A 57671-nucleotide genomic window follows, 5' to 3' on the forward strand; every position below is an offset into this window, starting at 1 on the left:
CATGATCCACAGGGGCCGTGTTCGCCTACTTTCGGGGCCCACTACCGACATCAACCGATCAAGTCAGGATGAGCCGGGCAAACGCCGGGGCCCTGAGCCGAGGGCAGGGGCCTCCTTCACTCCCAAGGGCGAAAGGACCGCTCGTTTCCCGCCTTTGCATGGCTATGGGGGCAGAATGTCCGCCATTCCGCGGTCTTTGAGGCGCCCCGGGCGTACTGCCATGTCGCCTGGCGGGCCGCCAGCCTGTGTGGGAACCCGAGCGCGGCGAGCGGTGTACCAGAGATGACGGTGCATCGCGGGCCGGGCATACCGGTCGGATCGGGGGCTTCCCATGAGGTGGCGCGGGCGTAAGGGCAGGTGCAGTTGGGGCATCTTGGCCGCCATCCTTCTGATATTGCCGGCTTCGGTGTCGGCATGCGTCGAGATGGACACGGACAGGAGCAAGGACGGGGGCGCGCAGGCGGGTGAGCGCACCGCTTCCCCCGAGGCGGCGGTCGTCCCCCGGATTCCGTACGGGACGGACCTGCCCGGCAGCTCGGTCGCCGTCGACTTCGCCAGGGACGCCAGTGGGTTCGCGCTGCTCGCCGAGTGCGGGAAGACACGCTGTCGGCAGCGAGTTGCCGTGCTCGACAAGGGTGCCGACGCCTGGCGGCTCGGACGTTCCCCGCTGGCGGACGTGACCGTGGAGCACGGCATCACGGCGACGCTCAGGGTGCTGGGGCCCGGTCGCGCGCTGGTCACGGAGGGCGTGTGGCCTGCGCCGGACCGGACCTGGTTCACGAGTGACGGGGGACGCCACTGGCGGCCGGGCTCAGCCAGGCCCTCGGGCACGACCTTGGTGCTGCCCGAGGGCGTCACCCTGTTCGAGGACTGCACACGGACGGACCAGGAGGGCAACAACTGTGAGCACGCCCGCATCCTCACGGCCCTGCCCACCACCGGAGAGTTCCGGTCCCTGGCCACTCAGCCCCCACTCCAGCCCCCCGTGATCCCGGCCGGGCAGACCAAGGACCTGGTCTTCGCCTCCGGTCGTGACCCGCACTCCGGCCGTGTCGCACTCGCCGTCAGCGAGGACGGGGGACTCAGCTGGCGGTTGTCCCGGCCGACAGGAACCGGAGAGTCCGTCTGGGCCCTGCGCGTGACCGGAACCGGAAAGGTGCTCTACGCGGCAGAGCCGGGCCAGCTGCCCGACGAGGACAACGTGAAGAACGGCCTGCTGGCCCTCCACCGCAGCACGGACGGGGGCCACACCTGGGAACGCGTCTGGGAGCACCGCAAGAGCGTGGAACCGCGCTCCCTGCTCGGCACGCCGGTCGCCGCCGTCGACGGCAGCCTGACGATCTACAGTGAGGACGGCATCTGGCGCAGTACCGACGGCGGTCATTCCTTCACGCGCCTCCCAAACTCCCAAGGGATGTCGGGCTGGGTGACCACGACAGCGCTCGGCTATCTGTGGGGCGACAGCTTCGGCGCCGGGAGCTGGGGCATATCCACCGACGGTATCCACTGGACCAAGTTCAAACTGGGCAACCGGACCTGAGCAGCGTCGGGGACTGGCACGGTGGCTGCCGCTCGATTTCCAGTCCCCACCGCTTCAAACCGGTCGGACAGATTCAGCTTCGGACAAGCGGCGGCGTAGGCGGCATGGTGCTCGGCGAGATGGGCGACGCCCTCCCCTGTGAACTCGAACCCCACGACGTAGCCGCGGGAGCCGGCCAGCCCGCGCGGAATGAGCTGAACGAGCACCAGGCCCGCCCCTACTCCGCGCCGACGAAAACGCCCCCAACCCCGCCCCGGACGGGCTGGTCCCGCTGATCCACGCCTCAAGCACCCCAACCACCCACCGGCCAGTGGATAAGAACTCACGAAACTGAGACAGCGTCACCCCGCACGCGATAACACCCCCACGACAGCGATGCACCGCGAAACTCTCACGTCCAAGACAGTGGCCCTACACCCCTAAACCACCACCCACCAGCAACAACACACCCAGGCCCACTGTCTCTCACCCCACTGTCCCGAAACCGAGAGATCGCATCCGGGGGTCAGGACCGTGATTCCGGTGTCCCGTGACAGACGATCTTGACCGATTAACAAATGATCTTGACGGCCCCCGGCGATCCAGTTCCGGCCGATCCGGTTCCTCACATCGCCCTGGGAATGTCCTTGAGTAGGCGCAGGGCCTTCCGCCAGAAAGCGGCGGAGGTACGCCAGTTCTTCTCTGCCTCGACACTCGCGCGCGTGACGGCGAGTTCCTTGCCTGTGGTGCGGACCATGTCGATCCGGTGGGTGACGGACGTCAGGACGTTCAGGTGGTACGGCCCGATTCCCAGATAGGACGCTGCCTCCTCTTGGGTCATCCAGGGGCCGCCTGTCGGCAGACCGGCGGCCGCGGGCCAGCGCCAACGCTGACGCTAGAGCGGGGCGGTAAACGCGGCGCAGCATCCCGGCACCCGGCTGTGCTCGTTCTGCGGTGCTGCTGCCGAACTGGACCCCGAACAGGCGCAGACGCCCGGACTCGGTCAGCGGTGAGTTACGGTGCGGCATGAGGGCCTTCTGGTCGCCGGTGCAGATGCCGCAATCCACACCAGGCCAGAAGGCCCTCACCCATTTCAAGATCCGTCAGCCGAGACCTCCGTCACCAACCTCCGTGGACAGGAAACCAGGCGCCGCCAGCAGATCAGACCCGAGCCGCAGTTCCTGCGGCAGGTACTCCCACAGCCGGAGCCGTCAGAGCCGCGCCCGATCCGTCGGGGTGGGGGCGAAGGCCTCCCCGGACCGCAACGCCTGGTCGAGCTCAACCAGGCGTTGCAGATCAGGCACTTCACCCGATTCGGTCAAGAAGTCCACGACCACCCCGTTGCCCACCGGCCGGGTTCGACAGCCAGCGAGCGCGTCCCCCGCGAGCCGGGCCCGTCCTTCCGACAAGTAGGTGGCGAGCCCGGTACGCGGCGTCCTCCTCGGGATCCGCCCCGCAGCTTCCTGGGCATCCCACAGTTCGTAGGTTCCCGCATCAGCCCAGTCCGGATCCCAGGAGTTCACGAGGGCTTCAAGCAGATCACGAAGAAAATCCGGAATCTGCTCGAAGCCCTCGTTCCCTGCACGAGTGATCTTGAGCACCGCGCTGTTCTTCAGTGTAGGCAGGTCACTCGTCCCGCCCACCGTCGCGGTAATTCCCAGTTCCAAGCCTCCCGTGCCGTTTGAGTCAGCTACGAGATTAACGCCGAGTTCCAACTCACCATCCGCCACCCTCTCTTCGAAAGCAGAACGGATCCAGTTCGTCACAGAATCGCCGTCACCGGGGTCGAGGTGCTGCTCGCCAGCGTTTCGCCAGCCACCGCGAACTCCCGGCACCACGTCGTCGATCCCGGACAGGAACTCTACCCAGGATGCCGCCATTTGGTCGACCGACTCGGCTCGCGGCCCCCAGAAAGCCCGGACAAGGAATTCCTGCTGGACGACCTGGCGTCGAATACCCGGACGGGATATTCGGCAGGTGCAGTGCCCGGAGGCGGTGGAGTCCGCACCGGGCACCACCCTGCCCACCACACGGAGTGGTCCGCCAGAAGACACCGGCGAACCACTCCGTATCCTGTCCGACCGCGGACTCAGTCGGCTTCGATCAGCGGCGTCGCGCCGGGGAAGTCCGGTGGCAGCCCGTCCGGCGCCACCGTCCCGGACACCAGGCCGGCGAGGTACTCCGTGAGACTCCCCTGGAACTCGCACCAGTCGTCGTTGTGCCCGCTGACGAGAACGGTCCAGGCATCGGCGCTGGCACCACTCGTGCGCCAGAAGAACACGTCGCCCTCACAGGAGTCTCCCCAGGGCACGAGTCCCCCTGGCTCCGGATACGGAACATGACCGTGCGACATCCCGGAACCACGGAGATCCGCCAGGTCGCCGAGGAGCCTTTTCATTCCCGAGACGAAATAACGCTCTTCGCCGGGGGTGGGAATGTGGAGCCCCAAGAATTCATCGATCGTGAATCTCGGGTACACCTCGGCGAGGGCGACGAAGTCCGAGGGGAACACGACCCCCGTCTCCGCCGAAATGAGATCCCAGTCGATGCTCCGCCGCTCATCCTCTCGAATGTCGAGCAGAGCGGGCAGCGCTTCCTCAAGCTGCTGAAGACTCAACAGGTCACCTGACTTCCCGGTACGTTGCTCACGAGAACCCCCGCGAACAGAACCCGGTTGGGGGTCGTTGCGGTCATTCTGATACCAGTCGGGATGTTTTCCCGTCCATTGCCATACTCCAACTGCCCAGAGTACAACACCGGCTCACCTCCATCGAGGGCACTGGCCATCTTGTTCTCGCACTTCTTCATACCGGGGTCGTTCATTTGCTTGAAACCGGTGAAGATGTTCTCCCGGACCCAGTCGCCGTTGAACCTGTCGCCGATGATATGAGACCGGTTGAAGATCCACTGGTTGTCACGGTCCCTCTTGGCAACGTAACCAGGTGGGTTCCAACTTCCGACCCGCTTGCCGCGCGAGTTCGGCGGCTTCAGATCCTGGGGGCAGATCAGGGCCGTGGCACCGGTGGGCGCACCGTCCACGAGCGGCTGGTAGTTGTACCGTTGGCTGCGCGGCAGATTGCAGGACCCGTCGCGGGTGTCGGGCATGAGTGGGGGCCGCGGGGTGCTCCGGTCGATGGTGATGAGGCGCTTCTCCTCCTGCTCGCCCTCACCGAAGATCCCGTCCACGAGCCAGTCGACCGCCATGTCGGTCGGGCTCTCGACGCCGGCGATGTCGGAGATGACGCCGACGGCCAGGCTGACCAGGTTGCGCTTTCCGGCCGTCTTGAGGCCGAACTTGAAGAAACCTTTCCAGCCGCTTCCGGTGGCCTCCTGGACCGTGTTCTTCGCGGCGCTCTCGATGGTGTCGATGACGCCGCCGACGGAGAAGTGCCCGTCGATCTCCACGAAGGACGCGGGGTTGCCGCCGCCGAAGGCGTACCGGTTGCCGGTGAAGGGGTCGGTGCCGAGGTTCATGTCGGCGAGGGCGCCGTTGTACATGTCCCGGGTGGTGAAGCGGTTCAGGCCCGGGTTGTAGTCGCGGAAGCCCATGTCGTAGGTGCCGGACTGGGCGTCCCAGCGCTTGGCGTTGAAGCGGTAGGGGTTGTAGGCCTCCTTGGTCGGGTCGGCGGCGTCGGGCTTGTCGATGCCGCTGAACTCGGATCTGTCGTCGGAGCCGTAGGCCGTGTAGCCGTACGTCGCCTTGGTGTCGCCGTTCTTGTCGGTGAGGGTCTCGACGTCGGTGTGGCCGTTGTAGCCGTAGTAGCCGTCCTCGGTCGTGCCGTCGCTGTTGTGCTTGATCTGCGACAGGCGCTCGCCCCACAGGCTGTACTGGTACGACTTGGTCAGCGTGCCGGCGATTTTCTCGTCCAGGATCTCGGAGGACAGACCCAGGTACTCGAAGTCGGTCGTCTTGCCGTCCGCGGTCTTGGACGCGGTGCGGTCGAGCGGGTCGAAGGTGTACGTGGTGGACTTCATCGCGCCCGTGTCGTCCGCCTTCTGGGACTCGATGACGTGGTCGAAGCCGTCGTACACGCTCCGCTCGATGACCTTACTGCCGCTGGTGGTTGACTCTTGACGGCCGTACGGGTCGTAGTTGTAGGTCGCCGTCGTACCACCGATGGTGGCGGACAGCAGTCGGTTGCGGTCGTAGTTGTAGGTGGTGGTAGTGTCCTTGACCGTCTGGCTGATGACGTTGGCGTTGTCGTCGTGGACGTACGCCTCCGTCCCGGCGCCGTTGCCAGTCTTCGCCGACTGCTTTAGCCGGTTGGCCGGGTCGTAGGTGTAGTCCGTGGTCGATGACAGGTACGCCGCGTGGTTGTCGGCGTTCATCTTCTTCGCGACGTCCTGCGCCTTGTTGCCGTTGGGGTCGTAGGCGTAGGTGTGGGAGGAAACGAGGGTGCCGTTGGGCTTCTTCTCCGCCGTCGTCTTCAGTGCCGCGTCGAGGTAGTACGTGTAGTCGACGGTGTTGCCGTTGGCTTTGGTCTCCTTCAGCTTCTGGCCGCGGTCGGTGTACGTGTACGACGTCACCTTCGGCGAAGCGTCTGTCGCGGACTTGCCCACCGAGACCGTTTTGACCAGTTCGCGCAGGTCGTAGGTGTATTTGGAGAACTGGTCGGGGTGGGTGACGGTCTCCGACTGGCCGTTGGCGTCGTAGGTGTACGACGTGGCCTTCTTCTCCTGGCCCGTGAGGGCCTCGGTCACCTTCTGGACCTGGTTCAGGCCTGTGTAGGCGATCGTGTACGCATCGGCCTTTGTACCCGGCGTGCCGTCGGTGATCGAGGTCAGGTTGCCGTTGGCGTCGTAGACGTAGTTGAAGGACCGCTTCTGCTCGGCCACCGGGTCACCGGACGTGTCACGGACCAGCTTCACCGCATCCGCGACCACGACGCCGCCGCTGTTCTGGAACAGCTGCACCTTCGCGTCGTTGCCCTGCTTGAAGGTGTACCCGCCCAGTGGCACCCAGGTGCCGGTGCCGGTGTTCTGGTCGAGTGTCTTGTCGGTCGTGCCTGACGCGTGCGTGACCGTGTACTTCGCCGCCGTGGCCGCGCTGGTCATCTTGGGGAACTTCACGTACGCGGTGTACGTGCCGTCCTTGGGGATGGTGAGCGTCCAGGTGAAGGTGTCCGTGCCGGTGCCGGCCGCGTGAGTGAGGTGGTCGTAGCCCTGCTGGCCGGGGAGGTCTCCCTTCGTCCAGGTACCGGTGGAGGAGGTGTTCTGAGTGTCGGAGTTGTCAACCAGGACCACCGACTTGCCGACCGGGATGCCGTCGTCCGTACGGGACTTCAGCTTGCCGTCGGGGTAGTAGGACCAGGCCATGGTGCGCGAGGTGTCGCCACCCGCCGCGGTCAGCGTGCGTGACGCCTGCTGCCCCAGCTCGGTGTAGTCGTAGGTGGCGACGATGTCCCACGGGTCCGTGGACGACTTGGCCCAGCCGTTGTCGAAATACTCGTAGGTGGTGTCGTTGCGGACCGTCTGCCCCTGCGACGGCGGCAGCGACGACTTCGCTACCCGCCCCACCTTGTCGTAGACGGTCTGGGTGTAGACGTTCGGGTTGTTGTAGCGGGCGTCCGCCGGGTCGTAGGGCTGGAACTGCTTGACCGGGCGGTTGAGCGCGTCGTACTCGGTGCGCGCGGTGAACGCCGTGGTGGAACCGGCTGCCACCGTCCTGGGGGTGAGCACCTTGGTGGTGTTGCCGACCTGGTCGTACTCGTACTTCGTCGTGCGGTACGTGACCGTCGAGGTGCCGTCGTGCGGGACCTTGACCTCGGTCTGCTGGCCGCGCTCGTCGTAGCTGATGAGCGTGGTGTTCTTCTCCGCGTCCGTGGCGGAGACGATCAGGGAGTCCTTGTCGTAGGCACGCTTCGTGACGTTGCCCGCCGCGTCGGTGACCTGCGTGACCCGGTGGTTCAGGTCGTAGTCAGTCTTGGTGGTGTACGCGTTCGGGTCGCTGGAGGCGTTCTTCTTCGGGTCCACCACCGTGATCGTGTTGCCGACACTGTCGTACGCGTAGGAGACCTTGTCTCCGTCCGCGTTTACCACCGACGTCAGCTGGTAGATCTCGTCGTAGTTGCTGGTGGTGGTGTAGGAGCCGGCCGCCGCGCCCGCCAGGTTGCCCTTGGGCTCGGTTGTCGTCTTGAGGTTGCCGGCCTTGTCGTAGGTGTAGGTCGTCTTGCGCTCATCCGACGTGGAGGTGTCCTTCGGCGCAGTCGCCGACGTGACCTGGTCCGCGTCGTCGTACACCGCAGTGGAAACGGCACCGTTGGGCGCCGTCGACTTGGTGACATTGTCGTTGGCGTCGTACTCCGGTGCCGGAGAGGTGATCACGACGCCCGGCTCCTTGGGCACCGTGTTGACCAGCGGACGCCCGAACACGTCGTACGTCTGCTTGGTCGCCTTCTTGTCGGCGTCGGTGACCTGGGTGACCTGGCCGCGCTCGTCGTAGACGAAGTCCGTCGAGTTCTGCAGCGCGTCGGTGATCTTCGCCGGGTAGCCGGTCGGCCCGAAGCCGCCGTACCAGGTCGGGTTGCCGTTGGCGTCGGTCGCCTTGGTCAGCTGGCCGTCGGCGTCGTACTCGTACTTGGTGGTGTAGCCGCTGGTGGTCGGCTCGCAGTCCCCCGGCTTCCAGGTCGCCGTGCCCTTGGGGTCGGTGACCGTCTTCAGGTTGCCGAAGCAGTCGTAGCCGAACGTCCAGGCGTGGCCCTTCGGGGAGGTCTTGCGGACCAGGTCGGCCGCGTAGCCGTCCTTCCTCGTCTGGTATTCGTACTTCGACGCGTTGGCCGGCCACTTGGAGGTGTCGGTCACGCAGGTGGCCGTCTGGTCCGGCACGCCTGTCTGGTTGTTCTCCGCGTCGCGCTGCCAGAGCGGGTAGCCGGTCTTCTGGTCGTAGCAGTACGCGGTCTTGGCGCCGTTGGCTTCCTCCAGGTAGGTGACGTTGTTGTCCGCGTCCCAGCTCATTTTCGTGGTCTGGGACTTGGCGTTGGTGGTCTGCACCGGAAGGCCGAAGTCATTCGTCACATACTTCGTGGTGTGCGACTGGGCGTCCTTGACGGTGGTGGCGAGGAACTCCTTGTTGTCCGCGTCCACCGCGTAGGTGAAGTCCGTCGGGCCGTTCAGGCGGTCGGTGATGGTCTTGGTCCACCAGTGGTAGGTCGAGTTGTCGCCGGCCTTGGGCTCGTAGTAGTCCAGCTTGGTGTCGTGGCCGCGCGGGTCGGTGGCCCTGACGAGCTTGACGTTCTTGTTGCCCTGGGTGGAGTCGTAGGTGAACTTGAAGTCCTTCGGCTGGCTGGAGCCGTCACCATCGGTGAGCTGACCGAGCTGGCCCTTGTCCGTGTAGTAGAACGAGATCTTGCGCACGGGCAGGCCCGTGACCGACCCCGAGATGTCCGTGATGGACTTGATGTGGTCGTAGATCTTGGAGTTGTTCAGCTTGGTGCCGCTGACCTTCTTGCCCGCAGCATCGATGTAGTCGTACGTCGCGTCGCTCTTGTTGTAGTACTCCACCGTCAGCGACTGACGCCCCACTGGGTCGGTGACGTACTTCAGGAACTTCGTCGGCTTGTTGTTGGACTGACGTTCCTCGTACGTGTACGTCTGCGTGTTGCCGTTCTTGTCGACCACCGACGTCATGTAGCCGTCGCAGCCGAAGAAGAAGCGGGTGCCGTCCGGGCGCAGCAGGGTCCAGGCGTCCGGGATCGGGTCCTTGGCGGGGGTGCAGTCCAGGTTTTCCTTGGAGTACAGCTTGTAGTGGACGCCGGCCGGGGCCTTCCACACCTTGTTGGTGGCGTCCCAGCGGAAGACGTGGGTGGTGCCGTCGCCGTCGGGCAGGCGGATCTCGGTCGGGTTCGGCTTCGGGTGGAACTCCAGGGGTGCGCCCAGCCGGATGGGTCCGGCTGCCTGGCCGGACCAGCCGGCGCCGAGGACGGTGTCGCTGGTGTCGAGGGAGTTGTAGGCGAACCGTGCGAAGGTGGTCAGGCCGCGTCCGGGGTTGGTGAAGGCGTTGTAGGACCACACGGTGTTGCCGGAGGCGAGGTTGTTCATGACCGTGGAGCCGGCGCCGGTGTTCTTGCCGGTGTAGGAGTAGAACTTCTCCAGGCCCAGGGTGTTGGAGGTGGGGTCCTCGACTGCGACGTTCTGCTTCAGGGCGGGGATGCCGCCGGTGCCGGCGGACAGCCAGCTGCCGTCGGAGACCTTCTTGATGTCCCAGCCGAGCACGTAGTCGGTGCGCTTGTTGCCGGAGTCGGAGTTGATCGGCGTGGCGACTTGCGCCTTGATCGTCGCCGACTCTCCCGATGCGAGCGTCGGGATGGCGGTGGTCAGCTGCTTGCCGCTCGAGGTCACGTCCGTGCCGTCGGGCAGCTTCCACGTGTAGGACAGGACCCGCTCACCGGCCGCCCACGCGGTGCTGGTGGTGTTGGTGACGGTGAAGTCCACCGTGTAGGTGGAGTTCGGGGTCATACGGGCCGGTGTCTGCGGCGCGTAGTAGGTGTCCTCGGTGGTGGAGTCGACGTAGATGACGCGCAGCAGGGGGCCGATTTGCCAGTCGGAGGTGGCGGAGGACAGGAATACGGTGCGTTCCTGCGGGCCGGTGGACGATTCGTCCTTCAGCCTGAGCAGGGCGCCCTTGTTGGAGGTGGGGGTTTTGATCCAGCCCTGGGTGAGGCTGGTGGCGTTCCACCAGTGCCGGCCTACGTCGGACACTTGTGCGACGGTGTCGGAGACGGTGGCCGAGTAGTCGCCGCCGGCCGTCGTCCATGGGGTGGTGGAGGTGGCGTTGTTCCAGGTGGTCGTCTTCTCGTCGAAGTCCTTGGTCAGGCCGTGGAGTTCGTAGATTGCTCCGTTGGTGTCGGTGTTGGTCTCCGCGCCCCACATGAACATTCTGGATTCCAGCACCGTCGCGGTGGTGGGGATGTCCTTGGTGGGGAACTTCAGGACCGTTCGGGTCTTGCCGTAGGTGGGTGAGTTGTTGCCGACGCTCACCCAGTTCTGGGCCTTGTAGGAGTCAAGGGTGTCCTGGTTGCTGGTCGGGCGTGCGGAGGAGAGTGTGGAGTCGGTGACTCCGGCGTCACGGCCCTGGATGAGGCGCATGGTGCGGCCTGCCTTGGGCACGCCCACGATGCGGGTGGGTGAGCCGAGCAGCTCGCCGTTCTTCGTCTTCACCGCGAGCTGGTAGTAGTACGACCGGCCGATCTGCGCTGTGGAGGAGTCCGGGGTGGGGGTCGCGGTCGTGTCCGTGTACTCCGTGACCGACTTGCCGATCGGCGCGACGAGAGTGGCCGCGGACGGGGTGAAGGACTGCTGCGTGGAGCGGTGCAGCTGGTACTCCGCGATGTCCAGCCCGCTGTTGCCGGTGGTGTTGGTGTACGCCTTCCACGACAGCTTGGGGCCGGTGCCGTGGACCACGGTGGGCGAGTCGAGTTCGGTTCCGATCGTGCCGTAGGTGACTGTCAGGCGCGGGATGGTCGCGGTCTCGCCGCCGTAGTCGCCGTCACCGGACTCGTAGCGCGGGCCGCCTTGGGGGGGCCGTGGACGACTCGTCCGTGCCCTTGAGTACGAACCCGTAGTTGGCCTCCGAACCATTCAGCCACTTCTGCACGGTGTCGGTGACCGGGAACTTGTGCCACTGGTTGAAGTCGCCTTTGGCCTTGGTGATCTGGGCGGGGTTCACCAGCCGGACCGCGTCCGCGATCACCGCGGTCGTCGCGGTTGCCGGACCATCCCCCAGCACGACCTTGCCCGCCGTGCCCTTGGCGAACGGCAACTTGTTGCCGTTGTTGAGCGAGGCCCACACGCCGTTGGTGCCGGACTGCTGGTTGACCGGGTAGGTCGCCGACCCGCCGTTGTACGTCACCGTGTACGGGGCGTTCGTGGCCCTGTCGCTCGCCGCGACGTAGTGCACGTCCACGCGGTAGTCACTGGTCTCGGGGACCTTCGGCTGCCAGGTGTAGGTGTCCCCAGGGATGGTGTCCCTGTTGAAGACGTAGTTGCCGCCGATGGCGTACTGCTTCAACGTGGATGTGGTCGCCGGCCAGTTGCCCTTCGCGGCCGTGCCCGGCTGCCCGTCGTCCAACTCGACGCTGGTTCCGGACAGTTCACCCACCAGTGCGCTGGTCTTCTCCCAGGTCGCGCCCGCCGCGTCCCACTTGCCGGTGGCCCGGTGCGCCTCGATGGTGACATCGTTGCCGCCGGTGGTATGCGTCTGGTCGTAGTACATCTCCAGCCGCGCGGAGTCGATCTTCGTGCCCGCCGGGATCTCATCCAGCGGGAACCGGATCAGTGAGCGTGCAGCCCCCGTCTCGGTCTTGCCCGCCGCCAGCTTCCAGCTCGTGTTGAAGTTCGTCGTCGGCAACTCCTGCAGGACCATCGTGTCCTGCGAGGCCGACGGAGACGGCGCGATCGTGATCGTCGGGTCGATCACCACCGGGTACTGCCGCTCCTTCGCGGCCAGCCACCCCGCATCCGGCGTGACCGTGATCTTCCAGCCCTTGCCGTCCCGGACCAGCCTCTGCGAGACCTTCGGACTGTAGGAGTACCCGTACGGCGAGGAGGCGTCCTTGCGGGCGTCCGTCATGAACGCCGCCGGGATCACCATCACCGGCGTGTTCGGCAACTCCCCGAACAGCGCAATGGAGCCGTCCTTGCGCGCCTTCGGCGTCAAACCGCCCGCATCCAGCGTAAACGTGAACGTCAGCGGGCCATCCGGCCGCTTCGCCAGGGTGATGTTCTCCTTCACCCGGCCCGGCCCCACCTCATACGCCAGCTCCGCACCGGGCACCGCATCCTTGTAGACGACGGTGGAGCCCTTGGCCTGCGGGGCGAAGTTCTTCTTGGTGGCGCCCTTGAGGCCGAGGGTGACCGACTGACCGTCGGCCCCCTCGAACCGCAGCAGACGCTCCGGGTCCGACCCGAACCAGCTCTTGCCGGAGTTGGTGGTGTTGGCGAACTCGAAGCCCTTCGCCGCGCTGCCGCGGACCGTGGTGTCGATCGACTTCCACGTCGCCTTCTGGCCGGAACCGGACCGGTAGGAGGTCGGCGCAGCCGACAACTCCGCCTGAACCCGGCCGTCCGACATCTGCCAGAACCGCGCCTTCGCCGTCCGCTGACCCGTCAGCTCCCGGACCCGCTTGGCCTTCGGATCCTTCTTCCCCTTCGGCAGTTTCTGCCGGTCAGCTATCCCTAAACCGTCATGCGACGGCGGCTTCCCGTTTACCTTGCTATCGTCCGAGAACCAGCCCTTGACGGTGTCGACGATTCCCTCGCCACCACTGCCATCAGCGGGCGTCGCATACGCGATCTGGGGTAGTGCGGTACTCGCCACCGCGGATACCACCAGGCACGCGATAAGCCTGCCCAATCTGGGTTTCACGCCAAACCTTTCCCATGCGTCGTGTCCGAAAACTGCCGCTGAGAACCCCACCACCAGCAGTGACGGGAAGTCATGCGCAGCGGCGCCGGGATTTCTAGTCACCTCAAAGACGCGATGTCAAGCGATTGGACATTGCCGACACTTGACCCTCTTTACTGACGCTTGAGGGCGAAAGAGGAGGGGTGAATGTCCGTTATATCTGGTCGCTGGACAGCCGTTTCCCGTGCCATGTATAAACGCCCGGCTCACGCAACAGCGAAATGGCATGTGCGAGAGGAAAAAGCATGGGCAGCACGCCCCGAAAATCCACGACGGACCAGCCGCTATCCGATACCAGGTACGAGGAAAGCTCCGGAAACACGCCCGAGATCGGATCCGGGACCGTCATGGCCGCACGTGAGGATGACGGCACGTCGCCGAACGGCACCGAATCCACGTCTGCGTCCGCCGACCGGCATTCTCTGCGCGGCGCACTGATCGCGGGCGGTGCAGTGCTGGCCGCCTGCGCCGGGCTGGTCCTCTACGGCGTGCTCAACACCGGCAACAGCGGCGGCACAGCCGAACATCGTGTCCCCGCCGCCCCGGTGACCTACGAGGTGACCGGCGAAGGCATCGTCGACATCACCTACCAGGCCCGCAGCACCTCAGGGACAGCCACCCGGGTCAACGCAGCCACACTGCCGTGGCGCACGACCGTGGACGTCCCGCTCGGCCAGGAACCGACGATCAACATCGTGCTCGGGGAGAAGGGCGGGCAGGCCCGCTGCGCCCTTTCCATCCGCGGGCAGCACGTCCAAAGCGGCACCGCCACCGGCGTGTTCGGCCGCGCCACCTGCGCCGGCCAACTCCCCCACGAGGACGCGCCGGAGAGCTGACGCGGGCCCTGTCCCCGGCACACGCCAAGAGCACGACCGAGCATGCACGAGACAACTCCGAGGAAATCCATGAGCTCCACAAGGTCCCGTTCCCGCCGCATACGGTCCGGCAGACGCCGGGTGTGGCTGGCCGTCGGTGCGACGGTGCTCGGCGGCGCGAGTCTGGCCACGGCCGCCGTCGCCTTCACACCCGATGACTCCGGGGACACCACACAGGCCCGCCCGGCCAGCTTGGACACGATCGCGCTCGTCGGCTCCAGCAGCTCGAAGCGCGCCCTTCCCCGCACCGACACCAAAGCCTTCTCTCTGATCGGTGTCTCCTGGAAAAACCACACCAAGGGCTTCGACGGCACCGCCCAGATCCGTACCCGCAGCGCCGGTACCGGCGAGTGGACCGACTGGCGCGACCTCGACTTCGACACGGTCGCACCCGAGACCGCCGAAGGCAGCGCCCCGGGCACCCGCGGCGCCTCCGAACCGCTGTGGGTGGGCCCCTCCAACGCGGTCGAGGCACGAGTCATAGCCAACGGCAAGCAGACCATCACCGTCCCCGACGGACTGCGCCTGGACCTGATCGACCCCGGCACCACCCCCAACGACAAGGCCACGGGCAAGAACAACGGCAACGGCAACGGCAACGGCCAGGGGAACGGCCAGAGCAAGACCAACGGCCAGGGGAACGGGAACGGCCAGAGCAAGGGCAATGGCCAGGCCGGCACGAAACCAGGCGACTCCGCGGGAGGCCCTTCGGCCACCGCCGAACAGCCGTCCTCCCCCAGCACCTCCTCCGCAGCCGGCGACACCCCACCGGACACGGCCCCGTCCAGCACGCCCACCCACGACGCCGGCAACGGCGGCCAGGACGACGCGCCCTCCACCACCCCCGAGGCCACCGCCGACGACGGCAGCAACACGCCGGAACCGACAGGCCCGGCCGACAACACCACCGAGGAGCCCACAGCCTCCTCGAGCACCACCCCGGACGCAGAGCCGACCGCGGGCTCCGAGACCCCCGGCTCGGCGGACTCCGACAGCCCCACCGCTCCCGCCGACAGTGCCCAGCCTGAGCCGACCGACCCGGCCCCCGAGCCCAGCGACGCCACCTCCGAGCCGTCCGCCCCCTCGGCGACCGAGACGCCCACGCCCACCGAGCCCGCCGCCCCCGCGATCGTCGACCGCGCCACCTGGGGCGCCGACGAGACCCTGGTCAAGGACCCGCCCGAGTACCTGGCCAAGGTGAAGGCCGTCTTCGTCCACCACACCGCAGGCACCAACGACTACAGCTGCGCCGACTCACCCGCCATCATCCGCGCGATCCTCGTCTACCACGTGCGGACCGAGGGCTGGAACGACGTCGGTTACAACTTCTTCGTCGACAAGTGCGGCACCGTCTTCGAAGGCCGTGCCGGCGGCGTCGACAAGCGCGTGCGCGGCGCCCACACCTACGGCTTCAACGGCGACTCCGCCGGTATCTCCCTGCTGGGCGACTACGAGAACGGCGGCACCCCGACCGCGGCCGCCAAGCAGGCCATCGCCGACCTCGCCGCCTGGAAACTCAGCCTGGACGGCGTCAACCCCCAGGCCCAGGTCACCCTCACCGCAGCGGGCGACACCGGCGTGTACAAGAGCGGCCAGAAGGCCACCTTGAACACCATCTCCGGCCACCGGGACGGCTTCGCCACCCTCTGCCCCGGCAAAACCCTCTACGCCGCACTCCCCGGCATCCGCACCGCTGCCGGACAGTCCCGCTACGCCACACACTGACCCACCCCGCTGCTGTCCCAGCCCCCGTCGGCCGGGACAGCGGCGCCGGTCCGTTCCAGATCGGTACCGGGGCCTTGTGCCGTACACGTCGGGTCTGCCCCCACCGTGCCGTGCCGCCTTCCGCCCCAGGGCCAGGCGGCCCCGTGCGCGAAACGAGTTCCTCACCCGACCGTCCCCCGTCACTCGTCCCGCTTGAACCTCCCGTTTCTCCAGATCAAGGAGCCATCGTGCGAGTCCTGCCCCGTCAGGTTCTGACCACCACCGCCGTCCTCGGTGCCCTGTCGGTGACGTCCGCCTGCGGCGGACACGACAGCCCTGCGGCCTCGGCGGCGGACGACGTCGATGTGTCGCAGCCGTCGCAGACGGGCCCCACCGAAGCCTCCCCCACCGGGTCCCCGAGCGCCTCCACCTCCGCATCCACCAGCCCGTCAACCTCAGCCTCGGCGTCGGCCTCGGCCTCCGCTTCGGCTTCGGCTTCGGCGTCCACAGCCGCGCCACATGCCGCAAACAATGCCAACGGTCCGGCGAGTGGTGCGGCTGCGGGTAACAGCGGTGCGGCAGCGGCCCCGGCACCTGCCGCACCCAACTTCCCGGTGCCGGTCCAGGTGGGCAACGCGACCCAGCTGATCACCGTCAAGGCCAGCGGCTCCTACGCCACCGTCACCGCCTGGAGCAAGACCTCCGCAGGCTGGAAGGCGCAGTTCAGCACCAGCGCGGGCCGGGTCGGCTCCAACGGCGTCACCGACGGAGCCACCCGCCGCCAGAGCACCTACACCACCCCCACCGGCACCTACACCATCACCGAAGGCTTCGGCGTCCAAGCCTCCGGCACCGCCATGCCCTACCACGTCGTCAACAGCGACGACTGGTGGGTGGAAGACCCCCAGTCGAAGTACTACAACTCCATGCACGGCGAGCAGGGCGCCGACTTCCCCCTCACCGAAGCCGGCGAACGCGGCAGCGAACACCTCATCAACTACCCCACCCAGTACGCCAAAGCACTCGTCATCAACTTCAACCGCTGGCCCGCCACCCCCGGCCGCGGCGCCGGCATCTTCCTCCACATCAACGGCAACGGCGCCACCGCCGGCTGCGTCTCCGTCCCCCGCACCACCATGGACCAGATCATGGGATGGATCACACCATCCGCCCACCCCCGCATCGCCATCGGCTGACAGCCAGCGCCCACCCCTTTTCGAAGATCCCGGACAGGTAGTCGGTGATCTCGCCTTCCAGCACAGCCCCCAGCAGTCGCTTGGGGCCGCCGGCAGGGCGTCGATCGTCACGTCAATGGCGTGCACGAACATCCGACCCCTCGCAGATACGCGAGCGAGCCCGGACCGGCTTGTCCGGGCTCGCGGGCTGTTCGGGGCCCGGCTGCTACAGGTCGAACTCCAGGTGCTCGATGTTCAGGTGTCGGATGCGGTCCTGGTCCGTGGAGCCGATCGGCGCGGTGTAGCCGCTGGTCGCCGCCTTCTGTCGGGCCTTGGCCCGGATCTGCGGTTGCCACCGCTTCTTCACCTCGCGCTCCAGGCGCGCGGCGAGGTCCGGGCGGGGCTTCTTGATCTGGTCTTTCACGTACCGCTCGACGGTGCGTTGGGAGATACGCAGCATCTGGGCGACGGCCTTGGTGCTCTTGAGCTGCTTGACCAGGCGCTCTTGGGTGTCGGGCGGGTGAACGCCTTCTGCACCGCGGCGTCCAGGCCGTCCCCGAACAGGCTCATCGTCCCCTTCTCCTACTCTCCGTTGTCGACGTCGGTGACGGTGCCGTCCTTGATGTACCGGGCGAGGTTGAGTTCCGGTGCGTTGAACCGCTCGCGGACCTCTTCGCCCCACAGGACGGTCTGGGTGCCCTCGTGCTTGACCAGGCCGGGGTTGATGCCGAGCTTGAAACCGCCGGGCAGCGGCTTGCCGTCCCGGTAGGGCAGGAAGTCCAGCGGCGAGGGCCCGTTGGCTGCGTAGACGACGCAGTCGGAGAGGATCGCGACCGGGTACTGCCCGGTGAACGCCGCGTGCTTGACGATCTTGCGGTGCAGGTTGATCCGGGTGCGGGAGATGACCGCCGCGCGGATGTCCGGCCGCCACGTCGGGCGGGACAGGGCGCGCCACGGCTCGCCCGGCCGACAGCGCTCCCCGCGCGGGCGCTCGCGCAGCTTGCCCAGGCCGCCCTTCACCGTCGCCTTGATCGCCGAGACGACCCGCGCCGTCGCCAGTGGCGAGGCCTGGCCGTCCTTCAGAAGTCGTAGCAGGCGTAGGCGCCGTCGGGCGCGCGGGCGATCCGGTCCGAGCCCCAGCAGTGGAGCATTGGCCCCACGCGGTACAGGGCGGCGCCACCGGCCAGCAGGACGAGGACGGCGAGCACGGCGGTCACGATCCGCATGACCGTCATCCGCCGTACGAGCCACCAGGCCCCGGCGACCGCGAGCGCCCCCAGCACCAGCATGACGGCCGATATCGAGGCGGTGTTGTTCTGGATCCCGGGAAAGCGGTCCGGGTGCGCGGCGGTTTGGACGGCGGCGAAGGCGAAGAAGAACAGCAGCAGCCCCAGCAGCAACAGTCCGACGGAGCCGGCCCCGCGGCCGACGGCCCGGCCCCGGCTCCGCGGGCTTCCGGGCACCTCGGCGGCGTCCGCGCGCACGAGCCGCCGGTCCAGGACCGCCCGCAGCCGGTCCACGTCCTTTGGGTCCGCCACGGCCCGCTTGGGCAGGACGACGACGCCGACGGCGGACTTGTCGGCGCTCAGCAGCACGAACAGCTCCGGGGTCTCGGCATAGCGCGGGTAGAGGTGCCAGTCGAGGGTGGCCGAGCTGTGCGCGGTGGTGAGCCGGATCCCGGTGTCGTCGACCGTCCCGCGGATGTCCCCCTGCCGTTCGGCGAGCCGGTGGAGCTGACGCGCCTGCAACCACGGCACCGCAGTCATGAAGGCGGCGAAGACCACCACCCCCGCATACAGCTGCCACGGTGTGTCATGACGGCCGGAGCCGGCCGCCGACAACAGGGCGCCGACGGCCGCGGCCGCCACCGTGAAGACCAGTACCCGGCGCTGAAAGCGTCCCGCGCCAGTATTCCTCGCACGTGCCCGCAGCGCGGACGCCAAGTCGCCGACGGTCGGCCGGTAGACCAGCTCCACCGATCTCCCCGCGACCGCGTCTGTCATTTCCCGGCTCTCGGCCATGTCCCCTCCCCGGTTCAGTGATCAACCGGATCGTAGAGGCATTCTCAGCCGCTCCAGCGATGACGTGCCCCGGGATGCGCTGACGGGCGCGGCCCTGTTCGGGAGCGCAACACCTGCGGGCGATGTATGGGGCGCGTCGACTCAGCGTCCAGGTGCGCGTATTGCCTGCCCACGGAGTCCTCACAGGCCGAGGAAGGCTGAGCATCCGCCGCACACCACGTGACGGCGAGGCCTTAGCGTCGTCTGACGCTGCGACCCGAGCCGGGCCCGGGGAATGTCATGGTCGATTCCCCGGGGCCCGGGGTGTGTCCAGGCGATCGGTCAGGACGCGCCGGTCGCCCGTCTGGAACCAGCGGCACATGCCCTGCGCGAGTTTGAGAAGTTCTACAACTCCCGTCGGCCCCACCAGGGCATCGCGAACGCCCGCCCGCTGAACCCTGTGCCGACGCCGATCGCCGATCCGGACGAGACAGCCCGCCTCGATATACGACGATCCGATCGCCTCGGCGGCGTTCTCCACGAGTACGAGCATGCCGCATGACCTGCGCAGACGGGGTTATCGGCAAAGGTAACGTTGCGGTCCTCGGTCGCCCCGGAGGACGACCGCCAGACGAGACGACCTCTCCCACGCCTCAGCGGCGGTGTGGTTGCGATCCTCGGTCGGCCCCGGAGGGCGACCGTCAGGACTCCCGGGGTCTGCGGGCTTTCCTCAGCGCGTGCCTGTCGTCGCAGTGCTGTAGGCGTACAGGGCGACGACGCCGACCACACAGGCGAGGATCGTCCAGGAGGCGAGGCTCATCCGTTTCCCTTTCCGCCCGGGCCGTTTCGGCTTCTCGGTCCGCTTGGTGCGGCCGGGAGCCGTCGGGGCGGGCGGTGTTGCGTCGGCGGCGGTCTCGGCGAGCAGGCGGCGGCAGGCCGTGGCGAGTTCGCCGGTGCCGGTACCGAGCGGGACGACCGTCTCTGAGCGCGCCGGAGCGGTGGTGCCGCCGTCGAGGATGCGGCCCGCACGGAGCAGGATCTCGTCCTTGCGGCCCGAGGGGGCGAGACTGATCCAGCGCTGCACATGCTCTCCCCGGATGACCACACCCCCGGCGCGGTCCCGGTACACGGTGTGCTGACGCCAGAGCATGTCTGCCAACTGCGCTGCGGTGTCTCTCAGTTGGGCGCTCAAGGCCCGTCCTTCCAGAGCCGTACGGTGAATCGAACGAGAATCGTACTTCGGCCTCTCTGTTTCGCTCGGGCGGCCCAGGGTGGGGGGATGCGACCTGCAGCATCCGCCTGCCCCTACGGCGTAGGAGCCCGCACTGGGGGGCAGCAGGCATGCGCGGGAGGCAGGTCCCACGCTTACAGCGCACCGAGAGTCCCTGGCGTCACACATCCAGCCGATCACCCGCGAGCACTAGGCACACGACGACTCGAGTTCAAAAGCTTGGTGATCTTGTAAGGTCAGGCCGCCACCCGTGACACGCAGGACCTGGAACGCGCTGAACACAGTGACCCCTGAGCAGGACAGGCCGCCTGCACTCCGGGGGGTACGCGGGCGGCACCAAGACAGGGTCGGGCCCAGTTCCGGTAGGCAGCATCGAGCAGGTGGTAGAAGCCCTCTGCGGCGTCCAGGGAGACGGGGAGGAGCCTGATGTCGTCGACGATGATCAGGTCCAAGCGGATGATCTTCGCGTGGTCCCGGGCGATGAGGTCGTCCGCGCGGTGGCGCCGGACCAGCGCCCCGAGGTCGACGGACAGGAGATCACGCCTGGTCGTCCCGCTGCTACCGGCCTTCCCATGTCCTGATCGAGGAGTTGCGGATGATCAGCTCGGGCAGGACGAGGACGCGTTGCGCCGGGCGGCGCTTGCCCTCCATCAGCCTCGAGACCATCATCTCCACCGCGACCCGGCCCACCCGGGACTTGGGCGGGCGGACCGCCGTCATGGCCGGTTCGGCGAGCCGGGCCACCTCGTCGTCGTAGCTGACGAGGGCCATGTCGTCCGGGATGGCGATGCCTTGTTCGGCGGCGTACTGGGCGACGGACATCGCGTCCTGGTCGCTGTGCACGATGAGCGCGGTGGTCCGGGACCGGCGGCAGCGGCGCAGGATCTCCTCGATGATCTGCCGGTGGCCGGGTATGTCGAGGGCCACGCTCTCGCGGACCACGAACTCGTCGGGCAGATCGAGTTCCGCGCAGGCCCGCAGCCAGCCCTGGGCGAGATGCGCCGAGGTTGGGCTGCCGTTCGCGAGCACCAGGCCGATCCGGCGGTGGCCGTGTTCGTGGAGGTGACGCACCGCCGTCTCTAGGCCGAGCGCGTGGTCGCTGCGTACCCATTCGAGTTGGCGCGGCGTCGGGGTCCAGGGCGATGTCTGCCGTTCCACGAGGATCGTCGGCACCGGCAGCTTGCCGATCCAGTCGATCATCTCATCGGAGCCGTCGGTCTCCAGGCTGGGCGCCAGCAGGAGCCCTTGCACCTGCTTGGCCTCGATCAGTCGGCTGATCTGACGGCGGTCCTCGGCCCGATCGTAGCTCGACCCGCGCAGCTGGATCTGGACGCCGAGCGCGACTGCGGCGGCCCGGGCGCCGGTCACGATGGCTGGCCAGTAGTAGTCCAGCGAGGGAACGACCATGCCGATGGTGAACGGCGTGGATCCAGGGCGGGTCCGGCGCTGGGGAGCCGAGTCGGTTTCGGTTGGGAGGGTCGCGCCGCCGTGCACCTTGGTGAGCAGGCCGCGACCGGCGAGTGCGCCGATGTCGCGCCGCACCGTCAGCTCACTGACCTCAAGCATTTGGGCCAACTCGGGGACCCGGACGGCGCCGTGCCGGCGTAGTTCGTCCATGATCCGCTCCCTGCGTTGCAGAGCGAAGAGCCGGTCACCGGCCATCGGTTCACTCTCCCCTATCCTGTGTGTTCGACTCTGAACGAATCGCTTCGTTCATGTACGAGCCGTAGCGGGTTTGTGCTCACCACCACTATCTCTTTCCCCACGCGACCGGCAAGACGCGCTCGCCAGCGCCGGTGTGAAACCGGCCGAGGGAAGGACTCGACGCTTGATACAGACGAAGCCATACGCACTGGTCGTAATGAGCAGGGAAAGCTTCGAAGCGCACTTCGACGCTGCCCGTCTCGCACGGCTGGCGGACCTGGTGACGCTGGGTGATCCTGTCTGGACCGACGACCTCGACGCCCCGGCGGTACGGGCCCAGCTGGCGGACGTCGAGGTGATGCTGACGTCCTGGGGCGCTCCCCAGCTGACACCGGAGCGGCTCGACGCGGCACCCGCGCTACGCGCGGTGCTGCACTGCGCCGGCAGCGTGCGGGGCCTGGTGAGCGACGACGTGTGGCGGCGGGGGATCCGGATCACCAGCGCAGCCGACACCAACGCCATTCCGGTGGCCGAGTACACCCTGGCGGCCATCATCTTCGCCGGCAAGAAGGTTCCCTTCCTCGCCGCCGACGAGCGCCTCGCGTACGAGGGATGGGGCAGGGTGACGGGCTACGGGGACCTGTCTAACTTCGCGCAGACCGTGGGCGTCGTCGGGTTCTCCCGAATCGGCCGCAAGGTGGTCGAACTCCTCAAGGTTCTCGACGGCACCACCTGCCTGGTCGCGGATCCGCACGCCGATCCGGCGGAGGTCTCGGCGGCCGGCGCGACCCTGGTCGAGCTGGTGGACCTGCTGCCCAAAGTCGACGTATTGTCCCTGCACGCTCCCGAGCTGCAGGAGACCCGGCACCTCATCGGTGCCGAGCAACTGCGTCTGCTTCCGGACCATGCGACGGTCATCAACACGGCGCGCGGCAGCCTCGTCGACTCCGACGCACTCGCTGCCGAGTGCGCGTCCGGTCGCCTCTTCGCCATCCTCGACGTGACCGACCCCGAGCCGCTGCCCGCGAGTTCACCGCTGCGGCGGCTGGCTCAGGTGATGGTCACCCCGCATGTGGCGGGGTCACTCGGTTCGGAGATCGGGCGCCTCACCGACCACACCATCGACGAGCTGGCCCGGTGGCTCCAGCGGCAGCCGCTGCGGGGAGAGGTCACCGCGGAGTCCTGGGCCCTCGGACTGAGTGCCTGAGCCGATGTCTTCCAACCGAAGGAGATACGCACCATGAGAAAATCCGCCAAGGTCCTGACGGCAGCCATCGCGCTGGCCCTGCTCACCGCAGGGTGCAGCAGCAGCGGCGGTTCCGACACCACCGCCGACGGCAAGAAGGTACTCAGGATCGCCCTGTGGAACTACGACCAGACACCCGAGTTCAAGGCGCTGATCGACGGGTTCAAGGCGAAGTACCCGGACATCGAGGTCCGCCCGGTCGACATTCTCTCCGACGACTACTCGGAGAAGGTCACCACGATGCTGGCCGGTGGCGACACCACCGACGTGCTGACGATGAAGACCCTCACGGACTATGCGCGGTTCGGTACGCGGGGCCAGCTTCAGTCGGTCACCGATGAGGCCGGCAAGCTCGACAAGGCGAAGTACGGCGGGCTCGACGCCTACGACCTGAACGGCGAGTACTACGCGCTGCCGTACCGGCAGGACTTCTACGTCCTCTACTACAACAAGGCGTTGCTCAAGGACAGCGGCGCGGATCTGTCCAAGCTGACCTGGCCCGACTACGCCGCGCTGGCGAAGCGGCAGACGAAGGGCAACGGCGCGTCGAAGGTCTACGGCACCTACCACCACACCTGGCGTTCGCTCGTCCAGGCGATCGCGGCGGCGCAGACCGGCGGCGACCTGCTCGGAGATGACTACGGGTTCTTCAAGGACCAGTACGCGATGACCCTCGACCTGCAGAAGTCCGGGGCGACCATGCCGTGGGCAACGGCCAACAGCCAGAAGGTCACCTACAAGACGATGTTCACGACCGACAAGGCCGCGATGATGCCGATGGGCACCTGGTTCGCCGCGGTCCTGGTGCAGGAAAAGGCCGCAGGCAACTTCAAGGACGACTGGGGCATGTTGCCCCTGCCGCAGATCACCGCCGACGGCAAGACGACCACCTTCGGCGCACCGACCGCCTTCGCCATCAACAAGAAGGCGAAGAACTCCGACGCGGCCAAAAAGTTCTTGACGTTCGCGTCCGGTCCCGAGGGCGCCGCCGCGGTCGCCAAGATCGGCATCACCCCGTCCTACACCGACGAATCGGTCATGAACACCTACTTCTCCGTCCAGGGGATGCCGACCGACGACCTCACCAAGAAGGCCATGCACCCGGACACGGTGAAGCTGGAGATGCCGATCAGCGAGAAGTCCTCTGACGTCGACACCATCCTCACCGAGGAGCACCAGCTCGTGATGACCGGTGAGAAGTCGCTCGACCAGGGCATCAAGGAGATGAACTCCCGAGTGAAGTCCGAAGTCGGATGAGCCCGGAATCCGGCGCCGCAGCCGCCAAGCGGCGAAGTCGGCGCACCACACTGGTCGGCTGGAGTTTCATCCTCCCGAACTTCCTCGGTTTCGCGGCCCTGACCCTGGTACCGGTGCTCGCGACGCTGCTGCTGGCGTTCACGAACTGGAACTCGTACTCCACACCGGAATGGGTCGGACTCGAGAACTTCCGCAGGATGTTCGACAGCGACACCTTCTGGGTCGCACTGAGCAACACCGCGTGGTACGCCGTCGGCCATATCCCGCTCACGCTGGCGGCGTCCCTCGGCCTGGCCGTGCTGCTCAACCAGAAACTCCGCGGCGTCGGGTTCCTGCGTACGGCGTTCTTCTTCCCGTACATCACCTCGCTGGTCGCGGTGGCGGTGGTGTGGAACATGCTCTTCAGTCCCGACCTGGGGCCGGTGAACCAGCTGCTGCGGGCCGTGGGTGTCAGCCATCCGCCGGGGTGGACCACCTCCACCGACTGGGCGATGCCCGCGGTCATCATCACCAGTGTGTGGCGGGACATGGGCTACTACATGGTGCTTTACCTCGCCGGGCTCCAGGCGATCCCCGCGGAGCTGTACGAGGCGGCACGGGTGGACGGGGCCGGCCCGTGGCAGCGGTTCTGGCACATCACCGTCCCGTCCCTGCGGCCCACCACATTCTTCGTGCTGGTCATGCTGACGATCTCCAGCTTCAAGGTTTTCGACCTGGTCCAGATCATGACCGAGGGAGGCCCCGGCCGGTCGACCCTGGTGCTGTCCCAGGTGATCTTCCGGGAGGGAATCAAGCAGGGGCGCTTCGGCTACTCTTCGGCGATTTCCCTGGTGCTCTTCGTCATCGTGTTGATGATCACCGTAGTCCAGTTCCGGTTCCAGCGGAGGAATGAGCGATGAACACGAGCGTGCTGCGAGAGGACAGCACGACGGCCGGGGCTTCGCGCCCGACCGGTGGCGGGTGGGGCCGGTCCGCTCCGGGGAGTCGCCGCCGGACGGCGCGGCTCCTGGGCCGCGCCCTGCTCTACGCGGCGCTGATCGCGCTGTCGGCCGCGATCCTGGTGCCCTTCGCCTGGATGCTGGTCTCCTCGGTCAAGCGGGACAACGAGGTGCTCACGGTCCCGATCCAGTGGATCCCCCAGGAGTTCCACTGGGACAACTTCTCCCGCATCTGGACCCGGATCCCGCTGCTCACCTACCTGGGGAACTCGCTGTTCCTCAGTGTCACCATCACCGGGCTGCAGGTGCTGACCGGGAGCTTCGCGGCCTACGGCTTCGCCAAGGCCCGTTTCCCCGGCCGCGATGCCCTGTTCCTCGCCTACGTCAGCACCATCGCGGTGCCGTGGCAGGCCTACATGGTGCCGCAGTACATCATCATGGAGCGCCTGGGACTGGTGAACACGCACCTCTCGCTGATCCTGCTGCAGGCCTTCGGTGCGTTCGGGGTGTTTCTGATGCGCCAGTACTACCTGACGATCCCGGACGAGATCGGCGAGGCCGCGCGGCTGGACGGGCTCAGCGAGTACGGCATCTGGGCGCGGATCGTGCTGCCCCTGTCGAAGCCGGCGCTGGCCAGTCTCGCGCTGCTGACCTTCGTCAACACTTGGAACGACTACATGGGGCCGTTCATCTACCTGACCGACAACGAGCTGTGGACCGTGCAGATCGGGCTGCGGCAGTTCGTCGGCATCTACGACTCCGAATACGCCATGATCATGACCGGATCGGTGTTGTCGGTCCTGCCGATCCTGGTCGTCTTCCTGCTCGGACAGCGCTACTTCGTCCAGGGCATCGCCACCAGCGGAATGAAGTGAGGCCGCGATGAGCACCCCCGTCACCGGCCGGCGCCTCAGGCTCAACCTCGACCACGGGTCCTGGGAGCTGCTCTGGTCGCACGTCCACCGGGTCCTGGTCGTCAACCTGGGCCTGGCGGCGACGAACGCGCCCCTGCTGCTGGCACTGGGCGTGGTGCACCGGCCGTGGCAGTACCCGGCCTTTTTCGGACTGCTGTCCCTCGGCCTCGGCCCCTCGCTCGCCGCCGCCTTCCACTACCTGCGGCGGACCACCGAGGACGACCGGGCGCCGGCGGCCGACCTGTTCCGCGGCTACCGGCGCCTGTTCGGCCCGGCGCTGCTCGGCTGGGCGCCGTGCGTGCTCCTGATCGCCGTTGCTGCCACCGACGTGGCCGTCCTCCGTACGGCCGCGTCGGGGCCGGCCCTGATACCGCTGCTGGCCGTCGTCATGCTGGGCGCCGCGAGCTCCGGGATCGTGACAATGGCCGCCGTGGCGGACGATCCGCGGATCTCACCGCGCACGCTGCTGACCGCGTCGTACGCGTCGGTACGTCGCTGGTGGCTCGGGCTGCTGAACCTCGGGCTGCTCGGCATCACCCTCGTCCTGGTCAACCAGGCGCCCCTGCTCGGCCTGGCCGTACTGCCGGGCTGCACGCTCTTCGTCGTCTGGCGCAACAGCCGCGCCATGCTCGCGTCGTTGGCACCGGCCGCCAATCCCGCAGTCAGCCACACCCATCGAGACCCAGTGGGAGCCAAGGCATGATCATCCGCCCCGGCACAACCGTCCCGGAGGACCGGGTCCGCTCCCCGTACACCGGGTGGACCCGAGAGCACTGGACCACTCTCGCGGACCGGATGCTCGCCGCCCTCGAGCCGTATCGCTCCCCGGCCGGCGCCCGCGTCGCCCTGCCGGGCCCCGTCAGCATGTACGGCACCGACTCCGACGGCCTGGAGGGCTTCGCCCGCACCTTCCTGCTGGCCGGCTTCCGAATCGCCGGGGAGCACGGCGCCGACCCCGGCGGGCTGCTCGACCGGTACGCCCGCGGCCTGGCGGCGGGCACCGACCCGCGTTCCCCGGAGGCCTGGCCGCGCCCCGACGAGCTCGGCCAGGCCAAGGTCGAGGCCGCGTCGATAGCCCTGGTGCTGCAACTGACCCGGCCCTGGCTGTGGGACCTGCTCGACGACGGGGTGCGCGAGCGCACCGTCGACTGGCTGGCGACCGTGCTCGGCCAGCCCTACCCGCGGAACAACTGGGTCTGGTTCAGGATCGTCGTCGAGTCCTTCCTCCGCGAGGCGGGCGGCCCGTGGTCGGCCGACGACATCGAGGAGGACCTCGACTTCCACGCCTCGATGCGCAGGCCTGGCGGCTGGCTCAGCGACGGCCAGGAACGGTCCTACGACCACTACACCGGCTGGGCCCTGCACCTCTACCCGCTGCTGTGGACCCACCTGTTCGACGTCACCGGCTCGCTCTGCCCGCCACAGCTGCACAAGACTTGGGCGGCGGACCTGCGGGACTACCTCGACGACGCGGTCCGGCTGGTGGGCGCGGACGGCTCCCCGCTGCTACAGGGCCGCAGCCTCACCTACCGGTTCGCCGCCGCCGCACCGTTCTGGGTCGGCGCGGTCACCGGAGCCGGCGGGCAACCACCGGGACTGGTACGCCGCGTGACCGGCGGCATCGTCCGGCACTTCACCGACCGGGACGCCCCCGACGCGGAGGGGCTGCTGACACTGGGCTGGCACCACGCCTGGCCGGCGATGCGGCAGTCCTACTCCGGCTCCGGCTCACCGTACTGGGCGTCCAAGGGAATGCTCGGGCTGATACTGCCCGCCGACCACCCGGTGTGGACGGACACGGAACTCCCGCTCCCCATCGAGACCGCCGACACGGAGCGGGTGCTCACCGCCCCCGGCTGGCTGCTCTCCGCACGGCGCCGCGACGGGATCGCGATGGTCCTCAACCACGGCACCGACCACGCCCGCCCCGGCGACACCGGCGCGGACTCGCCCCCGTACGCACGGCTCGGCTACTCCACCGCCACGGTCCCCCCACTGACCGCGGACGCGGTGGCCTCACCGATCGACAACGCGGTCGTACTGCTCGACGAGGCCGGCCGGGCTTCCCACCGGTCGGGCTTCGAGCCGTTGTTCGCCCGGGAGTTGCCGGGTGGTGTGCTGGCGGCCGCCTCCCGCGGGCCGGTGCGCTGGGTCGACACCGCCGCCGACGACTCGCCCGACTACGGCTCCGGCCGGCGCGGACCGGTGACCCCCGGACCGATGATCACCGTCGCCTCGCTGCTGCGCGACGGGGTGGAGATCCGCCTCGCCCGGGTCGACACGCCCGCGACCGGGGCGAACCCGTCCTGGCGTGCCGTGCGGCTGGGCGGCTGGCCGGTGGCGGCCGACACCCGACCGGGCACACAGATCACTCCCGGCGAGCCGGGCCCGTCCGCCGAGGTCCGGACCGCGTCACTGCGATCTCGCCTGCGGGCCCTGCGGGGATTCGACCTCGGTGGAGTCACGACCCAGCAGGACTCCAGTCCCCTCGGCTCCTGGACGGCGATCCCCTGGCTGGTCACGGACACGGACACACCGTTCGGCGAGGTCCTCGCCGCCATGGTGCTCCTGGATCGGGGAGGCCCGGATGCCGCGGACCCCTCTCTGACCGTGTACCCCGAGCCCGACGGCGGTCATCTCGTCGCGCTCACCTGGGCGGACGGCCTGCGCACCGAGATCGCCCTGCCCGCCGCGTCGGGATAATCAGCGAGTGTGTCAGTCAGGGAGGCGGGCCGGTTCCTCGTCGGCGCGGCCGCCAGTTCCGAGGGTCCGCCGCGGGGACGGGGATGTCTCCGGGCGAGTACTGAGAACACCCCGGTCCCGCAGCTCATCAACATCGGGGAGGCGGATTCCGGGGAGAGCGTCGAGTAGGTCGGCCTGGGCTGCGCGGATGCTGTGCGCTGGAGCCTGGGGGCCGGTGCCAAGGGTGCGGCGGTCGGTCACGCTGGTCATCGTACGGGCCTCTTGGCTTGCGACGTTCGCCTCCCACCTGCGTAACGGCTTTCGGGTCGTCTGTCCCGGCCGCCGTCCCTGGACCATACGGGTCATCGAGTGCCGCCGTTCGATGGATGCGGCGGTCGGGTCCGATGCGGCTGTCGTCCGGCTGGGACACCTTCCTTGCGGGCGTACCGGGGGCTACGCCCCGGCTCGAAGAGGAAACCCGGTGTCGTGTGGGTTTCGAACCGCTCGCCCGTCGTTCACCTGGGTGGTTGCAGGAAGGACCCTCGACATGCCTTATCCCGTCGTCCTCATCACGGGCGCGCTCACCGGTATCGGCCGCGCCACCGCCTTGGCTTACGGCCGTCAAGGCGCGAACCTTGTGGTCTCCGGCCGACACGAGGACGTGGGTGAGCAGTTTGCCAGGGAGCTCTCCGACCTCGGCGCCCAGGCCGAGTTCGTGCGTGCCGACGTCCGCTTCGACGCCGATGTGAAGGACCTCGTCGACCGCGCGATCGCGCGGTTCGGGCGGATCGACGTCGCCTTCAACAACGCCGGCACCGAGGGAACACCCGGCCCTGTCACCGAGGTGACCGACGAGGGTTATCAGGCCACCTTCGATACGAACGTCAAGGGAACGCTGCTGTGCCTGAAGCACGAGTTCCGGGTCATGAGGGAACAGGGCGGCGGCAGCATCGTCAACGTCAGCTCCACCTTCGGCCTGATGGGTTACCCCGGTGCGACTTTGTACGTCGGGAGCAAGCACGCCGTCGTCGGCATCACCAAGGCGGCCGCACTCGAAGGCGCCGCTCACGGTATCCGGGTCAACGCGGTCGCGCCCGGCTACACCCGGACCGCTATGTACGAGCGGTTCACCGGCGACGACACGGTGCGTGACGCCGTCGATTCGGTGCTGCCCATGCACCGGGCGGGCACCCCGGAGGAGATCGCCGAGGCCGTCCAGTACCTGGGTTCGGACAAGGCGAGCTACGTCACCGGGCACATCCTCCTGGTCGACGGCGGCCTGATGGCGGGCGGGCCCCTGTTCCCGAGCACGTGAATCGCGAGGTCGGTGCAGGCCGTGCGGCGGCCGCTCAACGGGATGTTCCGGTTCTCGTCATGCCCAAACGGGCGGCTCCGCAGCACACGAGCGACATCAAGAGTCACTGACATTGGTCACGCCGCTCCCCGAGAAACGACTCCCGAAGTCACGACGAAACGACTCCCTCAGAAACTGACACAGCCAGGCGGGCCCCTCCCGGTAGCCGTCCTGGCCTCTCCTCACTCCTTTCGCCTCACCGCGGACCACCGTTCCACCCACCCTCGTTTCCCCAGGTCAAGACTCCTGCGGAGTGGCTCGGCGTGGACACTGGAACAGGTGGAACGGCAGGAACGCGGGTCGGGCTTCCAAAGGAACAGCGGTACGCCAACTCTTCACCTCGTCAGCGCCGCCCGGCAGGACGGCGAAGCACCCCACGCCTGGGCCGCAAGCGGACAGGCCGGGACACACGAACGAGGACAAGACATGCGTAAGAACGTCAGGAACCTTCTGCTCCAGGGCCTCGCGGCCGTGCTCCTCGCCGGCGGCGCGCTCGGTGCGGTGAACGCGACCGGCGACGAGGCCAACGCCTCGACGAAGCCGGGCCCCCGCAGCGGCTCCCACGCCACCCCCCTGAAGGCGGTGTGGCCGACGCTGAAGACCGGCTCCAGGGGCACCAATACTCTGACCGCCCAGCACCTCCTGGCCGCCCGCGGACACCGCCTCACCGCCGACGGCGTCTTCGGTCAGAAGACCGCCAAGGCGGTGAGGGACTTCCAGAGGAAGAACCGCCTCGCCGCCGACGGGGTCATCGGCCCCAACACCTGGACCAAGCTGACCAACCTCACCGTCGCCCCCGGCGCCCGGGGCCAGGCGGTCAAGGCCCTCCAGGTCCAGCTCGGCGTGAGGGCCGACGGCATCTTCGGCAAGAAGACGAAGACCGCGGTCAGCAACTTCCAGAAGAAGAACCGCCTCCTGGTCGACGCCGTCGTCAGGCCCGCGACCTGGCACCGGATCGTCGCCGGCACCACCACCCCCGCCATCCCCACGTCGGGCCGCGACGTCCGCCTGGACCACCGACTGGCTCTCCAGCAACTCGCCGCCGCCGGCATCAAGGCCCCCGTCGGCCGCACCTCCCTCGACGGCGTCCGCGCCCGCACCATCCAGGGCGTCATCGCCCTGAAGAAGGCCAGCCGCTGCACCATCACCATCACCGGCGGCACCGAGTCCGGCCACAGCAACGGCAAGTACTCCCACGCCAACGGCTACAAGCTCGACCTGCGCACCCGCGACGAGGGCCGCTGCGTCACCAACTGGAGCAAAACCACCCAGCGCAAGGGCAAGCCCCGCGGCAACGACCCCCGCTGGCACGGCACCCTCAACGGCATCTCCCTTGAGTACGTCTACGAGACCCCCCGCAACGGCGGCATCCACTGGGACACCACCTTCAAGTAGGCCCACCTCCTGCCCCACCCGCGGCCGCGCCGGGAGTGTCTAATCAACGGCGGATCTGATGATCGAGGAGACGCCAGAGATGACCGAGACCGTTGTCGAGCAGGAGTCCGTGGAGAAGCCGGCGGTCACGCCGGTGCCGGCCGCGTCGGATGAGCAGTTGGTCGCGATGCTCGTGGACCGGGCCCGATCCGAGGGCCTGCAGCTGACCGGCGAGGGCGGCCTGTTGCAGATGCTGACCAAGCGGGTGCTGGAGTCCGCCCTGGAGGGCGAGATCACCGATCACCTCGGATACGAGAAGCACGACGCCGAGGGCCGTAACAGCGGCAACAGCAGGAACGGAACCCGGGCGAAGACCGTGTTGACCGACGTCGGCCCGGTCGAGGTGAAGGTCCCCCGGGACGTGGCCGGCACGTTCGAGCCGCAGATCGTCAAGAAGCGGCAGCGGCGCCTGACCGGCGTGGACGAGATGGTGCTGTCGCTGTCCGCGAAGGGGCTCACGCACGGGGAGATCTCCGCGCACCTGGCCGAGGTCTACGGCGCGGAGATCTCCAAGCAGACCATCTCGACGATCACCGACAAGGTGATGGAGGGCATGGCGGAATGGTCCAACCGCCCGCTGGACCGCGTCTATCCGGTCCTGTTCGTGGATGCCATCAACGTCAAGATCCGCGACGGCCAGGTCGCGAACCGCCCGGTCTACGTCGTCATGGCCGTGACCGCTGAAGGCACCCGGGACATCCTGGGGATCTGGGCCGGCGACGGCGGCGAGGGCGCGAAGTACTGGCTGCACGTGTTCACCGAGCTGAAGAACCGCGGCATCGACGACGTGCTCATGCTGGTCTGCGACGGACTGAAGGGCCTGCCCGATGCGGTGGAGGCCGTCTGGCCTCGAACGATTGTCCAAACCTGTGTCGTTCACCTGCTGCGGAACAGCTTCCGTTACGCGGCCCGCCAGGACTGGGACAAGATCGCCAAGGCACTGCGGCCCGTTTACACCGCGCCGAACGAGGACGCGGCGATGGAGCGGTTCCTGGAGTTCCAGGAGGCGTGGGGCCGGAAGTATCCGGCGATCGTGAAGCTGTGGTCCGACGCCTGGGCCGAGTTCGTGCCCTTCCTCTCCTTCGACGTCGAGATCCGCAAAGTCATCTGCTCGACGAACGCGATCGAGAGCGTGAACGCCCGCATACGCAAGGCCGTCCTTGAGTTCTAGTGATCGTCGCAACACCCCAGCTCAAGGGGTGCGATGGACTTCAAGATCCGCGAGAACCGGAAGCCGCAGGGGGCGAAGAGGCTCACCGCGGAGCGGGCTGCATACTTCCAGCTCATGCAGCAGGGCTACAGCAACAACGAAGCCTGCCGGATCGTCGGGATTGACTCGAGAACCGGCAGACGCTGGCGCAACGGATACGTCCCGTCGAAACGAAGAGGGGCGGTGCGTCCGGTTCCGCCGGCAGTGCCGCCGGCGTCGTCTCGGTATCTGAGCGTGGACGAGCGCATCTACATCGCCGACCGGATGCGAGAGAACGCGACGGTCCGGGCGATCGCCGCCGAGCTGGGGCGGAGTCCGTCCACGGTCAGCCGGGAAATACGCCGCAACCGGCATCCCGACAGCGGCGTCTACCGACCTCACGCCGCCCAGGCACGCGCCGAGGCTCGCCGCCCGCGACCCAAGCTCGCAAAGATCGAACAGCACCGTGAACTACGGCAGTTCATCCAAGAGCGGCTCGACCTGCGGTGGAGTCCCGAGCAAATCTGCCAGGCTCTTCCTGGCGCATTCCCCGAGCGGCCGGAGCTGCACGTGGTCCCCGAGACCGTCTACCAGGCCCTCTACGTCCAAAGCCGCGGCGAGCTACGCCGCGAGATCCACCGCGCCCTGCGCACGGGCCGGGTCCGCCGCAAGCCGCGCCGCCAAGCCCAACAGCGCACCCCGCGGTTCACCGACCCGATGGTCATGATCAGCGAGCGCCCCGCCGAGGCCGAGGACCGGGCCGTGCCCGGTCACTGGGAGGGCGACCTGATCATCGGCAAGGACGGCGCATCGGCGATCGGCACACTGGTCGAACGCACCACCCGCTACGTCATGCTCGTTCACCTGCCCGACGGCCGCAGCGCGGAACTGGTCCGCGACGCTCTCGTGGGCACTGTCCAGGGCCTGCCCGCTCACCTGGCCCGCTCGCTGACCTGGGATCAAGGAAGCGAGATGGCCGCGCACGGCTCCTTCACCACAGCCACCGACATCCCGGTCTACTTCTGCGATCCCGCCAGCCCCTGGCAGCGCGGCTCGAACGAGAACACCAACGGCCTGCTGCGCCAGTACTTCCCCAAGGGCACCAACCTCTCGGTCCACGGCCGCCAGCACCTGGACGCCGTCGCTGCCGAACTCAATGGCCGACCACGCAAAACGCTCGACTGGGATACCCCGGCCGAGCGCCTGCATAGACTGATCGCCGCCTGACCAACCGACCACGTGTTGCGACGATCGCTGGATTCCAAGGTCCGGGCCCGCGGGCACTTCCCGAACGAGGCCGCGGCGCTCAAGTGCATCTACATGGCGCTGATGAGCCTGGACCCGACCGGCAAGGGCCGCAAGCGGTGGACCATGCGATGGAAGGCGCCCTTGAACGCTTTCCAGGTCGCCTTCGAGGGCCGACTGACCCCCACCGACCACTGACCAACTCAACAACCAAGATCAGCCGTTAAGTTGATTCATGACACTCCCTCTCCTGACGCCCGTTGTCGCGCGGCTGGGGTCAGGCGCCGAGGTGGGCGAGGACCTCGGCGGTGGTCCCGGTCTCGCCGAGCTTGGGGAAGATCAGCGCGACCGAGTTGTCGTGCGTCGCGGCGTCGAGGTCGGTCATGGCGTCGATCGGCAGCGCCACGTGGAAGCCGTGCTCGTGGGCCTGTCGGGCGGTGGATTCGACACCGATGGCAGTGGAGAGTCCGCAGACGACGATCTGGGTGACGCCGAGTTCCTGGAGGTGTTCTGCCAGGTCGGTGTTGTGGAAAGCGCCCCAGGTGTACTTGGTGACCGTCTTGTCGCCGGGCTGCTGGTTGAGTTCCGGGAGAAGGTCCGACCAGCCAGCGGGGAGGTCCGGGGCCCCGAAGCCGTGCTCGGTGCGGCCCGGGGCACCGCCGGCGACGTTGACCAGCACGACGGGGAGCTTCTTGGCCCGGAAGGCGTCGGCGAGCCTGACCGCGTTGGCCAGGACACCGTCGAACGGGTGAACCGTCGGCATGTGGACGGCGGCGGCCTGGAGATCGACGACGATGAGGGCCGTGTTGGGGTCGATCGTGGTGATGGTCATGTGTGTCTCCTGGATCAATCGGTGGTGTTGAGCGGTCCGTTGGGTTGGGCGGTCAGTGGCGGACCGGCCGCATGGTGCGGTCGGCGAGTGTGAGTGCCACCAGAACGAGGCTGACGGCCGTCATGATCCAGCCGATCTGGTGGACGCCGTGGTCGGTGACGTTGTGGTGGAAGACCAAGCCGGTGACGGCGCTGGCGCCGATGGAGCCGACGTATCCGAAGGTGCGCAGCAGCCCGGACGCGGTGCCCAGTTGATCGGTCGGCGCGTGCTCGGTGAGAGAGGTCTGGTTGCCGGCGGTCGAGAAGCCGATGGCGAGCCCGAAGACGAGGGTCACGATGACCACGATGCCGATCCAGGTCGTGGAGCTGAGCAGCAGGACGCCGGCTGATCCGAGCAGGCAGGTGGCAGCGGCCGCGATGACCGGTCCCCGGACGAGCCTGCGCTGGGAGAGCGGCGTGATGATCATTCCCGAGACCACGGTCATGGGCAGCAGGAGCAGTCCGGAGGCGGACTCGCTGAAGCCGCGGACGCTCTCGATCCACTGAGTGATGCCATACAGGACGACGTATACACACAACTGGGTCAGGCCGAAGCGCAGGTAGGTGTTGGCGAGTCCGGTGTTGGATGCCAGGAGCCGCACGTCGAGGAAGGGGGTGTTGGCGCGCAGCTCCCACAGCACCAGCACGGCCCAAAACACCGCGGACAGTCCGAGGACCCACCAGTGCGCAGTGGGAAGGCCGAACAGGAATATCAGCAGCGTCAGCATGGCTCCGACGAAGCCGAGGATGCCGAGCACGTCGAGCTTCGACGCGATCTCATGCGCGCTCATCCGTTCGGCACGCTTCGGGTCGGGTTCGATCCAGGCGGCCGCGGCTATGAACGCGATGACGGCGACGGGCACGTTGACGAAGAAGACAGCTCTCCATGTCAGGGCGTTCACCAGGACGCCGCCGATGGGCAGGCCGAGCGAGGCGGTGGCGATCCCGGCGATCATGAGTCCGCCCAGGACGCCGCCCGGCGCGTTGGCCATTCCGGCGTCCTGTGCGCGGCGTTGGATGATCAGCATTGCGGTCGGGTACGCGCACGAGGTGCCCAGTCCGATCACGACACGGCTCAGGATCAGCATCCACAGGCTCTGCGCGAAGCCGCCGAAGGCGGCGCCGAGGGAGACCATGACGATGCCGGACATGAAGATCCGCCGGGGCCCGAACACTTCGGCGGCCTTGCCCGTGGTGGGCAGGGCGATCGTGCTCGCCAGATACAGGGCGGCCACAAGGGCCGCGGTCTGGCCGATCTGGATGCCCAGGTCGCGGGCGATCGGCAGCAGCGCCGTCGCGATGAGCGAGCTGTTGATCGGGTTGAGTGCCGAGCCGAGGAATAGAGGCGTGGTGAAACGCCAGGAGAACGGGTTGCCACTGTACGCAGGCACAGTCGGCGATTGCTCTTCGGTCAATGACATGCGCACCTCCTTCATATGCGGTCCAGGCAGCAAGCCATCGGCCCTGCACGCTAGGCGTGTGGGCTGGTTCGCATGGGGGGTCAGAAACGCTGGGCGAGGCGCTCCAGCAGCGGAGCCGCGGCCGCCAGGATGGCGACCTCGTCATCGGTGAACGACTCGCCGAGCGCGACGGCCATGCGATCGGAAATCACGTCGCGGCTGGAGTGCAGGACGTTGCCGCCCGCACTGCTGACCGTCAGCAGTGACCGCCGCCGGTCGTCGGGGTCCGGGGATCGCGTCACCAATCCATGCTTCTCCAGCGACGCGACGGTCGAGCCCATTGCCTGCGGGGTGATCTGCTGCAGCCGGGCCAGATCGGCGACGGTGATCGGGCCGTTGCGGTCGATCTGCGCCAGCACGGTCAACTCCGGATTCGTCAACTGGCCGTCCGTGAGCGCCTCGCCGGTACGTCGCTTGAGCATCCCCATCGCCACCCGGATCGAAGTGGCCGTGGAGCGGTTCAGAGCGTCGCGAGGTCCCATGAATAGAAGGCTAGGTTTCGAAGCTCGATATTGCAAGGCCAGCCTTCCTAATGCCTCGGCGGCAGCGCCGGCCGGTCGAAGTCGGCCAGCCTGTGAGTCGCAGGGCGGCCCCGCAAGCTCGACTCGTCACCGAACAGGCTGTCCTCGGACTCCATCGACTCCTCCCTCGCCAGCAGGGCAGGTCACCGTCCGCCCCAGGAATGGGTCTCGCCGGCAAGGGAAATACGGGCCCAGGGCGGAGGAGCATCGCCGGGTGCGACGGAGGTGGGCCGCGGGAGGTCCGCTCGCGAAGCGCGCGGCGGTGGTGAGGCCGAAGCGCCCCTGACCCAAACAAGCAGGTAAAACGGTAGAAGACTCGCTTATCGCCCTCTGAGAGGGCGGTTAAAGGGCCTGTCGATGAATTAGTGGGTCGTGTCGTGCTCGCTGGCCTGGGATGTCGCGTGCATGACGTAGCGGGCGAGGTCGCTGGGGTCGATCAGGCGGGCGGGGATCGGCTTGGGGCGGTGGCCGTGGTCCTCGAGGAGGGGGGCGGACCTGTTTGATCAGGGCTCTCATCTGGTTCTCGCCGATGCGGAAGAGGTAGGCGGTCAGTGAGCAGGACAGGCCGCGCTGGTCGAGGACGGTGGCCCAGATGATGTTCTCGGTGGTGAGCTTGCGGTGCTGGGGCCGTTGCTTGGGCGGGAGGGCGTCGAGTCGGTCGCGGATGTCGGCGGTGAGGCGGTCGAGGTCGTGGCGGTCCAGGCCCGTCAGGAGGGGATGGGTGGCCAGCGTCGGGCCGAAAGTGTGCGCGTGGCGGGGATGGGACCGGGGGCCGGGTGGGTGGAGCGGGACGTCGGGAATGCCGGGCTGGGGCGGGGTGAAGTCGACCTGGGGCGCGGTTCCGGTGTCGTCCACCGGCCCGTTTCCCCAGGCCGCTTCCCGCACCCGGCGTGCCCGTTTCCGAGCACCGGGCGCTCCACAAGCCGTGCTGGTTTCCGGTCGCCTCTCTCATCCCATGGTCGGCCACGGCGTCGGGATGACTGCTCCCCGGTATCGGTAACGTGTCGTGCTCACCTTGGCCGGATTGAACAGTGATCTTTCTTCCGAGGCGGGCCACCATCCGTCGACGCAGTAGCGGCGGCGGAGGACCTTCCATCCGGATCGGTGGTGTTTGCGGCACAGCCATCGGCCCACCCGCAGCCACGCGTAGTAGCTGAGGTAGCCGAAGGCCGCGCTGGACACCCCGGGACGGAAGTAGGCGCACCAGCCCTTCAGCGCCGGGTTAAGTTGGCGCAACAGGGCATCGAGCGGCTGGCTCGTGTCCATTCGTCGGCACAGTGTCTTCACCTTGCGCGTCACGGCCTTGACGGACTTGCGCGCCGGATAGGTGTAGACGTACTGCTTGGACGTGCCTCGTTTTCGGTGGCGTTGGATGCGCCAGCCGAGAAAATCAAGGCCCTCGTCGATATGGGTGATCAAGGTCTTCTCCTGCGACAGGCGCAGGCCCATCGTGGACAAGACCCCTGCGATCTCTGCCCGTAGGGCTTCTGCGTCGGTCTTGGTGCCGTGCACCATCAAGCACCAGTCGTCAGCGAACCGGACCAGCCTGACGTTGGGCAGACCGCGACGGCGACGCTTCTCCCGTTCCAGCTTCCCAGCGCCGGGACCCCCGGGGTGCTGGGCGATGAACTCGTCCAGGACGGTGAGGGCCACATTGCTGAGCAACGGGGAGAGAATCGAACCCTGTGGAGTACCGGCGTTGTTCTCTCGCAGCACGCGGTCCTCGCCGAGGATGCCCGCCTTGAGAAACGCCTTGACCAGGGACAGGACGCGTTTGTCCCCGACACGATCGCGCACCCGAGCGAGAAGCCTGGTATGCGAGATTTCGTCGAAGCAGGCTTTGATGTCGCCCTCAACGACCCACTCATATGAGTGGGACGTGAAGTGGCGCACCTCGGCCACCGCGTCGTGAGCCCGGCGGTTCGGGCGGAACCCGTAGGAACACGGGAGGAAATCCGCCTCGAAGATCGGCTCCAACACCAGCTTGAGGGATGCCTGGACCACCCGGTCGGTGATGGTGGCGATGCCCAGACGACGTAGCTTGCCGTTCGCCTTGGGGATCATCCGCTCCCGCACCGGCAGCGGCCGGAAGCCGCGGTTCTTCAGCGAGGACTGCAGCGCGTCGAGGAACTCCTCGACGCCGGTCATCTGCGCGATGGACGGCGCCGTGCGGCCGTCCACCCCGGCGGTCTTGGCTCCCTTGTTCCCCCGCACCCGATCCCACGCGACCAGGAGGAACGCGGGGTCGGCGACGAGATTGAAAAGATCAACGAACCTGCGATGAGGGTCATCACGGGCCCAACAGTGCAGCTTCGTCTGGATCTTCAGTACCTTGCGCTCGGCCTGGTACAAGGCGAGCTCAAGGTCGTCGGTATTCACCGGCGACGTCCTCCTGATCTTCCAGTATCTCCACCACTGACTTGCTGGCCTCCTTTGCCATGTACGGAGCTCTCCTCCGTTCGGACTACTACGAGGCCTCCGCCCCACCCGACGGCCCTCAGCCGGCAACGGACCTGCCCTCCACCGAGCTGGCTGCCCGGAGGTTGGGGCGACCGCGGGTGGTTCCCACGTTCACGACCAAATCGATCAAGGAGTGAGGTGCCCACCTCTACCCCGGCAGCATCGCCACGCCTACGCCGCAGGCATTCACCGTGGCCTCCCCACCGGACACCCTGACCGGCTTCGGAGTTGACCAACCGCCACTTCGCGGCGATGGTCACGCACTGCATCCCGGGCCCGTATCCGTCAGATTTGAGCCGGGTGGAACTGTTACGGGGCATCAGACAGTGGTTCCTCGCGTACACCTTCTCCTCGCTGCTTGCCGGGCCCGGACCGTCTGACAGTGCCGACCCGTCCCGTACTTTGTCAGGGCTGCTCCCAGCCTTCCCGACGTTCCCCGGGTCGGCCTGCCCTCAGCTTCACCGGGCAGCTGCGACTGCCCAGCGGCAGGGTCCTTTCACCCCCGCTCGATCTCGTCGCGCCTCGTGGCGCACATGGTGTAGTTCCACTCGCCGTGGAACGCGTCGGGGTGGATGGCCAGGGCGGCCGCGTGCTGCTGGCTGATCTCGATCCCCGTGGGGTAGCTGCTGGTGTCCAGGCGGGCGGTGACGGTCAGTCCGGTGCGGGTGGTGGTGGAGGAGATCAGGTTGAGGGCGACGTCGTAGCTGGTCAGCGGGCGGGCGCGCCAGTTCATCGAGATGAAGGAGAACAGGCGGTGCTCGACCCGGTTCCACTTCGATGTTCCCGGCGGCAGGTGACACACCGTGATCTCAAGGCCGGTCTCGGAGGCCAGGAGGGCGAGGTTGGCCTTCCACGTCTTGGCGCGGGAGCTGTTGGAGCCGCCGCCGTCCGCGGTGATCAGCAGGCGGGTGGCAGAGGGGTAGGCGCTGCGGCCCTCTTCCTTCCACCAGCGGCGAAGGCAGGCCACGGCGAATGCGGCGGTGTCGTGATCGGTGCCGATGACGACGTAGCCGGTGTTACGGGCGACGTCGTAGATCCCGTAGGGGATCGCGCTGCCGGTCGCATGGGTGGGGAAGTCGTGGTCGAGGACCTTCACCGGCGCCCCGGGCGGCCTCCACTCCCGTCCCGCCTGGCCGAACAGGCCGATCTGCTCCTTCTTCTTCGTGTCCACGCTGATCACCGGGTCGCCCCCGTCCAGGAACGTTTTCACCGTGTCGTTGATGTGCCGGAACTGGGCGTCCCGGTCCGGGTGGTGGCTGCCGGCCAGCACCCGGGCGTTGCCGCGCAGGCTGAACCCTGCCGCCTTCAGTAACGCGGCGACGGTGTCGCGGCCCACCTTCCGCCCCTGGGCGGCGAGTTCGTCCGCCAGCCGGCGCAGCGACTTCGTCGTCCACGTCAGCGGTCCTATCGGGTCGCCCTGCGTGGTGTCCTCGACCAGCGCCAGCAGGGCCGGACCCAGGCCCGGGTCCTTCTCCGACAGTGCCGGGCGACCGGCCCCCGGGCGCCGCACCCGCCCGTCCGGCGCCCGGCCCGCATCGAGTTCGGCCAGGCCGCGGCTGACGCAGCCCTTCGAGACGCCCGCGGCCCGCGCCACCGCAGCGATCCCGCCGTGCCCGAGCTGCCGAGCCTCCGCCGCGTACAGCACTCGGCGCTGCCGCTCGTCCAGGTACGGCGTCACCGCCCCAAACTTCTCCTCCAACGAACCGATCAACTCATCGAAGCGACCCATACCGCATCAACGAGCCCAACTACCCTAAGAAACCCACTAATTCATCGACAGGCCCGCTGCTGCCTGCTTGCCCTCCCGCCTTCTCGAACCAGCAGTAGAGATTGCCTCAAGTGTGCCGTTCAGTATCGTTTCCCTCAGCTTCCTGCCCGGAGGTCGAAGGTGCACTGTCGGCTATCGAGATCGACAGTCCGTCAGTTAGCCATCTATGAGCCACCGTCATATTCAGCACGCGCCCGCCGGTGACGGTGCCGACCAGGGCCCAATAGCGTTCCAGGCGGGGGTCGAAGCCGGATGACCTAGACACCAGCCCATGCAGGTCTTCGCGGAAGGCGGGGGTGTCCGACTCCCGCCGGGCTCGTGCGTGGGCGGATACGAAAGCGTTCACCGCATCCCCGGCGCTGGGCGGCAGACCCTGGGCCAAAGCGGCGGCCGTCAGGACGGCAGCATCGTCGATCTCCCCGTAGAAGGCCGGGGCGTCCCTCATCTCTTCGTCGTGGTCCTGGGTCCAGCGGTTGAAACTGGGTGTGGAGACGAGCAGATGAAGCTCGGCGTAGGCCAGGACCGTAGCGGGATCGGGGTCCTGCGGCGGGTCGGGTGACAGCATGGCGATCATGATGTCGAGCCGGCGCTTGGGCATGGCCGCGGACAGCTCGCGATACCAGTGATCGGTGAGAGTGCGATGCGCCTGCGGGAGGCGCTGCACGCGAGAGAGGATCTCCAGACGTCGGAGCCGTTCCTCGCTCGGGCAGTCGTCCAGAGACTTGAGTGTGGCCTGGCGCCACCGCAGTTCGGTTAGTCGTTCCTGCACCACTTCGAGCTCGGTTGCCACCAGTTCGCCGAAGGAGCACTCACCGGTGACCACCTGCGTGATGGTCGCGATCGGAGTGTCCAGCGCCCGTAAGCGTCTGATGAGACGGATCCGCTCCCACGCCTCAGGACCGTAGCGTCGATGACCACCGGCGCTACGGCCGGCCACGGGCAGCAGACCGCTGTCGGAGTAGTAGCGGAGGGTCTTCACCGGGACCCCCGTTCCGGCCGCGAGTTCGCCGATGCTCCACGTGTCTTGCGTCACAGGCTCTTGAACCTCCAGCGCGCGGGAGGTCCTAGCGTACTGAGCACTGACCGCGTCAGTCCGTACCGTTCCCCCACCGCTCAGGCTTAGTACCGGCCTGACCGGCCTCGTGCGGCCTCGTCCGATCCCGTCCGACCAAGAACGGTGGGTACATATGTCCCCGACCATGACAGCACCGCGTCCATGCCGAAGAGACAGGCTCCGTGCGGTGCTCTTCCCCTTGCTCTGCGCTGTGGCACTACTCGCAGCCACCGCCGTACCGGCGACCGGCGCACAACCCGGTTCCCCGCACTCCGCAAGACAAAGCGGTACCGTCGTACGGACCGACCACGGCCTGATACGCGGCGTGTCACACGGCTCATACACCACCTTCGGTGGCATTCCCTACGCTGCGCCGCCGACCGGACCGCTCCGCTGGCGCGCACCAGTGCCCGCCGCCACGTGGCATGGTGTCCGGGATGCGACGACGGCGGCTCAACGCTGTGTGCAGATGCCGACACCAGGTGCGGGCGCAGTCCTCGGGTCGGAGGACTGCCTCTACCTCAACGTCACGATGCCGACGCCAAAGCCGGCCGGGCAGAAGCGGCCCGTGCTGGTGTGGATGCACGGCGGTGCGTTCCTGGGCGGTTCTGGCAGTGACTACAGCACCGAACAACTGGCGGTCAGGGGTGACACGGTCGTCGTCACGGTCAACTACCGGTTGGGTATTTTCGGTTACTTCGGCCACCCCGAGTTGGGCTCCGCCCCACCGTTCGGCCTGGCGGACCAGCAGGCCGCCCTGCGCTGGGTGCGGGCGAACGCGGAGCGCTTCGGCGGTGATCCGGGCAGTGTCACGCTGTTCGGCGAGTCCGCAGGCGCCCTCAGCATCTGTGCACACCTCACCTCGCCGACGGCCGTCGGACTCTTCCAGCGGGCCGTGCTCCAGAGCGGTTCCTGCCTCATGTCCTTCCCACGCGGCGCTCTCGGGCCCGGAATACCGGCGTACGAGCCGTTCGCCTCACAGCGTGATGTCCAGACGGCCGGTGCAGAAGCCGCCCGGCAACTGGGCTGCCCAGCGGGCGGTGGAGGCGAGGTGCTGGCGTGCCTGCGCGTGCAGAGCACGGATCGCCTCGCCACCGCGCAGCTGATGCAGTCCTTCAACCGGCCCGCCTTCGGCAATACGCTGCTGCCCGTGGCGCCGGACCAGGCGTTGGCGTCGGGGCGCTTCCACCGCGTGCCGATCATTCAGGGCACCAACCACGATGAGATGCGGATGTTCGTCGGCCTGTCGCTCGCCGCGTTCCCGATCCGCACCGAGAACGACTATCGCGCCCGTCTGGTGGACGCCTTCGGGCTTGCAGCCCCAGCCGTCGAGGCGCAGTATCCGGCAGGACACTACCCCACGCCCGCACTGGTCTGGGCCGCGGTGCTGACCGATCGATCCCTCACGTGCACCACACTGGCAGTTGGCCGGGCTATCGCCGCTCATGCCCCCGGCCTCCCCCTCTACGGCTACGAGTTCAGCGATCCGGATGCTCCTGTCCTCACCGGTCTGCCAGCGAACCCGCACTTCCCCTACGGTGCGGCGCACGGCTTCGAGATGCCGTTCCTGTTCTCCTCCTTCCCCACCGAGCGACCACTGACCGACGCCCAGCGCGCCCTGTCGGACCGGATGGTCGACTACTGGACGAACTTCGCGCATACCGGCAACCCGAACACCCCCGACGCCCCGCTCTGGCCTGTCCTCCGCCCTTCGTCACCTCTCGCGCAGTCGGTGCAGTCGTTGGCTCCCGGACCAGGCGGAATCCACCCCGTCGATGCGTATTCCGCACACCACTGCTCGTTCTGGGACCGCCTGCCTCAGTGAGCCTCCGCGCGGGCACTGTCGGGAGTGTCATGAATCAGGTGTGATCTTCCCCGAAGGAGTCACCTGATGAGTACGACGACGGATCACCGGATCGAGACCCTGGGCAGCGTGTCGCTTGCCGTGGCCGACGGCAGTGTCCAGGGTGCCGACGTGAAGTCGATGCCGGTGTCGCCGAACGGTCTGTCCAGCGAACTGCTGGAGGAGCTGGCCACGCTCGCGGCCGAGAAGGTCCGCGGGGAGGGGCTGAGACTGATGGGCGAGGGCGGGCTGCTGCCCGAACTGGCCCAGCATTTGATGCAGGCCGCCCTGGAGGCCGAGATGGATGAGCACCTGGCCGCCGAGGCCGGCCGGGTCGGCGGGCGCGGATCTCGCTCGGGCGGCAACATGCGCAACGGCTACCGGGCCAAGAAGGTGATGACGGAGGTCGGCGCCGTGACGGTGCAGGTCCCGAGGGACCGGCTGGGTACCTTCCGGCCCCGGATGCTGCCCGTGTACGCCCGCCGCACCGGCGCGCTGGACGACCTGGTGATCTCGCTGACCGCGAAGGGCCTGACCTCGGGCGAGATTGTCTCCCACCTCGCCCAGACGTACGGAATGACGACCACGAAGGAGACCATCTCCACGATCACCGACAAGGCCCTGGAATCGATGGCGGAATGGCGCACCCGCCCGCTCGATCCGGTCTACCCGGTCGTCTTCATCGACGCCGTGCACGTCAAGATCAGGGACGGTCACGTCGCCAACCGGCCCATCTACGTGGCCATCGCGGTCACCACCGACGGCTACCGCGAGATCCTCGGCCTATGGGCCGGGAACGGAGGGGAAGGCGCCAAGTACTGGCAGACCGTCCTGACTGAAGTCAAGAACAGAGGCGTCCGGGACGTGCTCATGCTGGTCTGCGACTGTGAGGATGATTGTGTTCCGTACGGGGCCGCGGCCTGACCCGGTCTGCGACTGACCAAGGTGTCCTGAGCGCCGATCTGTCGGTCACGGCGGTGGCGGGCGGACCTGCGCGAGATGGGCCTGCGCATCCACTCCGCGTACGTCGCGCATCCGCATCCTCCTTGACCACCTCCTTGACGGGTGGATTTGTCCGTGGCCGACGCCACACCGCCCGGCTGGAGTTCAGCGGGCGGGCCGGGTGCTGGACGGCGAGGCTCCGCGCCGCCATTCCGAAGGCTTCTGCCCGCGGAACCGCTCGCCGCTCTCGATCCGGGCCTTGTTCCGGGCGAACTCGCGCTCGGCAGCCGACATCTGCCGGGGCGCGCAGCCGCGCCACCTGGTCCTACGGGCCGCAGATACTCCCGGGTGAAAAGCACATCGTCTGGCGCCGGGTCGGCACGCACGACATCATCACCGGGCCCTGATCCCCCAGCGCCGTGTGCGGACGTCTCAGTGCCCGTCCATGAACTGATCGTCGAGGCGGTGGAGCGGAATCGGTGAAGTCGTCCGGACGAGCAGGACCCCTTGGTAGCAACAGCGGTGTCCAAGCCGACCGCTGCACCAAGAGGTCCTGTCATGCCGTTGTACGCCACCTCACCGTCCTCTGTCTCCGCAGTCGAGGAAGTCAGCTGCTCATGCGCTGCCTGCCGGTTCGGCCACGGTGCCGGCCGTCCTGCCCGTCCGCGCCGCTACACCACGGACATGACGGATACGGAGTGGCAGGCCATCGCGCCGCTGCTGCCCTGGCCGACCTGGCTGGACGGCAACGGCGGGCGCCCGGAGGAGTACTGCCGACGCCTGGTCATCGACGCCATCTGCTACGTCGCCGACAACGGCAACAAGTGGCGCAACCTGCCCGTCGACTACGGCATTCACTGGAAGACATTGCACGCGACCTTCACCCGGTGGAGCCGGGACGGCTTCACCCTCGCCCTCCACAACGACCTGCGCGAGAAGGTCCGCGAGGCTGAAGGGCGTGACCGGGAACCGTCCGCGGCGGTCATCGACTCGCAATCCATACGGGCCGCGGAGACTGTCGGCGCCGACAGCCGGGGATGGGATGCGGGCAAGAAGGTTGGCGGGCGCAAGCGCCACGTGATCGTGGACACGATCGGCAATGATCGACTACTTCACTGAATGCCAAGAGCACGTCGCCGCCTGCATCCGGGCGCACATCGCCGTGACCGGAGAACCCCTCTCCGGTCAGGAGATCGCCGCCCCGTAGCGCGCGGGATTTCCTGACCGGGGCAGCCCGTTGTGGGTAGTTGAGTGACAAATACGCGCGGGGTGCTACATCATGGGCAGGTCATGGCGGGCCTGGGCGTTGTGCCTTATCTGCGTCGGCGTGGCCACATCGTGGCCACGCTAGTCACGGCTGGTGTCAGGGCGGGAACGTTCTCGACGTCCTGCACTCTGCTGGCCATGCAAACTCACCACGTTTTCTTCAGCGGTATGCCGTCCTGGCCTGAGCGCCTTCTTGTCGTCGCCGGGCTCTTCGCTGTCGCGCTGCCGCGTGCCACGCGCACGGCGTCCGCAGGGCGCTGGCTGGCCGTTGTCGTGGCGGGTCAGACGGTTGCCTGCTGCTGCTTCGAACTGCTGCGCGTCTTTGGGTCCGCCAACGAGGGCCCGTGGGGCGCAGAGGTGCGCCGCCGCCCGTCGCTGGCGCTGCTGCAGATCTTGCTGACCCTGCTGGCGTCCTTCATGCTGCACCGCGCGGACGCCGGGTGTCGCCGTGTCCTGCGGGACCTGGAGGGCGCTCTGCGCCGTCTGCCGCTGCCTCTCTGGCGTGAGCTGTACCGGCTCCTCACCCACGCCGTGCCCGAGGCACCGCAGCCGAGCGTACCCGCCACCAGCGGTCCGACACGGACCTCTCCACGCCTGCTCGTACTGTCACAAGCAATGGCCCGCCGCGGGCCTCCCTCCCCCCTGCCGCTCTCTGCCTGATCGCTGCATGTGCGGTGAGCGGCTCCGGCACGCCGTCACACACCACCGCTTTGTGGCACCGCGCGTCGCGGCCGGTGCCAGGGGGGATCTCTCATGCCCAAGACCGTCGTTGTCATCGGGGCCGGCCCTTATGGCCTGTCCACCGCCGCACACCTGCGCGCCCGGGGGCTGTCCGTGCGCGTCTTCGGCACGCCCATGGCGAGCTGGAGCCAGAACATGCCGCAGGGCATGCTCCTGAAGTCACCGCCCAGCGCCTCGCTGCTGTCCGCACCTGAGCCGGGCTTCACGCTGGAGGACTACTGCCGGCAGTCGAACGAAGCACGCTTGTCCGGACATGACCGGGTGCCAATCGAGCTGTTCGTGCGCTACGGGCGCTGGTTCAGCGAGCAGTTGGCGCCCGACGTCGAGGACGTACGGGTACTCGAAGTCGACCGGCAAGTCGACAACACGTTCCATCTCAAGCTCGCCTCGGGTGAGGAGGTGCAGGCAGCTGCGGTTGTTGTCGCGAGCGGCATGGACAGTATCGCCCATATGCCCAGGATCCTGGCCCCTCTCGTCGCCGAGGGCCTGGTCTCACACACCGCACAGCATGCCGACCTCTCGGCGTTCGCGGGCCGGCACGTGCTCGTGGTCGGTGCCGGGCAGTCTGCGCAGGAAAGTACCGCGCTCCTGCACGAAGCCGGAGCTCACGTGCAACTCATGGCCCGCACCGAGCGATTGGTCTTCGGGGCGGCCCCTACGCCGAGGCCGCACTGGCAGCCGGACACACCGCTGGGCCGTTCCTGGGCCCTTTATGCCGTCGTGCACCAGGCGGCCTTCTTCCGCTACCTACCCGCCCCGGCCCGGCTGCGCCTGGTGAAGAGGGTCCTGGGTCCGTTCGGCTCCTGGTGGCTCAAACCCCGCCTGCACGCAGTGCCGCAACTCCTAGGGCAGCACATCACCGCCGCCTACAAGGAAGCCGGGGGCATCACCGTAACCACCCAGGACCTTCAGGGACGCACCCACACGGTGCGCAGCGGGCACGTCTTGGCCGCGACCGGCTACCGCGTCCACCTCGACAAGCTGGAATTCCTGGCCCCTGAACTGCGCGTCGCGGTCGATCGCACCGGCGGATTCCCGCGCCTGGACAAGGGACTCGGCTCGTCCGTGCCGGGCTTGTACTTCACCGGCATCCACGCGGCAGCGACGTTTGGACCATTGCTGCGCTTCACCTGCGGCACTGCGTTCGCCGCCCCACGGCTGTCCGACGCCCTCGCCCGGTCCGTCATGTAGGCCCCGCGGCCGATACTTCGGTGACAACACACGGACCGGACCGGCCGCAGCACAGCGACCGGTCCGGCTCCCTGGCGGGAGGCGACCAAGCGGACGAAGACGGCGAAGCCGGGCAGCGCGAACGTCCCGGTGCCCGCGCCAATCGCTACCGGTCAGCGATCCCTCTGGTGAGCTGACAGGTCTGTCAGGTCCTTCGGTAGCGCCCGCCGGTCGAAGAGGTCAGGCTCCGAGCTGGCCAGGGAGATCATGCGAGGCCCTCTTCCGCGGCCTTCGCCACGGAACACGTCCTTGGCAGGCTCCATGTGAGCTGCATCACGGCCCGAGGTCGGTTACGTTGATAAAGCACCTGGTCAGAGGGGGTAACAAGCCGTAACCCACCGGGGACGTTCCATGACCGGCCTGACCGTCATCCTGCTGCTCGTGGTCCTGGCCACAGCCGTGACGACCGGCGCTCGGCGCTGGCGTATGCCCGCCCCTTCGCTCCTGGTGGTTGCCGGTCTGATCGTTGGGTTGATGCCCTGGGTCCCCGGGGTCCGCCTGCCGCCGCACGTGATCAGTGTGTTGGTGCTGCCGCCACTACTCTTCGCCTCGGCCGGGGAAATCTCTGTCCGTGACCTGCGCACCGTGTGGCGGCCTGTGACCGGCTTGGTCTTCGGCCTGGTTCTCGCCTCAGCCATCGCTGTCGGGTACGTCGCGCGAGCGATCACACCGCTCACCACGGCGTCCGCGTTCATCCTCGGATCTGTCCTGGCCAGCACCGACCCCGTGGCGGTCTCCGCGCTCGGTCGGCGCCTTTCCCTCCCACCCCGTGTGCAGGTGATGGTGCAGGCGGAAAGCCTGTTCAACGATGCCACGTCCCTGGTCCTGTACAAGGTCGCCGTGGCCACCGCGGTTTCCAGCAGCGCCATCACCGTGTCCGGAACCGTCGGACAGTTTCTGATCCTTGCGGGCGGAGGAGCCCTCATCGGCGCGGCTGTCGCCGCAGTGGTGACTCTCATCCGCAGACGGACCGAGGACCCCATGTTGGAGACCGTGATCGCATTGGTCACCCCGTACGCCTCGTACGTCATCGCGGACGATTCGCACACCTCCGGAGTGACTGCCGTCATTGTGTCCGGGGTCGTCCTCGGCAGCGCCGGCCACAAACTCAGCAGCGCCCCCAACCGCCTCCAGGTCCACGCCGTCTACGACACCGTGACCTTCCTGCTGGAGAGCGTCGTCTTCGCTCTCATCGGCCTCGAACTCCCCTCTCTCGTCCGTCAGCTCGCGCACGACGAGCACGGCTGGCCGCTGTGGGTCCCGGTGATCGTCTTCACTCTGCTCACGATCCGCCTGCTGTGGATCTTCCCGCTCTCCGCCCTGATCCAATACCGGCACAGAGAGGGCGACAGTCGCCTCTCCTGGCGCGTTCCGGCCGTCCTGTCCTGGGCAGGCACCCGAGGCGTCATGCCGCTGGCCGCCGCACTCTCCATCCCCCTGACCACCCACACAGGTGCGCCGCTGCCGCACCGGGCCCTCATCCTCATGCTCACCACCGGAACCGTCGCGCTCACCCTCATCTTCCAGGGATTCACCCTCGCCCCTGTCGTACGCCTCTCCGGCATCGCTCTGGAGCCGGAGCACTCCGTGCGCGAGGAGGTCCGGACCCGCCGACACATTGCGAAGGCCGCTCTCGAAGAGCTCAAACAGCTTGGCGATCTGGATCAGCTCGCGGATCTGGGTGCCGCCGCCGAGACCGCCTTGAAACAGGCCCGTCGCCAATTGGAGGCGCGCATCCACCAGGCCGAAGATGCCCACTACAGCGACCCCGACGCCCGTCCTGCCGACGCCTACCGCGAGATACGTCGGACACTCATCGCAATCGAAGCGGCCGAGCTCCAGCGCCTCTACGAAGCGAACAAGATCAGCAATGCCACCCGGCGCCGGATCCAGCGGGAACTCGACCTCGAAGAAGCCAGCCTCCGCGCCCGCGGCTGACCAGCAGTCCCGGTAATCCTTAGCTACTGCTCTGACCGGGGCGTTCGCCGGAACGGCTGTGGTCGGCCCCGGACAGGGCGCCCCCCGCTCCATTTTGGGTCCAGCGCATCGAACCCCCGCTCGTTGAAGCCGTGGATGACATCGCGGACCTGGGCTCCCCCGGCACACCCCCCCGCGGGACACCCACAACAGGGCGGACAGCCGGCAGCAGCAACCGGAAGACCGGCGGCATCCGGAGGCCGTCTGCACCGTCGGCCGCATCCACTACTTCGACCAGCAGGCCGTCGAATCCTTCTGGGCGGCCTGGCAACAAGACGTTGGCACCGCCCGGTTGGGCGCCGCAGGGCGCCGGCCCGGCGACGGCAAGGGGGCCAACCGGGGCGGTCCGAGCCGGCAGCAGCGTGAGCAGGTGGTTGGTCTATCGCCGACCCGGGTGCACCAGCTGACCAAGGACGCCTCGGCGGACGTGCTGGAGGCGGTGCTGGCCGAGTTGCGGGCAGCAGGCTGGCCTGCTCCGCCTCCTGGTTGCTCGCCCTCCTGTCCTGTGAACCTTGACCGGTTGCCATCGAAAATTGATGGACGGCGCGTAGACCTTCGGCCGGTGTGAGCCCGTCCCCGGCGTCGCACTGCCGTCGACGCCGGGGACGGCTCAGCTGATCCGCGACCCGGTGCGTCGTCACTCACCGACGCTCAGAACGATGCGTCCCCTGCCGTGACGCGTCGCGGCAAGGCGGTGCGCATCGGCGGCCTCTTCCAGGGGAAGGACCACTCCGACGTGCGGGAGGAGACGGCCGTTGGCCGCGAGTTCGGTCACCGCGTGCAAGTCTTCCGGCACCAGGCGTGCGAACACCGGGCGGGTGGCCGGATCCGCTATGTCGACGGTCGACGCATAGCGCGTGGCGTCGTGCCCGGCCGCAGCCGCGCGCACGAGTGTGCCACGGCCGACAGTGTCGAAGACCGCGTCGACGCCGTCAGGTACCAGCGTGCGGACCCTCTCGGTGACCTGGTCGTCGTCGCCGACCGGCGTCGCGCCAAGGCTGCGCAGGAGCTCGGCGCGATCGCCTGCGTCAGCACCCAGCGCTGTTGCGCCGCGGGAGATCGCAATCTGGACGGCCATCGAGCCCACGCCGCCCGCAGCGCCGTACACCAGCAGGGATTCCCCCGGCTGCACGTCCAGGACCCGGGTGACGGCCTGGTACGCCGTGAGTCCGGTCAGTGGAAGCGCTGCCGCCTGCTCCCAGCTCAGCCCGGCCGGCTTCGGTGCGAGAGCGTGCACGTCGGTGGAGATCAGTTCGGCGTACCCGCCGTGTTGGTGGCTGACGCTTGTGCGGACGTAGCCGACCACTTCGTCGCCGGGGCGGAACTCGGGGGCTCCGGGGCCGGCCTTCTCGACGACGCCGGCGATGTCCCAGCCGGGGATGACGGGGAAGTAGGTGGGAACGTGCGCGTCCGCCAGTCCCTCGCGCATCTGGAGGTCGGCTGGGTTTACGGCGGCGGCTCGGACACGGACGAGGACGGAGTCGACGTGGACCTTCGGCGGCTCCACCTCGGCCAGTTCGAGTACCTCCGGGCCGCCGTACCGCTGGTAGATGATCGCCTTCATCTCAGGCCCCCGGGAAGGCCATGGGCTGGTCCATGAGGATGGTGTGGTGGACGATGCGCCAGGCGCCGTCGAACCGGCGCAGTCGCGGCTGGTAGTAGCCCGACTCGATCGGGGTGATCGTGCCCTGCGCGCCGAACGCCCCCTCGGGCCAGCCGTCGGCGGGACGCTCGTGGCCCTGGATGCTGTAGACGATGAACTGGGCGTCGAGTGTCGCCTCGTCGCCATCGATCTCAATGATGTGGTCCTGGGTCGTGTGGTGGCTCCACCCACGCGGCGGGTGCGGCGCCATCAGCCCGGCGACGGCGTTGCCGATGGCCTCGGCCCCGGTGAGCTCGGCGAGCTTCTCCCGGGTACCGCCGTTGCTGTAGTAGATCTCAGCAACGGCGTTCTCCACGAACAGCGCGGACATCGCCGCGCCGTCGCGGTGGTCGGCCGCTCGCACGTACCGGGCCAGCACCTGGGCAACCGCGCGCTCGTCGTCCATCTTCTCTCCTCTAGCTCTTTGTCTGTCTGAGAACGAGTCCAGCGTGCCGCCTGGTCAACGAGGAGCGCGATGCAGACTTGTTCGCAGATCATTACTCTGAGGGTATGGATCGTCTTGAGGTTCGGCAGCTCGAATACTTCATCGCGGTTGCTGAGGAGCTGCATTTCAGCCGTGCAGCTGAGCGGCTGGGCATCGCTCCCCCACCGCTGTCGCGCGCCATCGCGCAGTTGGAGCGTCGCCTGGGTGTCACACTGTTCGAGCGGACCAGCCGACGCGTCGGCCTCACGCCGGCGGGCGAAGTCTTCCTGGTCGAGTCTCGCAAGGCTTTGCAGTCGATCGATCGTGCTGCCCAGCGAGCGATCCATGCCGCTAGCGGCGCGTTGCGCATCGCCGTCGCCCCGGGCATGGGCTCAGGGCTGCTTCGTGACCTCCACCGCCGGTACGAGGGGCGCTACGGCCACGACATGATGCAGCTGTTCTTCACGCGTGATCAGGCCACAGCCGTGCGAAGTGGGCAGGCTGACGTTGCCCTTCTCTGTGCGACCGAGGACCTGCGCGACCTTGAGAGCAGCGACGTCGCCGAGGAGTACCCGGTGGCCCTTCTGCCCGCGAGTCATCCCCTTGCCGGGCAGCGCAACATCCCCCTCGCTCGTCTGCGCAGCGATCCCGCCTACGTGCCCGAGTGCCCTGTGAACAGTCTGGACGAGCTCATCGATCGCGTCGCACTCGGACGGCTCGTGGTCGTCGTCGGCCACAGCGTGACGGATCGCCTCGGCTCCGCCGTTGTGGGGATTCCGGTCACCGGCCTGCCCCCGACCGAGCTGCTGCTCGCATGGCCGGCAGAATCGCGTGACCGCCGGATCGCGAGCCTCCTTGACCTTGCCCGAAGGGTGTCGTTGGCGCCGTCGCCAACGACGGCCAAGGCTGCTCCCGCCGCCAGCTGAACGGCGTCAAACGCACCGGAAGAAGTAGGCGCTTCCTGCAGTTCAGGCCGCGCCCGACCTGCGCCAAGTACTCCGCCGCGGCGCTTCGTGCCCGTTTACGACGGACGCGGCGATCGGGCTGGTTGCAGCGGCCGCCGGCCTGCTACTGCTCGGCCTCCTCGACGTGCCCTACGCCGGGCTGCTCATCTTTCCCTTCGGAGCCGGTGTGGCATTCGCTGCCGTCACGCTCGCCGCGATGCAAGATGTGAACGAAGACCAGAGGGGCCTTGCGGGCGCTCCCGCAGCAGCGCCAGGCGGCGTTTGTACTCCTCGTCGTCGATCTCCCCGCGGGCGAACCGCTCGGCGAGCAGGTCTTCCGCTCTCCTGCTGCCCCACCCCGGTTCATCGGATGCGGAAGGCGGGCCGGGCCGGTGGCCGCAGTGGGGAGCCGTGAGGTAGCGGACGAGTGCGATGACTGCGGCGATCACCACCACGGCCGCCCAAGGTGCCCCTGTGCGCAGGCCGCCTGCGGGGGGCGCAGGTCCTGCGCAGTGATCACTGTGACCGCGCATTGGCCATCTGATCAGGGGTTTACTGATTGCGCACCCTGCCTGTGGGCGGCCGGGTTCGGATGCGCAATAGGCCCGGACGATGCCTACTGCCGGGCCTCGGCGTGATACCGGGTGAGTGCGTGCCAACGCCGCTCGAAGTCTTCGCTCTGCTCTGTGATCTGAGCGGGGCTAACCGGCTTGTTGTACTGGCCGGTGATGCCGCGGGCTGCGCAGTCCCGCGCAACCGCATCCGCCGAGGGCTCCTCAGTGCGCACACGGTGCTCGGCCCAGGCCTTGTAGGTGCGGAACTGGAGCGGGTAGCGGCGCAGCGTGGACGGGCTGATGGGCTTTCCTCCCCGGCCGAGCATGCCCTTGTCCGTCAGGAAGGCGGACAGCTCATCGGCGCCAGGTTCGCCGCCGTGCTGAGCTTGATACTCCCTCCACGCGAGGTAGTAGCGGTCGACGCTGGTGAGGTCGCCTCCTACCTCGGCAGGGTCCTGCGGCGGGGGCTGCTCGTCGACCTTGGCGTCGATCCTGGGGCCGCGCTGCTCCTTGGCGGCCTGGGCGCCGGCGGTCGCGGTCTCCTGCTCCGTCTCCCGATCCGGCAGGGGCTCACCCTCCGGGTGCTCGCCGGCGTCGACGTTCTCTTCGTCTTCGGCAGGCGGGGCGGTCTCCGGGCCGCCGATGCCGTACTCGCGCTCCTGGAATTCAGCGACATAGTCCTGCAATTCGGCCGCGGCGACCGGCTGGCCAGTGGCCCCCGTGATGCCATCACGCTGGTACACGTACTGGGCAAGAGCACCCGCATCGGGAATGGAGCCGTATTCTCGGGCGTACGTGAGCCACGCGTTGTAGAAGTAGTCGCCCCACGTCAGTCCATCGTCCGCGCTGTGCGCCCCTTCAGGAGCGTGCTCACCTTCGGAGCCGGCCGTCGGCGCGTTGCGCTGTCTGAGGACCTGCAGCAGGGGCTGAAGTTGCTCGTCGGACAGTGGTCTCCCTGCCGCGGTAGCAATGCCGTACTGGTCCTGGAGCCAGGCAGCGAACTGCGCGCTCGTAGGCTCTGTTCCGAACGCGGCGAGCCAGGCCTGGTAGGCGTCAGCGAGGTGCTGGGTACCTCCTTCGTCTTCCACGTCTGGTTCGAGCGACCGGCCGGGGTCCGCGGGCGGAGTCTGCTTCGGCGGCTGAGGCCCGGCGGCGCTCAGCTGCGCAGGCGCCTTCTGTTGATCGGTAGCGGCCTCGAGTTCGGAGCTCTGCCGCTGCGCCGGCACCGGGGCCCGCTCGACGGTGAACGGGATGGGCGGCTCGTCGATTCCGGCGGCCGCGAGGCCGGCCGGAGCTGTCTCGGCCAGCGGCACGCCGTAGCGGGCCAGGCGTAGCGGCATCAGCGACTCCACCGGGGCCTTGCGGCGCCAGGCGCGGCCGAAGCGGGAGCGCAGGCTCGCCTGGTACACGAGGCGATCCTGCTCCAGCTTGATGACCTGGTCGTAGGAGCGCAGCTCCCACAACTTCATGCGGCGCCACAGAAGAAACGTGGGGCCCGGCGAGAGGAGCCAGCGGGTGAGACGGACACCCTCCATGTGCTTGTCGGCCGTGATGTCGGCGACGCGGCCGATGGCGTGGCGGGCGGCCTCGACGGCGACCACGAACAGGACCGGCATGACCGCGTGCATGCCGACCCCGAGCGGGTCCGGCCATGCGGCCGCGCCGTTGAAGGCGATCGTGGCCGCCGTCAGAAGCCATGCAGTCTGCCGCAGCAAAGGGAAGGGGATACGGATCCAGGTCAGCAGCAGGTCCAGGGCGAGCAGGACGCAGATGCCGGCATCGATACCGATCGGGAACACGTAGGAGAAGACGCCGAAGCCCTTCCTCACAGCGAGTTCGCGGACCGCCGCGTACGAGCCTGCAAAGCCGATCCCGGCGATGACGACCGCGCCCGTCACGACCACCACGATCAAAATACGGTGAGCGCGGCTCAGCGCTACTGGAACATTCCCGGGTCCCGCGGCCACCTGCTGTAATCCTTCCCCAGACCTCAACTATGAACATCACACTCTCATGAGCAGCTGCGGCGGCACCGCCGTGCGATCGGTCTCGTTGGCGGCGCCTGAGCGCCGGCCGCCAGGCCCACGCCTCAGCGGCGGTGTGGTTGCGATCCTCGGTCGGCCCCGGAGGGCGACCGCCAGGGCTCCCCGGGGTCTGCGGGCTTTCCTCAGCGCGTGCCTGTCGTCGCAGTGCTGTAGGCGTACAGGGCGACGACGCCGACCACACAGGCGAGGATCGTCCAGGAGGCGAGGCTCATCCGTTTCCGTTTCCGCCCGGGCCGTTTCGGCTTCTCGGATCGCTTGGTTCGGCCGGGAGCCGGGGCGGGCGGTGCGGCGTCGGCGGCGGTCTCGGCGAGCAGGCGGCGGCAGGCCGTGGCGAGCTCGCCGGTGCCGGTACAGAGCGGGACGACCGTCTCCGAGCGCGCCGGAGCGGTGGTGCCGCCGTCGAGGATACGGCCCGCACGGAGCAGGATCTCGTCCTTGCGACCCGAGGGGGCGAGACTGATCCAACGCTGCACATGCTCTCCCCGGATGACCACACCCCCGGCCCGGTCCCGGTACACGGTGTGCTGACGCCAGAGCATGTCCGCCAACTGCGTTGCGGTGTCTCTCAGTTGGGCGCTCAAGGCCCGTCCTTCCAGAGCCGTACGGTGAATCGAACGGGAATCGTACTTCGGTCTCTCTGTTTCGCTCGGGCGGCCCAGGGTGGGGGGATGCGGTCTGCAGCATCCGCCTGCCCCTGCGGTGCAGGAGCCCGCACGGGGGGAAGCAGGCACCCGTGGGAGGTAGGTCCCACGCTTACAGCGCACCGAGGGTCCCTGGCGTCACACATCCAGCCGATCACCCGCGAGCACCAGGTGATCTTGTAAGGTCAGGCCGCCGCCTGTGACACGCAGGACCTGGAACGCGCTGAACACAGTGGCCCCTGAGCGGGTCACGCCGCCTGCAGTCCTGGGGAGGTACGCGGGCGGCACCAAGACAGGGGCGGGCCCGTTCATCCCCCGTGGCGGGCCCGCCCCCTGTTCACCTCGCAGCGTTTCGAGCGGAGTTCACGTGCAGCGTTATGTCCTGCCCATGGCTTCGGCGAATGTGGCACTCTCCTCCGCGTGAGCGGCCGGCAACACCTTGGCCCTCCCCTCCCCCGCTCAACGAAAGACCCCCACTTCGTGACCGTCTCCTTACCTGAGGTCCAGCCGGCCGGCCGGCATGCTGCCCTCCCCTCGGGCAGCCTGTTCCGGCGCGTCTACACCCCCCGCGCGTGCGACGCGCTCGCCTACTCCATGGCGACCTATGCCATGCCGCTCGTCGTGCTGGCCACCACCGGCTCGGCGTCCCTGACGGGCCTGGCCTTCGCACTGGAATGGATACCCCGGGTCGCCGCATTCGGTATCGCCGGCACCCTGGTCGACCGCAGCGGCGCGGCGATCGTCTGCTTCATCGCCTCGCTCGCCCGCGCCCTGCTGGTGGCGGGCGCCGCTGCCGTGCTGGTCGTCCTGCCGCCGGGCGCGGCCGAGACCGTCACCGTCATGGCACTGGCCGCAGTGACCGGGGCCCTGACACAGTTCAGCTTCATCGCCAACGAGGCGGTCGGCGCCGTCGTCAGCCGGCAAACCCAAGGGCAGACCCACAAGGTGCAGTCGGTCCTGATCGGCATCGACCAGACGGCCACCCTCATCGGCCCCGCGCTGGGCGGCGTCCTGCTGCTCACCGGCCCGACACGCATGCTCGCGTGCCTGAGCGTGCTGTCCTTCGCCTCCGCCGCACTCGCCCTGCAGACTCCGCCCACTCCCCTGCGCACCGCACGCCGTGGCGGACCGGCACCGGGCGGCGGCCTGCGGGAAGGATGGCAGACCCTGCGCTCCCTGCCGTCCCTGCGCCGGCTCGTGGCCGGACTGGCCTGCTCCAACCTCATGCTCGGGCTGCTGCAATCGGCCAGCCCCATCCTCGTGGAGGACCGCTTCGGCCACTCCCCGGCCGCCGCCGGCGCACTCTGGTCCATCGCCGCGGCCGCCACCCTGGTCGCGGTCGCCTGCTGCCGGGCCAGCCTTGACCGGCTCGGCCTGTGGGGGGTCGGCGTCATCAGCGCAACCATCGCGGCCGCCGCCTGCCTCGCCGTGCCCCAGGCCCCCTCCTACACCGGCTACGTCACCCTCATAGCCCTCTTCAT

The 57671-nt window shown here is 68.0% G+C and carries 42 protein-coding genes and 5 pseudogenes (1 of these 47 running past the window's edge); 23 read left to right on the forward strand and 24 right to left on the reverse strand.

The genetic code is table 11. From position 1 onward, the window contains the following. The first annotated feature begins 424 nt into the window (after positions 1 to 424). Complete coding sequence (locus ACIQFZ_RS28865) at positions 425 to 1540, forward strand: WD40/YVTN/BNR-like repeat-containing protein (RefSeq protein WP_402692533.1); 1116 nt, start codon at positions 425 to 427, stop codon at positions 1538 to 1540. A 604-nt stretch (positions 1541 to 2144) separates the two neighbouring features. Here ACIQFZ_RS28865 and ACIQFZ_RS28870 read toward each other — a convergent pair. The 5 genes from ACIQFZ_RS28870 to ACIQFZ_RS28890 all read right to left on the reverse strand — a co-directional run bounded on the left by ACIQFZ_RS28870 (position 2145) and on the right by ACIQFZ_RS28890 (position 12833). Then, positions 2145 to 2360, reverse strand: a complete 216-nt coding sequence (locus ACIQFZ_RS28870; RefSeq protein ID WP_402692534.1) for a hypothetical protein — start codon at positions 2358 to 2360, stop codon at positions 2145 to 2147. 370 nt (positions 2361 to 2730) lie between these two features. Beyond that, positions 2731 to 3399: a hypothetical protein gene (locus tag ACIQFZ_RS28875; RefSeq protein WP_402692535.1), complete on the reverse strand. Its 669-nt coding sequence runs from the start codon at positions 3397 to 3399 to the stop codon at positions 2731 to 2733. Between the two features lie 209 nt (positions 3400 to 3608). After that, on the reverse strand, positions 3609 to 4136 hold the full coding sequence (locus ACIQFZ_RS28880) for a hypothetical protein (RefSeq protein WP_376409538.1): 528 nt from the start codon (positions 4134 to 4136) through the stop codon (positions 3609 to 3611). Next, the gene (locus ACIQFZ_RS28885) at positions 4133 to 11095 is read right to left on the reverse strand and encodes a DNRLRE domain-containing protein (protein ID WP_402692536.1); all 6963 of its coding nucleotides are present in this window, start codon (positions 11093 to 11095) and stop codon (positions 4133 to 4135) included. The genes ACIQFZ_RS28880 and ACIQFZ_RS28885 overlap by 4 nt, the downstream gene beginning before the upstream one ends. Further along, positions 11004 to 12833, reverse strand: a complete 1830-nt coding sequence (locus tag ACIQFZ_RS28890) for a DNRLRE domain-containing protein (protein WP_402692537.1) — start codon at positions 12831 to 12833, stop codon at positions 11004 to 11006. The genes ACIQFZ_RS28885 and ACIQFZ_RS28890 overlap by 92 nt, the downstream gene beginning before the upstream one ends. Before the next feature lie 332 nt (positions 12834 to 13165). Here ACIQFZ_RS28890 and ACIQFZ_RS28895 point away from each other — a divergent pair, with 332 nt between their 5' ends. Then, positions 13166 to 13756, forward strand: a complete 591-nt coding sequence (locus tag ACIQFZ_RS28895) for a hypothetical protein (protein WP_402692538.1) — start codon at positions 13166 to 13168, stop codon at positions 13754 to 13756. Between the two features lie 69 nt (positions 13757 to 13825). Beyond that, on the forward strand, positions 13826 to 15520 hold the full coding sequence (locus ACIQFZ_RS28900) for an N-acetylmuramoyl-L-alanine amidase (RefSeq protein ID WP_402692539.1): 1695 nt from the start codon (positions 13826 to 13828) through the stop codon (positions 15518 to 15520). Between the two features lie 244 nt (positions 15521 to 15764). Here ACIQFZ_RS28900 and ACIQFZ_RS28905 read toward each other — a convergent pair whose 3' ends face one another. After that, on the reverse strand, positions 15765 to 16007 hold the full coding sequence (locus ACIQFZ_RS28905) for a hypothetical protein (RefSeq protein ID WP_402692540.1): 243 nt from the start codon (positions 16005 to 16007) through the stop codon (positions 15765 to 15767). A gap of 106 nt (positions 16008 to 16113) precedes the next feature. On the opposite strand from ACIQFZ_RS28905, the gene ACIQFZ_RS28910 reads away from it, so the two are divergent. Beyond that, the gene (locus ACIQFZ_RS28910; RefSeq protein WP_402692541.1) at positions 16114 to 16695 is read left to right on the forward strand and encodes a L,D-transpeptidase family protein; all 582 of its coding nucleotides are present in this window, start codon (positions 16114 to 16116) and stop codon (positions 16693 to 16695) included. A 229-nt stretch (positions 16696 to 16924) separates the two neighbouring features. Here ACIQFZ_RS28910 and tpg read toward each other — a convergent pair. From tpg to ACIQFZ_RS28940, 6 genes and pseudogenes are all read right to left on the reverse strand, one after another. Then, positions 16925 to 17244: pseudogene (gene tpg, locus ACIQFZ_RS28915) on the reverse strand (telomere-protecting terminal protein Tpg); the annotation flags it as partial. A 12-nt stretch (positions 17245 to 17256) separates the two neighbouring features. Then, positions 17257 to 17724 (reverse strand): annotated as a pseudogene (locus ACIQFZ_RS28920) (transcriptional regulator); the annotation flags it as partial. A 29-nt stretch (positions 17725 to 17753) separates the two neighbouring features. Continuing rightward, positions 17754 to 18695, reverse strand: a complete 942-nt coding sequence (locus tag ACIQFZ_RS28925) for a YcxB family protein (RefSeq protein WP_402692542.1) — start codon at positions 18693 to 18695, stop codon at positions 17754 to 17756. 277 nt (positions 18696 to 18972) lie between these two features. Then, positions 18973 to 19215, reverse strand: a complete 243-nt coding sequence (locus ACIQFZ_RS28930) for a hypothetical protein (protein WP_402692543.1) — start codon at positions 19213 to 19215, stop codon at positions 18973 to 18975. Positions 19216 to 19404: 189 nt separating this feature from the next. Further along, complete coding sequence (locus tag ACIQFZ_RS28935) at positions 19405 to 19824, reverse strand: hypothetical protein (RefSeq protein ID WP_402692592.1); 420 nt, start codon at positions 19822 to 19824, stop codon at positions 19405 to 19407. Positions 19825 to 20463: 639 nt separating this feature from the next. Then, positions 20464 to 21567, reverse strand: a complete 1104-nt coding sequence (locus ACIQFZ_RS28940) for a substrate-binding domain-containing protein (RefSeq protein WP_365437456.1) — start codon at positions 21565 to 21567, stop codon at positions 20464 to 20466. Between the two features lie 169 nt (positions 21568 to 21736). On the opposite strand from ACIQFZ_RS28940, the gene ACIQFZ_RS28945 reads away from it, so the two are divergent. The 11 genes and pseudogenes from ACIQFZ_RS28945 to ACIQFZ_RS28995 form a co-directional block, all read left to right on the forward strand. Beyond that, complete coding sequence (locus tag ACIQFZ_RS28945; RefSeq protein WP_402692593.1) at positions 21737 to 22756, forward strand: hydroxyacid dehydrogenase; 1020 nt, start codon at positions 21737 to 21739, stop codon at positions 22754 to 22756. A gap of 33 nt (positions 22757 to 22789) precedes the next feature. Continuing rightward, positions 22790 to 24052 (forward strand): ABC transporter substrate-binding protein, encoded by a 1263-nt coding sequence (locus ACIQFZ_RS28950; protein WP_402692544.1) that lies wholly within the window; start codon positions 22790 to 22792, stop codon positions 24050 to 24052. Then, positions 24049 to 24951, forward strand: coding sequence for a carbohydrate ABC transporter permease (locus ACIQFZ_RS28955; protein ID WP_402692545.1), 903 nt, complete (start codon positions 24049 to 24051; stop codon positions 24949 to 24951). Before ACIQFZ_RS28950 ends, ACIQFZ_RS28955 begins: the two co-directional genes overlap by 4 nt. Further along, complete coding sequence (locus ACIQFZ_RS28960; protein ID WP_402692546.1) at positions 24948 to 25865, forward strand: carbohydrate ABC transporter permease; 918 nt, start codon at positions 24948 to 24950, stop codon at positions 25863 to 25865. Before ACIQFZ_RS28955 ends, ACIQFZ_RS28960 begins: the two co-directional genes overlap by 4 nt. A gap of 7 nt (positions 25866 to 25872) precedes the next feature. Further along, positions 25873 to 26607: a hypothetical protein gene (locus ACIQFZ_RS28965; protein WP_402692547.1), complete on the forward strand. Its 735-nt coding sequence runs from the start codon at positions 25873 to 25875 to the stop codon at positions 26605 to 26607. After that, positions 26604 to 28607 carry a DUF2264 domain-containing protein gene (locus ACIQFZ_RS28970; protein ID WP_402692548.1) on the forward strand — a complete coding sequence of 668 codons (2004 nt, stop codon included), beginning with the start codon at positions 26604 to 26606 and terminating at the stop codon, positions 28605 to 28607. The genes ACIQFZ_RS28965 and ACIQFZ_RS28970 overlap by 4 nt, the downstream gene beginning before the upstream one ends. Before the next feature lie 526 nt (positions 28608 to 29133). Continuing rightward, positions 29134 to 29901, forward strand: a complete 768-nt coding sequence (locus tag ACIQFZ_RS28975; protein ID WP_402692549.1) for an SDR family NAD(P)-dependent oxidoreductase — start codon at positions 29134 to 29136, stop codon at positions 29899 to 29901. 465 nt (positions 29902 to 30366) lie between these two features. Then, entirely contained in the window at positions 30367 to 31335 is a 969-nt protein-coding gene (locus ACIQFZ_RS28980; RefSeq protein ID WP_402692550.1) for a peptidoglycan-binding protein, read from the forward strand. A gap of 166 nt (positions 31336 to 31501) precedes the next feature. After that, positions 31502 to 32533, forward strand: a pseudogene (locus ACIQFZ_RS28985) (IS256 family transposase); the annotation flags it as partial. A 126-nt stretch (positions 32534 to 32659) separates the two neighbouring features. After that, positions 32660 to 33790, forward strand: a complete 1131-nt coding sequence (locus tag ACIQFZ_RS28990; protein ID WP_402692594.1) for an IS30 family transposase — start codon at positions 32660 to 32662, stop codon at positions 33788 to 33790. A gap of 39 nt (positions 33791 to 33829) precedes the next feature. Continuing rightward, a pseudogene (locus ACIQFZ_RS28995) lies at positions 33830 to 34006 on the forward strand (IS256 family transposase); the annotation flags it as partial. 79 nt (positions 34007 to 34085) lie between these two features. Here the strand turns inward: ACIQFZ_RS28995 and ACIQFZ_RS29000 are convergent. From ACIQFZ_RS29000 to ACIQFZ_RS29030, 7 genes and pseudogenes are all read right to left on the reverse strand, one after another. Beyond that, positions 34086 to 34640: a cysteine hydrolase family protein gene (locus ACIQFZ_RS29000; RefSeq protein WP_402692551.1), complete on the reverse strand. Its 555-nt coding sequence runs from the start codon at positions 34638 to 34640 to the stop codon at positions 34086 to 34088. Between the two features lie 52 nt (positions 34641 to 34692). Next, positions 34693 to 36099: an MFS transporter gene (locus ACIQFZ_RS29005; RefSeq protein ID WP_402692552.1), complete on the reverse strand. Its 1407-nt coding sequence runs from the start codon at positions 36097 to 36099 to the stop codon at positions 34693 to 34695. 80 nt (positions 36100 to 36179) lie between these two features. Next, positions 36180 to 36566 carry a MarR family winged helix-turn-helix transcriptional regulator gene (locus ACIQFZ_RS29010; protein ID WP_402692553.1) on the reverse strand — a complete coding sequence of 129 codons (387 nt, stop codon included), beginning with the start codon at positions 36564 to 36566 and terminating at the stop codon, positions 36180 to 36182. Positions 36567 to 37001: 435 nt separating this feature from the next. Next, positions 37002 to 37514: a hypothetical protein gene (locus tag ACIQFZ_RS29015; protein WP_402692554.1), complete on the reverse strand. Its 513-nt coding sequence runs from the start codon at positions 37512 to 37514 to the stop codon at positions 37002 to 37004. Between the two features lie 93 nt (positions 37515 to 37607). Continuing rightward, the gene (ltrA, locus tag ACIQFZ_RS29020; protein ID WP_402692555.1) at positions 37608 to 39038 is read right to left on the reverse strand and encodes a group II intron reverse transcriptase/maturase; all 1431 of its coding nucleotides are present in this window, start codon (positions 39036 to 39038) and stop codon (positions 37608 to 37610) included. Between the two features lie 613 nt (positions 39039 to 39651). Beyond that, positions 39652 to 40848, reverse strand: a pseudogene (locus ACIQFZ_RS29025) (ISAzo13 family transposase); the annotation flags it as partial. A gap of 106 nt (positions 40849 to 40954) precedes the next feature. Then, on the reverse strand, positions 40955 to 41920 hold the full coding sequence (locus tag ACIQFZ_RS29030; protein ID WP_402692556.1) for a MerR family transcriptional regulator: 966 nt from the start codon (positions 41918 to 41920) through the stop codon (positions 40955 to 40957). 166 nt (positions 41921 to 42086) lie between these two features. On the opposite strand from ACIQFZ_RS29030, the gene ACIQFZ_RS29035 reads away from it, so the two are divergent. The 6 genes from ACIQFZ_RS29035 to ACIQFZ_RS29060 all read left to right on the forward strand — a co-directional run bounded on the left by ACIQFZ_RS29035 (position 42087) and on the right by ACIQFZ_RS29060 (position 49901). After that, positions 42087 to 43766 (forward strand): carboxylesterase/lipase family protein, encoded by a 1680-nt coding sequence (locus ACIQFZ_RS29035; RefSeq protein ID WP_402692595.1) that lies wholly within the window; start codon positions 42087 to 42089, stop codon positions 43764 to 43766. A 66-nt stretch (positions 43767 to 43832) separates the two neighbouring features. Beyond that, positions 43833 to 44708 (forward strand): IS256 family transposase, encoded by an 876-nt coding sequence (locus ACIQFZ_RS29040; protein ID WP_402692557.1) that lies wholly within the window; start codon positions 43833 to 43835, stop codon positions 44706 to 44708. Positions 44709 to 45410: 702 nt separating this feature from the next. Beyond that, positions 45411 to 45845: a transposase gene (locus ACIQFZ_RS29045; protein ID WP_402692558.1), complete on the forward strand. Its 435-nt coding sequence runs from the start codon at positions 45411 to 45413 to the stop codon at positions 45843 to 45845. Positions 45846 to 46130: 285 nt separating this feature from the next. Continuing rightward, positions 46131 to 46652: a hypothetical protein gene (locus ACIQFZ_RS29050; RefSeq protein ID WP_383063160.1), complete on the forward strand. Its 522-nt coding sequence runs from the start codon at positions 46131 to 46133 to the stop codon at positions 46650 to 46652. 93 nt (positions 46653 to 46745) lie between these two features. Next, positions 46746 to 47924 (forward strand): NAD(P)-binding domain-containing protein, encoded by a 1179-nt coding sequence (locus tag ACIQFZ_RS29055; protein WP_402692559.1) that lies wholly within the window; start codon positions 46746 to 46748, stop codon positions 47922 to 47924. A 390-nt stretch (positions 47925 to 48314) separates the two neighbouring features. Then, entirely contained in the window at positions 48315 to 49901 is a 1587-nt protein-coding gene (locus ACIQFZ_RS29060) for a Na+/H+ antiporter (protein ID WP_376408435.1), read from the forward strand. 676 nt (positions 49902 to 50577) lie between these two features. Here ACIQFZ_RS29060 and ACIQFZ_RS29065 read toward each other — a convergent pair. Continuing rightward, positions 50578 to 51504, reverse strand: a complete 927-nt coding sequence (locus tag ACIQFZ_RS29065; protein ID WP_402692560.1) for an NADP-dependent oxidoreductase — start codon at positions 51502 to 51504, stop codon at positions 50578 to 50580. Position 51505: 1 nt separating this feature from the next. Beyond that, positions 51506 to 51988 (reverse strand): nuclear transport factor 2 family protein, encoded by a 483-nt coding sequence (locus ACIQFZ_RS29070; RefSeq protein WP_402692561.1) that lies wholly within the window; start codon positions 51986 to 51988, stop codon positions 51506 to 51508. Positions 51989 to 52092: 104 nt separating this feature from the next. On the opposite strand from ACIQFZ_RS29070, the gene ACIQFZ_RS29075 reads away from it, so the two are divergent. Beyond that, complete coding sequence (locus ACIQFZ_RS29075; protein ID WP_402692562.1) at positions 52093 to 52932, forward strand: LysR family transcriptional regulator; 840 nt, start codon at positions 52093 to 52095, stop codon at positions 52930 to 52932. A 221-nt stretch (positions 52933 to 53153) separates the two neighbouring features. Here the strand turns inward: ACIQFZ_RS29075 and ACIQFZ_RS29080 are convergent, their stop codons facing one another. The 3 genes from ACIQFZ_RS29080 to ACIQFZ_RS29090 form a co-directional block, all read right to left on the reverse strand. After that, entirely contained in the window at positions 53154 to 53405 is a 252-nt protein-coding gene (locus ACIQFZ_RS29080) for an SHOCT domain-containing protein (protein WP_402692563.1), read from the reverse strand. A gap of 161 nt (positions 53406 to 53566) precedes the next feature. Further along, a complete protein-coding gene (locus tag ACIQFZ_RS29085) occupies positions 53567 to 55408 on the reverse strand; it encodes a DUF2637 domain-containing protein (RefSeq protein WP_402692596.1) in 1842 nt (613 codons plus the stop codon). Between the two features lie 263 nt (positions 55409 to 55671). After that, the gene (locus tag ACIQFZ_RS29090; protein ID WP_402692597.1) at positions 55672 to 56088 is read right to left on the reverse strand and encodes a hypothetical protein; all 417 of its coding nucleotides are present in this window, start codon (positions 56086 to 56088) and stop codon (positions 55672 to 55674) included. A 582-nt stretch (positions 56089 to 56670) separates the two neighbouring features. Between ACIQFZ_RS29090 and ACIQFZ_RS29095 the strand changes: the two genes are divergently transcribed. Then, positions 56671 to 57671 carry the 5' portion of an MFS transporter gene (locus ACIQFZ_RS29095; protein WP_402692564.1) on the forward strand. 280 nt of this gene lie beyond the right edge of the window, so the window shows 1001 of its 1281 coding nt (coding positions 1–1001); its start codon is at positions 56671 to 56673; its stop codon lies off the right edge, out of view.

It is taken from the genome of Streptomyces sp. NPDC093064 (assembly GCF_044754605.1).
Taxonomy (GTDB): Bacteria; Actinomycetota; Actinomycetes; order Streptomycetales; family Streptomycetaceae; genus Streptomyces.

What these genes read in the sequence shown, in the direction of transcription:
- ACIQFZ_RS28865 (WP_402692533.1), top strand. Translation starts at nt 425, where the DNA reads ATGGACACGGACAGGAGCAAGGACGGGGGCGCGCAGGCGGGTGAGCGC.
- ACIQFZ_RS28870 (WP_402692534.1), bottom strand. Translation starts at nt 2,360, where the DNA reads ATGACCCAAGAGGAGGCAGCGTCCTATCTGGGAATCGGGCCGTACCAC.
- ACIQFZ_RS28875 (WP_402692535.1), bottom strand. Translation starts at nt 3,399, where the DNA reads ATGGCGGCATCCTGGGTAGAGTTCCTGTCCGGGATCGACGACGTGGTG.
- ACIQFZ_RS28885 (WP_402692536.1), bottom strand. Translation starts at nt 11,095, where the DNA reads ATGGTTCGGAGGCCAACTACGGGTTCGTACTCAAGGGCACGGACGAGT.
- ACIQFZ_RS28895 (WP_402692538.1), top strand. Translation starts at nt 13,166, where the DNA reads ATGGGCAGCACGCCCCGAAAATCCACGACGGACCAGCCGCTATCCGAT.
- ACIQFZ_RS28900 (WP_402692539.1), top strand. Translation starts at nt 13,826, where the DNA reads ATGAGCTCCACAAGGTCCCGTTCCCGCCGCATACGGTCCGGCAGACGC.
- ACIQFZ_RS28925 (WP_402692542.1), bottom strand. Translation starts at nt 18,695, where the DNA reads ATGGCCGAGAGCCGGGAAATGACAGACGCGGTCGCGGGGAGATCGGTG.
- ACIQFZ_RS28935 (WP_402692592.1), bottom strand. Translation starts at nt 19,824, where the DNA reads ATGCTCTGGCGTCAGCACACCGTGTACCGGGACCGCGCCGGGGGTGTG.
- ACIQFZ_RS28940 (WP_365437456.1), bottom strand. Translation starts at nt 21,567, where the DNA reads ATGGCCGGTGACCGGCTCTTCGCTCTGCAACGCAGGGAGCGGATCATG.
- ACIQFZ_RS28950 (WP_402692544.1), top strand. Translation starts at nt 22,790, where the DNA reads ATGAGAAAATCCGCCAAGGTCCTGACGGCAGCCATCGCGCTGGCCCTG.
- ACIQFZ_RS28955 (WP_402692545.1), top strand. Translation starts at nt 24,049, where the DNA reads ATGAGCCCGGAATCCGGCGCCGCAGCCGCCAAGCGGCGAAGTCGGCGC.
- ACIQFZ_RS28960 (WP_402692546.1), top strand. Translation starts at nt 24,948, where the DNA reads ATGAACACGAGCGTGCTGCGAGAGGACAGCACGACGGCCGGGGCTTCG.
- ACIQFZ_RS28965 (WP_402692547.1), top strand. Translation starts at nt 25,873, where the DNA reads ATGAGCACCCCCGTCACCGGCCGGCGCCTCAGGCTCAACCTCGACCAC.
- ACIQFZ_RS28970 (WP_402692548.1), top strand. Translation starts at nt 26,604, where the DNA reads ATGATCATCCGCCCCGGCACAACCGTCCCGGAGGACCGGGTCCGCTCC.
- ACIQFZ_RS28975 (WP_402692549.1), top strand. Translation starts at nt 29,134, where the DNA reads ATGCCTTATCCCGTCGTCCTCATCACGGGCGCGCTCACCGGTATCGGC.
- ACIQFZ_RS28980 (WP_402692550.1), top strand. Translation starts at nt 30,367, where the DNA reads ATGCGTAAGAACGTCAGGAACCTTCTGCTCCAGGGCCTCGCGGCCGTG.
- ACIQFZ_RS28990 (WP_402692594.1), top strand. Translation starts at nt 32,660, where the DNA reads ATGCAGCAGGGCTACAGCAACAACGAAGCCTGCCGGATCGTCGGGATT.
- ACIQFZ_RS29000 (WP_402692551.1), bottom strand. Translation starts at nt 34,640, where the DNA reads ATGACCATCACCACGATCGACCCCAACACGGCCCTCATCGTCGTCGAT.
- ACIQFZ_RS29005 (WP_402692552.1), bottom strand. Translation starts at nt 36,099, where the DNA reads ATGTCATTGACCGAAGAGCAATCGCCGACTGTGCCTGCGTACAGTGGC.
- ACIQFZ_RS29010 (WP_402692553.1), bottom strand. Translation starts at nt 36,566, where the DNA reads ATGGGGATGCTCAAGCGACGTACCGGCGAGGCGCTCACGGACGGCCAG.
- ACIQFZ_RS29035 (WP_402692595.1), top strand. Translation starts at nt 42,087, where the DNA reads ATGACAGCACCGCGTCCATGCCGAAGAGACAGGCTCCGTGCGGTGCTC.
- ACIQFZ_RS29040 (WP_402692557.1), top strand. Translation starts at nt 43,833, where the DNA reads ATGAGTACGACGACGGATCACCGGATCGAGACCCTGGGCAGCGTGTCG.
- ACIQFZ_RS29045 (WP_402692558.1), top strand. Translation starts at nt 45,411, where the DNA reads ATGACGGATACGGAGTGGCAGGCCATCGCGCCGCTGCTGCCCTGGCCG.
- ACIQFZ_RS29050 (WP_383063160.1), top strand. Translation starts at nt 46,131, where the DNA reads ATGCAAACTCACCACGTTTTCTTCAGCGGTATGCCGTCCTGGCCTGAG.
- ACIQFZ_RS29055 (WP_402692559.1), top strand. Translation starts at nt 46,746, where the DNA reads ATGCCCAAGACCGTCGTTGTCATCGGGGCCGGCCCTTATGGCCTGTCC.
- ACIQFZ_RS29060 (WP_376408435.1), top strand. Translation starts at nt 48,315, where the DNA reads ATGACCGGCCTGACCGTCATCCTGCTGCTCGTGGTCCTGGCCACAGCC.
- ACIQFZ_RS29065 (WP_402692560.1), bottom strand. Translation starts at nt 51,504, where the DNA reads ATGAAGGCGATCATCTACCAGCGGTACGGCGGCCCGGAGGTACTCGAA.
- ACIQFZ_RS29070 (WP_402692561.1), bottom strand. Translation starts at nt 51,988, where the DNA reads ATGGACGACGAGCGCGCGGTTGCCCAGGTGCTGGCCCGGTACGTGCGA.
- ACIQFZ_RS29075 (WP_402692562.1), top strand. Translation starts at nt 52,093, where the DNA reads ATGGATCGTCTTGAGGTTCGGCAGCTCGAATACTTCATCGCGGTTGCT.
- ACIQFZ_RS29090 (WP_402692597.1), bottom strand. Translation starts at nt 56,088, where the DNA reads ATGCTCTGGCGTCAGCACACCGTGTACCGGGACCGGGCCGGGGGTGTG.